The organism is Candidatus Nitrosopumilus sp., assembly GCF_040878665.1.
Classification (GTDB): domain Archaea; phylum Thermoproteota; class Nitrososphaeria; order Nitrososphaerales; family Nitrosopumilaceae; genus Nitrosopumilus.
Genome location: NZ_JBBDLU010000007.1, coordinates 1 through 51,191 on the forward strand (window position 1 = coordinate 1; position 51,191 = coordinate 51,191).

General features: G+C 33.1%; 65 protein-coding genes and 1 rRNA gene. 31 read left to right on the forward strand and 35 right to left on the reverse strand.

The genetic code is table 11. From position 1 onward, the window contains the following. Positions 1–336 (reverse strand): 16S ribosomal RNA (locus WDZ98_RS06275); the annotation flags it as partial. A gap of 376 nt (positions 337–712) precedes the next feature. On the opposite strand from WDZ98_RS06275, the gene WDZ98_RS06280 reads away from it, so the two are divergent. Continuing rightward, complete coding sequence (locus WDZ98_RS06280) at positions 713–2,008, forward strand: aspartate aminotransferase family protein (protein WP_368060158.1); 1,296 nt, start codon at positions 713–715, stop codon at positions 2,006–2,008. Positions 2,009–2,062: 54 nt separating this feature from the next. Further along, entirely contained in the window at positions 2,063–2,788 is a 726-nt protein-coding gene (locus tag WDZ98_RS06285; RefSeq protein ID WP_368060130.1) for a hypothetical protein, read from the forward strand. A 3-nt stretch (positions 2,789–2,791) separates the two neighbouring features. Here WDZ98_RS06285 and WDZ98_RS06290 read toward each other — a convergent pair whose 3' ends face one another. After that, positions 2,792–3,154 (reverse strand): hypothetical protein, encoded by a 363-nt coding sequence (locus WDZ98_RS06290; RefSeq protein WP_368060128.1) that lies wholly within the window; start codon positions 3,152–3,154, stop codon positions 2,792–2,794. Positions 3,155–3,652: 498 nt separating this feature from the next. Here WDZ98_RS06290 and WDZ98_RS06295 point away from each other — a divergent pair, with 498 nt between their 5' ends. Next, the gene (locus WDZ98_RS06295) at positions 3,653–4,474 is read left to right on the forward strand and encodes a tetratricopeptide repeat protein (protein ID WP_368060126.1); all 822 of its coding nucleotides are present in this window, start codon (positions 3,653–3,655) and stop codon (positions 4,472–4,474) included. A gap of 13 nt (positions 4,475–4,487) precedes the next feature. Here the strand turns inward: WDZ98_RS06295 and WDZ98_RS06300 are convergent, their stop codons facing one another. Further along, entirely contained in the window at positions 4,488–5,201 is a 714-nt protein-coding gene (locus WDZ98_RS06300) for a hypothetical protein (RefSeq protein WP_368060124.1), read from the reverse strand. Between the two features lie 72 nt (positions 5,202–5,273). Here WDZ98_RS06300 and WDZ98_RS06305 point away from each other — a divergent pair, with 72 nt between their 5' ends. Genes WDZ98_RS06305 through WDZ98_RS06320 form a run of 4 tightly spaced genes read left to right on the forward strand, consistent with a single transcriptional unit; the run spans position 5,274 to position 7,208 of the window. Next, positions 5,274–5,660 carry an SHOCT domain-containing protein gene (locus WDZ98_RS06305; RefSeq protein ID WP_368060122.1) on the forward strand — a complete coding sequence of 129 codons (387 nt, stop codon included), beginning with the start codon at positions 5,274–5,276 and terminating at the stop codon, positions 5,658–5,660. 1 nt (position 5,661) lies between these two features. Beyond that, positions 5,662–6,114: a cupin domain-containing protein gene (locus WDZ98_RS06310; protein WP_368060120.1), complete on the forward strand. Its 453-nt coding sequence runs from the start codon at positions 5,662–5,664 to the stop codon at positions 6,112–6,114. Positions 6,115–6,119: 5 nt separating this feature from the next. Beyond that, a complete protein-coding gene (locus tag WDZ98_RS06315; protein ID WP_368060118.1) occupies positions 6,120–6,482 on the forward strand; it encodes a cupin domain-containing protein in 363 nt (120 codons plus the stop codon). A gap of 54 nt (positions 6,483–6,536) precedes the next feature. Next, complete coding sequence (locus tag WDZ98_RS06320; RefSeq protein WP_368060116.1) at positions 6,537–7,208, forward strand: DnaJ domain-containing protein; 672 nt, start codon at positions 6,537–6,539, stop codon at positions 7,206–7,208. Here WDZ98_RS06320 and WDZ98_RS06325 read toward each other — a convergent pair. The 4 genes from WDZ98_RS06325 to WDZ98_RS06340 are packed head-to-tail and all read right to left on the reverse strand — an operon-like array spanning position 7,205 to position 9,879. After that, a complete protein-coding gene (locus WDZ98_RS06325) occupies positions 7,205–7,609 on the reverse strand; it encodes an HIT family protein (protein WP_368060114.1) in 405 nt (134 codons plus the stop codon). The two genes, WDZ98_RS06320 and WDZ98_RS06325, sit on opposite strands and share 4 nt — an antisense overlap. A 38-nt stretch (positions 7,610–7,647) precedes the next feature. Beyond that, positions 7,648–7,926: a hypothetical protein gene (locus WDZ98_RS06330; protein ID WP_368060112.1), complete on the reverse strand. Its 279-nt coding sequence runs from the start codon at positions 7,924–7,926 to the stop codon at positions 7,648–7,650. Then, positions 7,927–8,094 (reverse strand): hypothetical protein, encoded by a 168-nt coding sequence (locus WDZ98_RS06335; protein ID WP_368060110.1) that lies wholly within the window; start codon positions 8,092–8,094, stop codon positions 7,927–7,929. Between the two features lie 51 nt (positions 8,095–8,145). Continuing rightward, positions 8,146–9,879, reverse strand: a complete 1,734-nt coding sequence (locus WDZ98_RS06340; RefSeq protein ID WP_368060108.1) for a sensor histidine kinase — start codon at positions 9,877–9,879, stop codon at positions 8,146–8,148. Between the two features lie 55 nt (positions 9,880–9,934). On the opposite strand from WDZ98_RS06340, the gene WDZ98_RS06345 reads away from it, so the two are divergent. Continuing rightward, positions 9,935–11,074, forward strand: a complete 1,140-nt coding sequence (locus WDZ98_RS06345; RefSeq protein ID WP_368060106.1) for a 3-hydroxyacyl-CoA dehydrogenase NAD-binding domain-containing protein — start codon at positions 9,935–9,937, stop codon at positions 11,072–11,074. Here WDZ98_RS06345 and WDZ98_RS06350 read toward each other — a convergent pair. Then, on the reverse strand, positions 11,064–11,573 hold the full coding sequence (locus WDZ98_RS06350; protein WP_368060104.1) for a TIGR00725 family protein: 510 nt from the start codon (positions 11,571–11,573) through the stop codon (positions 11,064–11,066). The two genes, WDZ98_RS06345 and WDZ98_RS06350, sit on opposite strands and share 11 nt — an antisense overlap. A gap of 75 nt (positions 11,574–11,648) precedes the next feature. Here WDZ98_RS06350 and WDZ98_RS06355 point away from each other — a divergent pair, with 75 nt between their 5' ends. The 3 genes from WDZ98_RS06355 to WDZ98_RS06365 are packed head-to-tail and all read left to right on the forward strand — an operon-like array spanning position 11,649 to position 12,441. Further along, a complete protein-coding gene (locus WDZ98_RS06355) occupies positions 11,649–11,771 on the forward strand; it encodes a hypothetical protein (protein ID WP_368060102.1) in 123 nt (40 codons plus the stop codon). A 60-nt stretch (positions 11,772–11,831) separates the two neighbouring features. Further along, entirely contained in the window at positions 11,832–12,242 is a 411-nt protein-coding gene (locus WDZ98_RS06360) for a hypothetical protein (RefSeq protein WP_368060100.1), read from the forward strand. Position 12,243: 1 nt separating this feature from the next. After that, positions 12,244–12,441 carry a C2H2-type zinc finger protein gene (locus WDZ98_RS06365; protein WP_368060098.1) on the forward strand — a complete coding sequence of 66 codons (198 nt, stop codon included), beginning with the start codon at positions 12,244–12,246 and terminating at the stop codon, positions 12,439–12,441. Between the two features lies 1 nt (position 12,442). Here the strand turns inward: WDZ98_RS06365 and WDZ98_RS06370 are convergent, their stop codons facing one another. From WDZ98_RS06370 to tuf, 3 genes are read right to left on the reverse strand one after another with little or no spacing between them, the layout of a single operon-like run. Then, entirely contained in the window at positions 12,443–12,637 is a 195-nt protein-coding gene (locus WDZ98_RS06370) for an RNA polymerase Rbp10 (RefSeq protein ID WP_368060096.1), read from the reverse strand. Between the two features lie 29 nt (positions 12,638–12,666). Continuing rightward, positions 12,667–12,975, reverse strand: coding sequence for a 30S ribosomal protein S10 (gene rpsJ, locus WDZ98_RS06375; protein ID WP_368060094.1), 309 nt, complete (start codon positions 12,973–12,975; stop codon positions 12,667–12,669). A 9-nt stretch (positions 12,976–12,984) separates the two neighbouring features. Beyond that, on the reverse strand, positions 12,985–14,283 hold the full coding sequence (gene tuf / locus WDZ98_RS06380) for a translation elongation factor EF-1 subunit alpha (protein ID WP_368060092.1): 1,299 nt from the start codon (positions 14,281–14,283) through the stop codon (positions 12,985–12,987). A gap of 130 nt (positions 14,284–14,413) precedes the next feature. Between tuf and fbp the strand changes: the two genes are divergently transcribed. The 5 genes from fbp (at position 14,414) to endA (ending at position 19,170) form a co-directional block, all read left to right on the forward strand. After that, on the forward strand, positions 14,414–15,550 hold the full coding sequence (gene fbp / locus WDZ98_RS06385) for a fructose-1,6-bisphosphate aldolase/phosphatase (protein ID WP_368060090.1): 1,137 nt from the start codon (positions 14,414–14,416) through the stop codon (positions 15,548–15,550). Between the two features lie 62 nt (positions 15,551–15,612). Then, on the forward strand, positions 15,613–16,023 hold the full coding sequence (locus WDZ98_RS06390) for a hypothetical protein (RefSeq protein WP_368060088.1): 411 nt from the start codon (positions 15,613–15,615) through the stop codon (positions 16,021–16,023). Positions 16,024–16,059: 36 nt separating this feature from the next. Next, complete coding sequence (locus WDZ98_RS06395; protein WP_368060086.1) at positions 16,060–17,826, forward strand: ATP-dependent DNA ligase; 1,767 nt, start codon at positions 16,060–16,062, stop codon at positions 17,824–17,826. 66 nt (positions 17,827–17,892) lie between these two features. Beyond that, positions 17,893–18,546, forward strand: coding sequence for a DUF47 domain-containing protein (locus WDZ98_RS06400; RefSeq protein WP_368060084.1), 654 nt, complete (start codon positions 17,893–17,895; stop codon positions 18,544–18,546). Positions 18,547–18,633: 87 nt separating this feature from the next. Then, positions 18,634–19,170 (forward strand): tRNA-intron lyase, encoded by a 537-nt coding sequence (gene endA, locus WDZ98_RS06405; protein ID WP_368060082.1) that lies wholly within the window; start codon positions 18,634–18,636, stop codon positions 19,168–19,170. Here endA and WDZ98_RS06410 read toward each other — a convergent pair. Beyond that, on the reverse strand, positions 19,167–19,544 hold the full coding sequence (locus tag WDZ98_RS06410) for a hypothetical protein (RefSeq protein ID WP_368060080.1): 378 nt from the start codon (positions 19,542–19,544) through the stop codon (positions 19,167–19,169). The two genes, endA and WDZ98_RS06410, sit on opposite strands and share 4 nt — an antisense overlap. A 2-nt stretch (positions 19,545–19,546) precedes the next feature. Further along, positions 19,547–19,783, reverse strand: a complete 237-nt coding sequence (locus WDZ98_RS06415; RefSeq protein WP_368060078.1) for a hypothetical protein — start codon at positions 19,781–19,783, stop codon at positions 19,547–19,549. Between the two features lie 96 nt (positions 19,784–19,879). Between WDZ98_RS06415 and WDZ98_RS06420 the strand changes: the two genes are divergently transcribed. Together WDZ98_RS06420 and WDZ98_RS06425 are read left to right on the forward strand one after the other, a co-directional pair. Further along, positions 19,880–21,649, forward strand: coding sequence for an SDR family NAD(P)-dependent oxidoreductase (locus WDZ98_RS06420; protein WP_368060076.1), 1,770 nt, complete (start codon positions 19,880–19,882; stop codon positions 21,647–21,649). Positions 21,650–21,651: 2 nt separating this feature from the next. Beyond that, complete coding sequence (locus WDZ98_RS06425; RefSeq protein ID WP_368060074.1) at positions 21,652–22,104, forward strand: hypothetical protein; 453 nt, start codon at positions 21,652–21,654, stop codon at positions 22,102–22,104. A 28-nt stretch (positions 22,105–22,132) separates the two neighbouring features. Here WDZ98_RS06425 and WDZ98_RS06430 read toward each other — a convergent pair whose 3' ends face one another. The 3 genes from WDZ98_RS06430 to WDZ98_RS06440 form a co-directional block, all read right to left on the reverse strand. Next, the gene (locus WDZ98_RS06430; protein ID WP_368060072.1) at positions 22,133–22,300 is read right to left on the reverse strand and encodes a hypothetical protein; all 168 of its coding nucleotides are present in this window, start codon (positions 22,298–22,300) and stop codon (positions 22,133–22,135) included. Between the two features lie 533 nt (positions 22,301–22,833). After that, complete coding sequence (locus tag WDZ98_RS06435) at positions 22,834–23,634, reverse strand: amidohydrolase family protein (protein ID WP_368060070.1); 801 nt, start codon at positions 23,632–23,634, stop codon at positions 22,834–22,836. After that, the gene (locus WDZ98_RS06440; RefSeq protein WP_368060156.1) at positions 23,631–24,242 is read right to left on the reverse strand and encodes a GNAT family N-acetyltransferase; all 612 of its coding nucleotides are present in this window, start codon (positions 24,240–24,242) and stop codon (positions 23,631–23,633) included. Before WDZ98_RS06440 ends, WDZ98_RS06435 begins: the two co-directional genes overlap by 4 nt. A gap of 271 nt (positions 24,243–24,513) precedes the next feature. Between WDZ98_RS06440 and WDZ98_RS06445 the strand changes: the two genes are divergently transcribed. Beyond that, positions 24,514–24,984: a mechanosensitive ion channel domain-containing protein gene (locus tag WDZ98_RS06445; RefSeq protein ID WP_368060068.1), complete on the forward strand. Its 471-nt coding sequence runs from the start codon at positions 24,514–24,516 to the stop codon at positions 24,982–24,984. Between the two features lie 125 nt (positions 24,985–25,109). On the opposite strand, the gene WDZ98_RS06450 is transcribed toward WDZ98_RS06445, so the two are convergent. The 9 genes from WDZ98_RS06450 to WDZ98_RS06490 form a co-directional block, all read right to left on the reverse strand. Beyond that, positions 25,110–26,390: a hypothetical protein gene (locus WDZ98_RS06450; protein ID WP_368060066.1), complete on the reverse strand. Its 1,281-nt coding sequence runs from the start codon at positions 26,388–26,390 to the stop codon at positions 25,110–25,112. Between the two features lie 46 nt (positions 26,391–26,436). Further along, positions 26,437–27,564: a tetratricopeptide repeat protein gene (locus WDZ98_RS06455; RefSeq protein ID WP_368060064.1), complete on the reverse strand. Its 1,128-nt coding sequence runs from the start codon at positions 27,562–27,564 to the stop codon at positions 26,437–26,439. A 102-nt stretch (positions 27,565–27,666) separates the two neighbouring features. Then, positions 27,667–28,812 (reverse strand): glycosyltransferase, encoded by a 1,146-nt coding sequence (locus WDZ98_RS06460; protein ID WP_368060062.1) that lies wholly within the window; start codon positions 28,810–28,812, stop codon positions 27,667–27,669. Positions 28,813–29,039: 227 nt separating this feature from the next. Then, positions 29,040–29,810: a sulfite exporter TauE/SafE family protein gene (locus WDZ98_RS06465; protein WP_368060060.1), complete on the reverse strand. Its 771-nt coding sequence runs from the start codon at positions 29,808–29,810 to the stop codon at positions 29,040–29,042. Positions 29,811–29,849: 39 nt separating this feature from the next. Then, positions 29,850–30,479: a hypothetical protein gene (locus WDZ98_RS06470; RefSeq protein WP_368060058.1), complete on the reverse strand. Its 630-nt coding sequence runs from the start codon at positions 30,477–30,479 to the stop codon at positions 29,850–29,852. 39 nt (positions 30,480–30,518) lie between these two features. Beyond that, positions 30,519–31,010: a DUF192 domain-containing protein gene (locus WDZ98_RS06475; RefSeq protein ID WP_368060056.1), complete on the reverse strand. Its 492-nt coding sequence runs from the start codon at positions 31,008–31,010 to the stop codon at positions 30,519–30,521. Between the two features lie 68 nt (positions 31,011–31,078). After that, positions 31,079–31,273 (reverse strand): hypothetical protein, encoded by a 195-nt coding sequence (locus WDZ98_RS06480; protein ID WP_368060054.1) that lies wholly within the window; start codon positions 31,271–31,273, stop codon positions 31,079–31,081. A 59-nt stretch (positions 31,274–31,332) separates the two neighbouring features. Further along, positions 31,333–31,530, reverse strand: a complete 198-nt coding sequence (locus WDZ98_RS06485) for a hypothetical protein (RefSeq protein WP_368060052.1) — start codon at positions 31,528–31,530, stop codon at positions 31,333–31,335. A 394-nt stretch (positions 31,531–31,924) separates the two neighbouring features. Then, on the reverse strand, positions 31,925–32,275 hold the full coding sequence (locus WDZ98_RS06490) for a hypothetical protein (RefSeq protein ID WP_368060050.1): 351 nt from the start codon (positions 32,273–32,275) through the stop codon (positions 31,925–31,927). Between the two features lie 128 nt (positions 32,276–32,403). On the opposite strand from WDZ98_RS06490, the gene WDZ98_RS06495 reads away from it, so the two are divergent. Beyond that, positions 32,404–32,868 carry a metal-dependent transcriptional regulator gene (locus WDZ98_RS06495; protein WP_368060048.1) on the forward strand — a complete coding sequence of 155 codons (465 nt, stop codon included), beginning with the start codon at positions 32,404–32,406 and terminating at the stop codon, positions 32,866–32,868. Here WDZ98_RS06495 and WDZ98_RS06500 read toward each other — a convergent pair. From WDZ98_RS06500 to WDZ98_RS06510, 3 genes are read right to left on the reverse strand one after another with little or no spacing between them, the layout of a single operon-like run. Further along, complete coding sequence (locus WDZ98_RS06500) at positions 32,855–34,675, reverse strand: PINc/VapC family ATPase (protein WP_368060046.1); 1,821 nt, start codon at positions 34,673–34,675, stop codon at positions 32,855–32,857. The two genes, WDZ98_RS06495 and WDZ98_RS06500, sit on opposite strands and share 14 nt — an antisense overlap. A gap of 28 nt (positions 34,676–34,703) precedes the next feature. After that, entirely contained in the window at positions 34,704–35,066 is a 363-nt protein-coding gene (locus WDZ98_RS06505) for a response regulator (RefSeq protein WP_368060044.1), read from the reverse strand. Between the two features lie 33 nt (positions 35,067–35,099). Next, a complete protein-coding gene (locus WDZ98_RS06510) occupies positions 35,100–35,462 on the reverse strand; it encodes a hypothetical protein (protein WP_368060042.1) in 363 nt (120 codons plus the stop codon). Positions 35,463–35,547: 85 nt separating this feature from the next. Here WDZ98_RS06510 and WDZ98_RS06515 point away from each other — a divergent pair, with 85 nt between their 5' ends. The 4 genes from WDZ98_RS06515 to WDZ98_RS06530 all read left to right on the forward strand — a co-directional run bounded on the left by WDZ98_RS06515 (position 35,548) and on the right by WDZ98_RS06530 (position 40,205). Continuing rightward, positions 35,548–37,401 carry a sensor histidine kinase gene (locus WDZ98_RS06515; protein WP_368060040.1) on the forward strand — a complete coding sequence of 618 codons (1,854 nt, stop codon included), beginning with the start codon at positions 35,548–35,550 and terminating at the stop codon, positions 37,399–37,401. A gap of 250 nt (positions 37,402–37,651) precedes the next feature. Continuing rightward, positions 37,652–39,067, forward strand: coding sequence for a TldD/PmbA family protein (locus tag WDZ98_RS06520; RefSeq protein WP_368060038.1), 1,416 nt, complete (start codon positions 37,652–37,654; stop codon positions 39,065–39,067). A 3-nt stretch (positions 39,068–39,070) separates the two neighbouring features. Next, the gene (locus WDZ98_RS06525) at positions 39,071–39,664 is read left to right on the forward strand and encodes a uracil-DNA glycosylase (RefSeq protein ID WP_368060036.1); all 594 of its coding nucleotides are present in this window, start codon (positions 39,071–39,073) and stop codon (positions 39,662–39,664) included. Continuing rightward, complete coding sequence (locus tag WDZ98_RS06530) at positions 39,648–40,205, forward strand: DNA-3-methyladenine glycosylase (protein ID WP_368060034.1); 558 nt, start codon at positions 39,648–39,650, stop codon at positions 40,203–40,205. Before WDZ98_RS06525 ends, WDZ98_RS06530 begins: the two co-directional genes overlap by 17 nt. On the opposite strand, the gene WDZ98_RS06535 is transcribed toward WDZ98_RS06530, so the two are convergent. Next, positions 40,202–40,834: a VTT domain-containing protein gene (locus tag WDZ98_RS06535; RefSeq protein ID WP_368060032.1), complete on the reverse strand. Its 633-nt coding sequence runs from the start codon at positions 40,832–40,834 to the stop codon at positions 40,202–40,204. The two genes, WDZ98_RS06530 and WDZ98_RS06535, sit on opposite strands and share 4 nt — an antisense overlap. Before the next feature lie 89 nt (positions 40,835–40,923). On the opposite strand from WDZ98_RS06535, the gene WDZ98_RS06540 reads away from it, so the two are divergent. Both WDZ98_RS06540 and WDZ98_RS06545 read left to right on the forward strand, forming a co-directional pair. Next, the gene (locus WDZ98_RS06540) at positions 40,924–41,298 is read left to right on the forward strand and encodes a DUF6659 family protein (protein WP_368060030.1); all 375 of its coding nucleotides are present in this window, start codon (positions 40,924–40,926) and stop codon (positions 41,296–41,298) included. A 129-nt stretch (positions 41,299–41,427) separates the two neighbouring features. Then, entirely contained in the window at positions 41,428–41,721 is a 294-nt protein-coding gene (locus WDZ98_RS06545; protein ID WP_368060028.1) for a hypothetical protein, read from the forward strand. A gap of 5 nt (positions 41,722–41,726) precedes the next feature. Here the strand turns inward: WDZ98_RS06545 and WDZ98_RS06550 are convergent, their stop codons facing one another. Beyond that, positions 41,727–42,656, reverse strand: a complete 930-nt coding sequence (locus WDZ98_RS06550; protein WP_368060026.1) for an ABC transporter ATP-binding protein — start codon at positions 42,654–42,656, stop codon at positions 41,727–41,729. 82 nt (positions 42,657–42,738) lie between these two features. On the opposite strand from WDZ98_RS06550, the gene WDZ98_RS06555 reads away from it, so the two are divergent. From WDZ98_RS06555 to WDZ98_RS06565, 3 genes are read left to right on the forward strand one after another with little or no spacing between them, the layout of a single operon-like run. Beyond that, positions 42,739–43,251, forward strand: coding sequence for a transcription elongation factor NusA (locus tag WDZ98_RS06555; protein ID WP_368060024.1), 513 nt, complete (start codon positions 42,739–42,741; stop codon positions 43,249–43,251). Between the two features lie 3 nt (positions 43,252–43,254). Next, positions 43,255–44,541: an aspartate--tRNA(Asn) ligase gene (gene aspS / locus WDZ98_RS06560; protein ID WP_368060022.1), complete on the forward strand. Its 1,287-nt coding sequence runs from the start codon at positions 43,255–43,257 to the stop codon at positions 44,539–44,541. Between the two features lie 38 nt (positions 44,542–44,579). After that, positions 44,580–44,828, forward strand: coding sequence for a hypothetical protein (locus WDZ98_RS06565; RefSeq protein ID WP_368060020.1), 249 nt, complete (start codon positions 44,580–44,582; stop codon positions 44,826–44,828). A gap of 1 nt (position 44,829) precedes the next feature. Here WDZ98_RS06565 and WDZ98_RS06570 read toward each other — a convergent pair whose 3' ends face one another. Continuing rightward, positions 44,830–44,961: a hypothetical protein gene (locus WDZ98_RS06570; RefSeq protein ID WP_368060018.1), complete on the reverse strand. Its 132-nt coding sequence runs from the start codon at positions 44,959–44,961 to the stop codon at positions 44,830–44,832. A 161-nt stretch (positions 44,962–45,122) separates the two neighbouring features. Between WDZ98_RS06570 and WDZ98_RS06575 the strand changes: the two genes are divergently transcribed. Next, positions 45,123–45,398: a hypothetical protein gene (locus WDZ98_RS06575; protein WP_368060016.1), complete on the forward strand. Its 276-nt coding sequence runs from the start codon at positions 45,123–45,125 to the stop codon at positions 45,396–45,398. A gap of 395 nt (positions 45,399–45,793) precedes the next feature. On the opposite strand, the gene WDZ98_RS06580 is transcribed toward WDZ98_RS06575, so the two are convergent. From WDZ98_RS06580 to ilvB, 4 genes are read right to left on the reverse strand one after another with little or no spacing between them, the layout of a single operon-like run. Further along, entirely contained in the window at positions 45,794–46,807 is a 1,014-nt protein-coding gene (locus WDZ98_RS06580) for an isocitrate/isopropylmalate dehydrogenase family protein (protein WP_368060014.1), read from the reverse strand. A gap of 24 nt (positions 46,808–46,831) precedes the next feature. Then, a complete protein-coding gene (locus WDZ98_RS06585; RefSeq protein WP_368060012.1) occupies positions 46,832–48,346 on the reverse strand; it encodes a 2-isopropylmalate synthase in 1,515 nt (504 codons plus the stop codon). Further along, entirely contained in the window at positions 48,343–48,825 is a 483-nt protein-coding gene (gene ilvN / locus WDZ98_RS06590) for an acetolactate synthase small subunit (protein ID WP_368060010.1), read from the reverse strand. Before ilvN ends, WDZ98_RS06585 begins: the two co-directional genes overlap by 4 nt. 9 nt (positions 48,826–48,834) lie before the next feature. Then, the gene (ilvB, locus tag WDZ98_RS06595; RefSeq protein WP_368060008.1) at positions 48,835–50,532 is read right to left on the reverse strand and encodes a biosynthetic-type acetolactate synthase large subunit; all 1,698 of its coding nucleotides are present in this window, start codon (positions 50,530–50,532) and stop codon (positions 48,835–48,837) included. A gap of 226 nt (positions 50,533–50,758) precedes the next feature. Here ilvB and WDZ98_RS06600 point away from each other — a divergent pair, with 226 nt between their 5' ends. Next, complete coding sequence (locus WDZ98_RS06600; RefSeq protein ID WP_368060154.1) at positions 50,759–51,160, forward strand: nuclear transport factor 2 family protein; 402 nt, start codon at positions 50,759–50,761, stop codon at positions 51,158–51,160. The last annotated feature ends 31 nt before the right edge of the window (positions 51,161–51,191 follow it).

The window sequence follows — 51,191 nt, forward strand, 5'->3', positions numbered from 1 at the left end:
CGCCTGCTGCGCCCCATAGGGCCTGGGTCCGTGTCTCAGTACCCATCTCCGGGCTACTCCTCTCAGAGCCCGTACCTGTAATAGTCTTGGTGGGCCATTACCTCACCAACAAACTGATAGGCCGCAGTCCCATCCTACGGCGATAAATCATTTGGAACATAAACCATTCCAGGCATAATGTTCTATCGGGCATTATTCTCAGTTTCCCGAGGTTATTCCCGTCCATAGGTTAGGTTGACTACGCGTTACTGAGCCGTCTGCCTTGTATTGCTACAATGACTCGCATGGCTTAGTATCAATCCGATAGCAGTCAGGTCCGGCAGGATCAACCGGATTCTGAATTATATTTTGTATTTTGATTATTGAAGTACATTTGTACTTTAATTGGAATTGACGGATGCACATAATCTTCACATTTCAGATTTGATCTTTTGATCAGATCCTCATTTTGTATGCGTAACTGGAGGCCCATGAATCACAAAGTGGCATATTGCCATACTTCATCACGAGCGCCGCCTATTGCGTTACGTATGCAGAAGGTGAAGCATACAGAAACCATATAAACCATGCGTGAAATTACGCCTGATCGGTCCAAAAAATTGTAAAAATTACAAGTTTTTTTCCTATCATTCTCTCATGCATAGTTTATTCAAAAAAGGATCAATGTAGAGTACTTTTTGAGGATTAAAATGACAGTAGTGATTCGTTGAATTTGGTTTTGGATTACATAAAAAAGTACAAGGAAAAAACTCGAAAGTCATCTAGTCTGTTTGCCAAATCATTGAAACTTCACGTGAACGGTGTTTCTCATAACATAAGATATTATGCACCATATCCATTTGTAGTAAAATCATCTTCAGGTAAAAATCTTGTAGATGTAGACGATAATAACTATACAGATTATTGGATGGGGCATTGGAGTTTGATTTTAGGACATGCACCATCCAAAGTAAAAGACTCTTTGAGAAAACAAATCGAGAAAGGATGGATGTATGGAACAGTAAATGAGCAAACAATTTTACTATCAGAATTAATTGCAAAGGCAGTTCCAGTAGCTGAGAAAATTCGCTATGTAACATCAGGAACTGAAGCTACAATGTACGCAGTTAGATTAGCAAGGTCAGTAACGGGTAAAAAAATAATTGCAAAGATTGACGGAGGATGGCATGGATATACATCAGATTTACTAAAATCTGTTAATTGGCCATTTACAGAATCAGAGAGTTCTGGGGTTGTAAACGAAGAAGAAATTGTTTCAATTCCATATAATGATTTGGAAAAATCTGTGGAGATTTTGAAAAAACATTCTAAAGATTTAGCTGGGGTAATCATAGAACCAGTATTAGGTGGTGGCGGATGCATTCCAGCTGAATCAGATTACTTGAAAGGAATTCAAGAATTTTGTAAGAAAAATGACTCATTGTTTATTCTAGATGAGATTGTTACAGGATTTAGATTCAGATATGGGTGTCTATACCCTACAATGAAATTGGATCCGGACATTGTGACTTTGGGAAAAATTGTAGGTGGTGGAATGGCAATTGGTGTAATGTGTGGAAAAAAAGAGATTATGGAATATTCCAATACTACTGGAAAGAAAAAGTCTGAACGCAGTTATGTTGGAGGAGGCACATTTTCTGCAAATCCTTCTTCTATGACTACAGGATATTCAACTTTATCTGTATTGAAAAATGGAAAAGCAATATATTCAAAAATTAATGATTTAGGAGATTATGCCAGAAAAGAGTTGAGTAAATCCTTTGATGGTAAAGTAATAGTTACTGGAAAAGGATCTTTATTTATGACTCATTTTCTCAAAAATGAGATTACTAAAATTGTCAATGCTGCACAAGCATCAATGTGTGATGTTAAAGCATTACATGACTATCATTTCAAAATGATTGCACATGATGGAATTTTCTTTTTGCCTGGAAAGCTTGGCGCAATATCTAATGCTCACAGTAAAGAAGATATCAAAAAGATGGTTTTAGCATCTGAGAAATTTTAGCGATAAGAAACAGGATTACAATATGCTTAAGTTGATAAAGAATTTCAAAAAATTATGAGTAAATTTACAACCATAGGAATAATTTTTCTTGTAATAATAGTTCTCATAGGAGGGTTGTTTGCATATTCTTACACACAACTTGGAGTGAATCTCAACAATGTGGAATTTCAAAGTATAGACTGGGAGCCCATTAGTTGGGAAGTTCTCCTAAAGTTAGGAATAAACACATTATCAGGAAATTGGTTTGATGCAGCATTTAGTTTGATTCAAGGAATAAATCTGAATCTTGTATTCAGTTTAAACAACAATGGATTGCTTCCTGTATACATTCCAGATTTACATTACGATGTTTTGATTAATGACGTCCCAATAGGAAGTGGAAACAGCGAAATCAATGCAATAATCAATCCAGGTCAAACAAAAGACATCATATCATTTCAAAACATTAGAAAAGACAGTATGATGCCTGCATCTCTTTCCATAATAAACGCCGACGGGAAAATGAATATCAAAGTGAAAGGTACAGCGTACTTTCAATTATTAGGATGGAAGATACCAGTACCAGTTGAATCAACAAAACAAATTTCAATTTATGATGAAGTAAGAAACAAAATAAATGCAGAAATTCAGAAAAATATTGCAGAGCAAAGTCTAAACTCGTTAATTTGCGGAGATGGCACCCATATTGAAAACGGAAAATGTGTTCCAGATAGTATCATAGAGGGAGTTGCAGATATTTTTGATGAAGTAAAAAAACAGATAGACAAGTTGTTAAAATAAAAACTAACATAGATTTGGAAATGATTGTTGTCTCCACAGGATCAGTCGATTAAAGACATCAAGATAATCACGATGTTTTATCGTGATATGAACATGGGCAAAAAGTTCACCAAACTTCCCTTCAAACATCATTGTACACTCATCTTTGAAAAATGGAACTGAGATGCCAACTTTTGTAACAGATGTAAATTCAAAATCTTCAATTTGAATAGACTTATTTTTTATTACAATATGCTTGCTTTGTGATTTTTTATTTATTGAGGCATCTAACTGTTGTTTTATAGATTCACCCCACACCGGAGAATCTTGAGGCCATCTATGGACATGTACTTTATCTGCTAAATATTGTATTTCAAAATCAGACAACATCCTAAATTACTTTTGAGGAAAATTAAGCGTTATCTTATGCTAGAATTACAATTGATTCTATCTGTTTAGGATCATTAAAGCATGTTTTATTGCGATAGCAATAGTCACATACAGTCCACTTGAGACTTTGAGATCCATAAATGGCGGGCTTGTAAGTTATCAAATATTTGTGATCGTGTCTGTCGTAACAATAGTCCATTTCTAATTAAGATATATTCAATTACCTTATAGAAATCTCGGAAAAAATGTAACTAACTAGATACCAAAACGGCACATCTATGCAAAATTTAAGATATATTAGATAACAGATTTTTATAAAATAACCAATTTCAAATATCATGAATACAAAAAAAGATGAAAAAGAAGCTTATGCAACAGATGATCCTACAAACACATCGGCTGAAGAGCAAGAAAACATGGCAAAGGAAGCCATCAAAAAATTCAAATCATTAAGATAAGCCAAACTTTCATTAGCAGTATTATTTTTATGAAATTATGGGACTATTTGGCTCAAAAGAAAATAATGAAGACTTGATGTACAACGCAATGTCACTTATGGAAAAAAATCAACCAAAGGGAGCAATTACATTATTTAACAAAGTGCTGAACCAAAATTCAAAAAACACATCAGCATTATTTAACAAAGGATTGGCACTAAATCAGATAAAAAAATACAGTGATGCAGTTACTTGTTTTGATAAATTATTGGAGATAAATCCAAAGGATGCACAAGCTTACAACAACAAAGGAATTGCACTTGCTGAAATGGGAAACATTCAAGATGCAGCAGAATGTTATGACAAAGCAATAAAAGCAGACCCAAAACATGCTGCGTCTTATTTTAACAAAGGAGTACTTCTTGACAAACTACAAGAACACCAAGAAGCAATTGAATTTCTAGAGAAAGCAATTTCAATAGAACCTAGAAAGCCAAATGCCATATTTTACAAAGGAATCATTCTTGGGAAGATAAAAAAACATGAAGAGGCATTGAATTGTTTTGATTTAGTTTACAAAAATCATCCTAGTCATATAGATGCACATTTCCATAGAGGTATAGAACTTGCAGAATTGGGAAAACATGAAAAAGCAATTGAAATATTTGATCAAATTTTAACAAAACATAAAGAAAATGTAAATATCATTTATGCAAAATCAAGAAGTAAGGCAGCGCTTGGAGCATATCCAGAATCATTGGAACTGCTAAAACATGCAATAACAAAAAACCCCAAAGTAATTAGAGAGTGGGCAAAAAAGGAAAAAGCATTTACACAATTACACAGTAATGATAAATTTAGAGCACTAGTAAAATTATAAAACTAGTAAAAAATCACAGTATTTTTTTTCTCACGGCATCTATTCGAATTATACCTACTTTCTTTTTAAGATCAGACAGCCTTGCTTCAAAAATTGGGATATATACTTCAGTGATATCATGCAACACGAATTCATCCTTTAGATCTCTAATATCGTCTTCCAGAGGTTTTTTCAAATGAATTTTTAATTTATCAATTGCAGAATCGTATGAAAAATCGGGTTTTTTTACATTGGAATTACCCTCATCCAATATTTTTGTAGGAAAATTCTCAATATTTTTTGAATCAATTTTGAACGGTAACTCTATTTGCATCCCATTATGATCAAACGTCAATTCATCTTCACCTTCTACAAAAACGTGCTCTTCTAAATCCAAATCAATTTTATTTTTACCTCGTTTTCCAACAAATGCTTTTTCAAGACCGGATTTTGAACGAACTTGGAAAATACCATCACCTATAACAACATCATGAACGTTAGAGTCAACATCAATGGTATGAGATGCTTTTCTAAAATAATCAGCGTTGTACTTTCCAGATACTATCAAAGAGCCCTCATAAATTAATTTTAAAGAATCTATATGGATATCCTCCTTTTTTGGTCTAGAAAGTAATGATTTGAAAGGATCTGTCTTCTTTTGCTCAATAATCTCCATCGCTTCTCCGTCTTCAAGAGATTTTTTTATCACAATTTTCTTGACATCAAAATCATTTGTTTCCAAAATCACTCATAATACACAATTCCATCTATTAAATCAATTCTAAGAAAGAAATAATAGAATTAAAATTATTAGAAACACATGGGAATTTCAAAGAAAAAAACACAGGAAACAAAAAAAGGCGGATATATTGATAAATTTCTTAAAAGAGCAGACAAGGCAATACAAGAAGGCCTCAAAAAAGCAGATGAAGTGTTAGATGAGGCAGTGGAACTAGGTGAGATTACTGCAAAACAAGCTTCCAAAGCAAGTAAAGAATTCAGTGAGAAAGCAAAAAAAGAAAATTTAAAATTACAAAAGAAAGGAATTGCAAAATTAAATGAAGGTATTTCATTGGCAAAAAAAATGACAGTCAATACTAAAGAAGAATTGAAAATGCTTGAAAAACTAGGAGAGTTAAGAAAATCAGGAATACTAACAGAAAAAGAATTCCAAGAAAAGAAAAAGAAAATTTTGAGTAGAATCTAATATGAAAAAAACAAGTATTTTTGGAAAGAATGATCAAAGAGAAATAAATCCTGAGTGGTTTACAAATAAAACATGGATGAAGATTCTTTCAGAGAAAATAAAATCAAAAGATCAGGACATGTATCATGTTCATTTTGAAAAAGGTTCTAGAACAAAACTTCATCAACATAATGGAAATCAAGTCTTAATTGGAATTAAAGGCAAAGGTAGTTTAGAGATTTTTAAAAAATACGGCACAAGTAAAACTAACTTTAAGATTAAAAAAATAGAGAAGATAAGCATCAGTCAAGGAGATGTGGTGCACATTCCTGCAAAAACACTTCACACGCATGGTTCAATAAACAAAAAAGAGTTTTCACATATTGCAATCAACATATTGCCAAAGAAAAATTCAACATACAGAACTGATTGGTATGAATCAGATTTTAAAAGTACAGTCACAAAAATCATTTAGACAATATGTCATTACGTAAAAATTCTGAAATAGACATAATTCAAGGTAATGAAGGAACTAAAATAAAACAATATTTTTACCCACATAATACATCAAATGGAATCAATTACAGTTTAGCACACTTTACTTTAAACCCAGGAAGAAAATCAAAACTGCACAAGATGAAATCATCTGAAATTTATTATATTTTAGAAGGTCACGGTGAAATTACAATAGATGGTAAAAGACATCAGTTAGAAAAAGATGATTCCGTTTATGTCCCAGTAAATTCTAATCAATTTATAAAAAATTCAGGAAGTGAAGATTTGCAATTTTTATGTATTGTAGAGCCTGCATGGAAAGCAGATGATGAAATTCTATTAGAATAAACCGAGTACAACTCTGAGCAATTGTTTTTAACATATGACAAATCTGTATTTTCAGTGAATACATACCAAGCATTAAGAATACTAAATATGGATTCTAGAGCATCTCAAAATGAGATCAAGGCAGCATATAGAAAATTGGCATTAGAACTACATCCAGATAAAAAGCAAGATAAGAAAGAAGATTCAGAATTTAAGAAAATCACTGAAGCATACAACCATCTTAAAAAAAATTACAGTCAAGAAAGCAATCTAACACAGCATACAAATCAACCCAAGCCAAAAAAGGATTTTAAGAGAAAGCATCAATGGGGAGCACCAGACGATGGCAACATTCCAGAACAGAACTGGGGGAAATATACGCGTGAGTTTGAAGAGGGAGATCCTGATTTTTGGAAAGAGTATGAAAGAAAATTTTGGGAAGAATACAATGCTCGTGTACGTCCTGACGGAAAAAATGGAGAATATGAAAAAGCCCAAGAACCAAAAAAACAACCAGATATTTCTGTAAATGTAGACAAAAGTTTGTGTATTGGTTGTTGTAGTTGCGAGATGATTGCACCAGAAGTTTTTGAAATAAATAAAAACACAAGATCAAATCCAAAATCATCCGTGATTAATCAAAAAGGAACAGGAATCAATAAAATAATGAATGCTGCAGAGACTTGTCCTACCAAAGCAATTATTGTAGAAGATGTAGAAACAAACGAGAGACTATTTCCACGTTAGATTTTTAATTTATTATAAAGTTCATCCATTTCAAATTCAGACAGTTGGACAGGGTCAAACATACTATGAATCGGACCTGCAGAGTCTTTTTTACTCCTTGGAACTAAATGTACATGGACATGAGGAATTTCCTGACCTGCCTCATGACCATTATGAATTGCAACAAGTGTGGAACCAGTAATAGTATCAACTTTTGAAATCATTAGATGAACAAGCGAGAATAAATCGTTGTTTTCTTCAACAGATAAATCCTGAATCTTGTGATGATGATTTTTAGGGATCACTAGTGTATGTCCACTGGTGAGAGGAAATGCATCCAAAAAAGATACAGAATGAACAGTTTCTTTGAGAAACTTTGATTTAATTTCACCAGAAACAATTTTACAAAAAACACAGTTCACAATACATCAACATATTTTGTAAAATATTAAATCATCTATTATGGAGTTACAATAGTCGCCCAAGCCAGACCTTTACCATATTTGATAGTAGTTTTATCACCAGGATTAAGAGAACAGTCTTCGATTATTTTTGGGACATTATCTTTAGAGTCAACATAACATGTTCCACCATCATTGTTTAAAATTACAACTTCCTCAAAGACATCTTCACGTATAAGATTCCAAAATGGGAAAACCATAGTAGATAGAACAATTCCTGCAGTAAAAAAAGCACCAACAAATACCAACGTAGTTTTTTGACTGGAATTAAGATTCATTTACCAAGTACCGCCATCTCCCGAGTTAGGATCTAGTTTTTTTGCAGGTACATTTCCATGAGCCTTTTTCATATGTTTTTTTAGACGCTCAGGATCATGTAGTTCAGTTCCACATACATCGCACTTGGTTTTTATTTCATTGTTTTTCTTACGATTAAACAATCCCATAATTTCATAAAAATTGAAAATACATTAAAAGTTATTCGAAAATAATGTATGCTAGTTTTTAATTTTATTGGGAAGTGTTACTATGAATGTAGTGGGGTGGGTTTTAACCCGTATTGTTCCTCCATGTTGCTCTATAATATTTTTACAAATTGCCAGACCAAGACCAGTTCCTTTTTGTTTTGTAGTAAACAGAGGCTCAAAAATTTTATCTACATTTTCATCTGAAAGATCATCTCCAGAGTCAATGAATTCTAAAAGAACATAATCATTTTTTTCGTTAATTTTGATCTCAACATTTCCAGTATCAGGTATTGCTTGAATAGCATTCATTATAAGATTAATAAATACAGCTTCTAACTTGATTGGGTCACAATCAAATTCAATATTTTTTTCAAATATTTTAATTTGAATGTCTTTTGGAATTTTGATTTTTTCTACAGAGCTAAGAACAAGTTGACGAAGAGACACATGAGATATTTTCAAAGGAGAATGTCGCACATAATCCAAAACATCGTCGACTTGATGGGCAATTCTATCTACACTTTTGTCTATCAAATCTATTCTAGAAGTAATTTGAGGATCAGAGATCCTTGAATCAGATGTAGTATTCTTTAGTAAATCGACTGACATTTTGATTACAGATAATGGATTTCTCAAGTCATGAGCAAGTCGTGCAGATAATTCACCAATTGCAGAAAGCCTTTCGGATTTAATAGATTCTTCTGACAAATGTTTTAATTCAGTGGTTTTGTGTTCTAGATTCTTGTGTAGTATTGTATTTAATAAAACGATTACAGTAGAAAAAATAATTAACAACATAACTAATATTATTGAAAAATAATTCAACAATCCAGGAGTTGTTTCTGATGATTGTAAGTGTTGCATACTCAATAAAACAATTATAACTGTGACGTTAATGACAATCAAAAATATAGTAATGCCATACTTTGTGAGTTTTTCCGTTTCATGTTTGTGATAATCAGATATTTCATCATTAGTACCAAAAAGACGTTTAGAATAATGCATGCTACGCCATAACGAATAAAACCAAATCAAATAGCTCAAAAGCCATAAAACTTCTATAGGATGATGAGGTGGATATTCATCTGTAGATACTAGAAATAAAAATGCAGTGTCAGCAGCAATAAACATCAAGACCCCAATTAAGATCATCATCCAGAAGGGATTTGTTTTCTTTTTAATCACAAATAAAATTGTAATAATTACAGGTACGAGAACCAGTGAATCAGACACGGGATAAAAAATTATAATGATAGATTCAAGCAATTGATCATTATCTGATTCATAAGTTATGATGATTGTTGGAATTAGTAAAACAGCGGCAAATGAAATTGCAAGAAATATGATCTTTTTTGAAATTTGTTTTTTGAAGGATTTTAAAAAAATTATTAGTGAAACGAACATAAAAATCGGTGCACAGATATAAAATACATCTGCAATAGAAGGAAAAGGATCAATATCTAAAACTTGTTCATAGAAATTCCAGGTTTGTTCTGCAGTAAACCAGGAAATAAAAGATAAAGCTAAAAAAATAGCAGATTTTTTTGGAATTTCTTTAATTTGCTCGGATTTTATTACTGTCCAAACCACCATAATGACAAGACTGCCAGGAATTACAGTATAGAGAAATAAGCTAATTTGATCAAATAACAAAGAATCCATCATCGAAGAATCTATGTAAAAATAGACAAGTACAAGGACAATGCCAATTAATGAGGAGGTCCAGACCTTATCAAAATATCTTGACTTTTGTTTTTGACTCATGATATTGGTGAGATTTTTTAACAAATTATAAAGGATGTGCAATTTTTAAACAATCATGACAATAAAAAATATTACAGTTTTAGGCTCAGGAGTGATGGGACACGGGATTGCGCAGGTATCTGCCACTGCAGGATATAATGTTGTGTTACGAGATATCAAACAAGAATTTTTAGATAAAGCAATGGAGAAAATAAAATGGAGTTTAGACAAACTAGTGTCTAAAGAAAAAATATCCAGAGATGAAGGAGATAGAATTTTTGCAAGGATTGTCCCCGTTGTAGACTTGGCAGAGGCAGTAAAAAATGCAGAGATGATAATAGAAGTAGTTCCAGAGATAATGGAATTAAAGAAAGCAGTTTATGCAGAATTAGACAAAGTTGCAGCACCTGAAGTCATTTTTGCATCAAATACAAGCACATTGCCAATAACAGAGATTGCAAACACAACATCACGTCCTGAAAAATTCATTGGAATTCATTTTTTCAATCCCCCACAATTAATGAAATTGGTAGAAATAATTCCAGGAGAAAAAACTTCACATGAAATCACAGATATAACTAAAGAGTATGTAAAATCAGTTAACAAACAAGCTGTGTTGTGTAGAAAAGATGTCCCAGGATTCATAATTAACAGATTGTTTATTCCAATGGTTCATGAAGCATGTTTTGTAAAAGACAGAACAAATGCAACACTTGAAGAGATTGATTCTGCAGTAAAATTTAAACTTGGATTCCCAATGGGAATTTTTGAATTAGCAGATTTTACTGGAATGGATGTTATTCACAAAGCTACAGTGGAAATGCACCTGCGAGATAAAAAAGTCATCAATCCACATCCACTAGTAGAAAAAATGTTTGATGGAAAAAAATTAGGACAAAAATCAGGGGAGGGCTATTACAAATATTCTGATGACAAGTATGAGCGAGTAGTACTTTCAGAAGAGCTGGCAGAAAAATTCGATCCAATTCAATTAGTTGCCAATATTTTAAACAATGCAGCATGGCTTGTTACAAATGGTGCAAGCGACATTGAAGAAATAGAAAAAGCAGCCCAACTAGGATTAGGACTCAAGAAACCATTATTTGAAACAGCAAAAGAAATTGGAATTAAAAAAATTGTTGACGAGTTAAACAATCTTGCAGAGAAACATGGGGAATTTTACAGGCCAGACCCATTGCTTGTCTCTATGCAGTAGTTAATTCTAAAATTTTCTTTACTGCTTCTTTGGCATTATCTGCACCGATAATTTTTACATTCTCTCGATGATCAATATAACCATCAATGTATTGTGCCACAGGACCATTTAGGTTTCTGATTGCAACCATAGGTTTTTTGTGCATATATGCAGCACATACTTCAGATAAAGTTCCAGAGCCACCACCTACAATAATCACTCCATCAGCAGTTAATGCATTTAAAAAATCACGAGTCAATCCCATACCAGTCGGGATCACAATATCACAGAATTCATTTGCCTCTGAAGCATCTGCTTGAGGAATTATCCCCACAGTCAATCCGTTACCATCTTTTGCACCATGAGCAGCTGCAGTCATTACTCCACCCAAGCCACCAGTGATGAGAACCGAATTAGATTTTGCAATTTCCATTCCAACATCATATGCAACTTTTTCATGTTCAGGAGTACAACCGTTTGTATTATGACCGATAACTAGGATCTGGCGTTTCTTTCCCATAGTCAACGTAATGAAAGTGGTTTGAAATATCTTTCCAAGAGAAAAAGATATTAGTAAAAAATGTGAGTAATTAACATGGAAAGACGTTCAATGCCAGTATGTTTTACTGAAAAACAATACAAAATGATCGAAGAATTTGCCAAGAAAAATGGTATGCTTAATGCAAGTCAGGCTCTTGAGAAAATTTTAAGCCAATAACATTTTTTGTTATTTTTATTTTGTTTACATTTATAGAATATACCGTATTAAAAGGATCAAATGGGATTATTTAGTAAAAAGCCATCGTTTTGTAGTGTCTGTAACAAAGAATTAACTCACAAACACAAACCAAAAAGAGAATGGAATCTTAAAGGTCCACTTTGCGGAGACTGCCATTTTGAAAAATCAAAGGAATACTATGAAGGAAAAGTAAGACAGCCATGTGTCGTATGTGGCAATACACAAAAAATTACAGATTTGTGGGAACCTAGATGGCAATGGGATATGGAAGGACTACTATGCAAAGAATGCTTTGATAAAAAAGAAGAAGAGCACGGTAAAAAGAAAAACTTTTGTTCACTGTGTCAAGGAAAGATGGGATTAATCAGATATAATCCAAAGGGAAATTGGAAGATTGAGGGACAGCTCTGTAGAAAATGTTGGGATGAAAAGAAGGCAGAATTTGGATAAAATGGAGTTTTTTAAAAAAATTAAATGTGAAATTTGTGACAAAAAATTTTCAAAAGAAGAAGAAATCATGAATCACAAACAAATTGTTCATGGTAAAGACTTGGAATATGACTGTAAAGAATGTAACAAATATTTTTCAAACATGGAAGATATGAGAACTCATTTACAAAGAGAACATAGTTACAAAAAAGACAGATAAATTAGATTGCTTTTACTGTTTTGACTACAGGGGGTCTATCTTTAGTAAAGACTCTGAATCCACAAATACATTTGATTTCAGGTAATCTAGATAACTCTGTATTAGAAACGCTAGTACCGCATCTCAAACAAGAATATTTTACTTCAAACGATTCAACAGGAGTTTCTTCAATATCTTCTTGGACCATAATAATCATCAAAATTTCTATAATTTAAGGATACCAGATTATGTTAAAGATAATTCAATGTAAACATCGTCAGGAATCTTTAGTCTCATTAGTTGTCTTATTGCTTTATCATCAGCGTTGATATTGATAATTCGTCTGTGCATTCTCATTTCCCATTTTTCATAGGTTTCAGTACCGCTACCGCATGGAGATTTTCTAGTTGCAATATGCAGTCTTTTTACAGGAAGCGGAGTTGGACCTTTAACCTTAACGCCTGTTTTTTTACCAATACCCATGATTTCCCCACATACGTCATCTAATTTAGGTAGACTGGTAGATGTGAGTTTGACACGGGCGGTTTGGGTCATAAAATCCGCCTATGGTTTGTACTCTTCGGTAATTTCCTTGACAATACCTGCTGCAATAGTTGCACCCATATCTCTAAGTGCAAATCTACCCATTTCAGGAAAATCCTTGAAAGTTTCTATACAAGTTGGTCTCACCGGTCTGATTTTAACAATTGCAGAATCTCCAACTTTAAGGAATTTTGGATTTTCTTCTTCAACTGCACCAGTTGCTGGGTTGATCTTTTGTAGAAACTCAGTAACAGTTGCTGCAACTTGTGCAGTATGTGCGTGCATAACTGGTGTGTAACCAGGTGCAATTGCTGTTGGGTGATGAATTACTATAATTTGGGCTTTGAATTCTTTTGCAACCATTGGTGGGGCATCAGGAGTTCCAAGAACATCACCTCGTTTGATGTCTTTCTTTTCAATACCTCTAAGGTTGAAACCAATGTTGTCACCTGCTTCTGCAGTTGGCATTTCTGTGTGGTGTGTTTCAATTGATTTGATTTCGCCTAAAGCACCAGAAGGCATGACAATAATTTTTTGGTTTGCTTTCATTATTCCAGTTTCTACTCTACCTACAGGTACAGTACCTACACCAGTAATAGTGTAAACATCTTGAATTGGAACACGGAGTGGTTTACCAACTGGTTTTTCAGAAATGGTAAAGTCATCAAATGCTTGTAACAATGTTTTTCCATTGTACCATGGCATGTTTTCAGATTTTTTAACCAGATTGTCACCTTTCCATCCAGAAACTGGAATGAATGGTACGTTTTCTAGTTTGTAACCGACAGATTTTACTAATTTTTCACCTTTCTCTTTGGCTGCTTTGTATGCATCTTCTTTGTATTCAACTGAGTCCATTTTGTTGATTGCAACAATAATCTGACCTACACCGAGTGTTTTTAGCAAAAATGCATGTTCTCTTGCTTGACCACCTGCGGCAATAGCAGTATCAGTTTCACCTTCTTTTGCGGAAAGTACTAGGACTGCTGCATCTGCTTCAGAAGCACCAGTGATCATGTTTTTAATAAAGTCCCTGTGACCAGGAGCGTCAATCAAAGTAAAGAAATACTTTGCAGACTCAAATTTTTGGAAAGCTAGATCGATTGTAATACCTCTTTCTCGTTCATCTTTAATGTTATCCATTACCCAAGCATACTTGAAAGTATCACCTTTTCCGGTCTTCTCGGATTCGGCTCCATGAGCTGCAATAGTTCTTTCATCTACAACTCCAAGATCCATCAAGAAATGACCCATAGTTGTTGATTTTCCATTATCAATATGACCTGTAACAATCAGGTTCAAGTGTGGTTTATCTGCCATATGGATTGCCTATCTGAGGGCATTTATTACTGTTATGAATTTTTGAAGAAAAAATAAAAAATATTCAATTAATTACAGATCATGAAACTTTGCTAAAAGCACATAAATCAAAGAGATAAAAACAAAGTTTATGAAAATTACAGTTTCAGTTATCAAAGCCGATGTCGGGGGAGTCGGCGGACATACAAAACCAAGTGATGGACTAATTGAAGCAATTAGAAACACCGTCAAAAATTCATCAGATTTACTAATTGATCATTACATAGGATATTGTGGAGATGATACTCACATCGTCATGACACATACTCATGGAGTGGATAATCAAAAAATTCACAAATTAGCATGGGATGCATTCATGGCAGGAACTAAAGTAGCAAAAGAAGAGGGACTGTATGGAGCAGGGCAAGATTTGCTAAAAGATTCTTTCTCAGGTAATGTAAAAGGAATGGGTCCAGGAGTAGCAGAGATGGAATTTGAAGAAAGGCCAAATGAAGCTTTCACAGTATTTGCAGCAGATAAAACAGAGCCAGGTGCATTCAACTATCCAATTTACAGAATGTTTGTAGATGCACTAAGCAATACAGGACTAATTGTAAACAAAAGTCTTGCATCTGGAGTGGTTATGAATATCATGGATGTTGAAAAAGCTCAGATAGCAGAACTGCATCTATGGGAAGATAAACCAACTATCGAAGCTGCATTGATGTATCCTGGAAGATATGTGGTAGATTCAGTTTACACTAAAGATGGAGAACCAATTTTAGATGCATCAACTGACAGACTACACAACATTGCAGGAACATATGTTGGAAAAGATGATCCAATCTGTATAGTTAGAACACAAAAGAATTTTCCAGCAACAGAAGAAGTAGGCAGTGTATTTAACAATCCGCATTATGTTGCAGGAAACACACGTGGTAGTCACAATATGCCATTAATGCCTGTAAAACTAAATTCAGCAGCTACGATTAACTTTTGCATTCCAATTGTAGAAGCATTAGTGTTTAGTATGCATAATGGAAAATTGACAGGTCCATTTGATGGATTCTCTACACCTGATTGGGATTACATTAGAGAAAACGCAACAAAGAAAGCAATGGCAATTAGGAGTCAGGGATTCATTCATCCAGCAACACTAGTACCATCAGAATTAGAATATGCTGAAGGATACAGAGCAAGAATGGACATACTTGAGAGTAAGATGAAGCCAATGGAAGAAAATATACCCAGTGGTAAAAAGAAAGAAAATTACGAAGATCCAGATTAAGTACTACTTTCAAAGAATCATAGCAATGGTTAAATCAAAAAAGACCGTATCAATATTACGTCATGAATGCTTTTCAAATGATTTTTGACTGGAAAACGTACATTTTAACAGCGCTAGCAGTGATATCATTTTCAAGTTTTGTGGCAGTGTTATTTGGGCAAACAATACCAGGAATCATTCTAGCATTTTTCAAAGTTGCTAGTGAATATGTAATTTTAGGAGCAGTGTTTATTTTTGCACTTGCATGGTTGATAAAAGCAAAGCCCCACAATCGTCCTAAAAATTATTCAGTAGTAGTATTCGATGTGTTTGGGAAAAAGAGCCATATTGATGGATTAAGAACAGAATTCAAAACACATGATGTAGCATGGAGTTTTATGAAACAATACAAAGAAGCATATCCATTTTGCAATTTTGCACTAGTTTCAGACATTCCAAAAGCAGACAAACCAACAATCTTCAGATACATCTAATTCAGACTTTTATTCAAGATTACTTAAAGAAGTAAAATGGAATTCTCTACATTAGCTGGTGCATTTAACAAAATGGAATCCACAAGTAAGAGATTAGAGTTAACACAATTTTTAGTAGAATTATTTGAAAAAACCCCACAAGATGTGATTTCTAAAATTGTATATCTAATACAAGGAAAATTGAGACCGGACTTTGAAGGAATAGAATTAGGAGTAGCAGAAAAACTTGCAATAAGAGCAATTTCAAAATCTTCAGGAATTCCGATTAAAAAAATTGAAGAAGAGTATAGAAAAGGAGGAGATTTAGGACATGCAGCTTCAATAATATTAGAACAGAAAACACAGACAACATTTCTGGTAGAAGATATCACAGTGGAGCGAGTTTATGAGACATTATTTAAAATTGCAAATTTAGGTGGTTCACGATCTCAAGATATGAAAATGAAATACATATCAAGTTTGTTAAATGATGCAACACCAATAGAGGCAAGTTTCATTTTGAAGATTTTACTTGGAACTTTGAGATTAGGTATAGCAGAAAATACTGTAATGGATGCACTTGCAATAACATTTTCAGGAAATAAAGAAAATAGAAAAATTTTACAACATGCATACAATGTATCTAGTGATTTAGGCAAGGTTGCAGAAACAATTGCAACAAAAGGTTTGGAAGGAGTAGAAAAATTTGAAATTGTTTTGTTTAATCCAATCAGACCAATGTTAGCAGACAGAGTAAAAAGCGAAGAAGATGCAATTGAAAGGATGGGTAATGAATTTGCTGCAGAATACAAACTAGACGGGGAACGTGTTCAACTTCACATAGAAGGAGAAAAAGTAGTATTGTTTTCTAGAAGTTTAGAGAATATTTCAAGTTATTATCCAGACATTATAGAAAAAATCCCAAAAGCAATTCAAGCAGATAACATAATACTAGAAGCAGAGGCAGTTGCAATCAATGAAAACTCTGGAGAGTTTTTACCATTTCAAGAATTAATGCATAGAAGAAGAAAATACAAAATAGAAAAAGCAATGACTCAATATCCAATAACAGTAAATTTTTTTGATATATTATATTGCAATGGAAAAAGCTGTTTGGAATTAAGCTACAAGGAACGAAGAGAAATGTTAGAAAAAAATGTCAACGAAGACGATTTTGCTAAATACATTCCAATGAATTTGGTAAAAAATAAAAACGAGATAGAAGAATTTATGGAAAATAGCATCAATGCAGGAAGCGAAGGATTGATGTTAAAAATGCTCGACAAGCCATACCAAGCAGGATCCAGAGGAAGTCACTGGTTAAAACTAAAACGCGAATACAGAAATGAGTTAGGAGATAGTTTAGATCTCGTAGTCATAGGAGGATTTTTTGGAAAAGGACGAAGGACTGGGAACTATGGAACATTGTTACTAGCAACATATGAAGAAGATGAGGATGCGTTTACAAGTATTTGCAAAGTCGGTACAGGCTTTTCAGATGAAGATTTAGATCAATTATATCAAATACTAAATTCAAAAGTTACAATCAAAAAAAATCCCCGCATCATTAGTGAAATGGAAGCAGATGTGTGGTTTGAACCAGAATTAGTAATTGAAGTAGTAGCATCAGAAATCACACTTAGCCCAATTCACAAAGCAGCAAAAGACGTGATACGTAAAGATACAGGTCTCGCTTTGAGATTTCCAAAATTCACAGGGAAGATAAGATTAGAAAAATTACCTGAAGACGCATCCACAAATGAAGAAATCATCACATTATACAAAGGACAGAAAAAAGTAGCACATGACAAAAATCGGATATAATCAGGCTTAGAAAATATCAAAAATCATAGAGGATTTAAATTACCTAGAGCATTTTTGGTTTTTGTTATGTATAGCGGAGAGCTTGAAGTTCAAGCAAAAAGAAAGGCTATAGCAGTTTTACAAGACGAAATCAATAGAATACTAAATGCATCCAGAGAACTTGCAACATTACCAGAAATGATGATGAAAAAAGACAAAGCAGGAATCAAAAATACTCTAGAACAAATTTCAACCATTGAAGAAGAGGTTGAAAATCTAAGACGAAAGATCACACGTGAAGTTGCAGATGTTGGAGGATTAATCATGAACAGAGAAAATCTTCTAAACACAGCTTATACAATGGATGAAATAGCAGGATACATCACAGGCATTTCATTCAAACTTGCAAACGTAAAGATTACAACACTAAAAAGTGCAGGACTGGATAAAGACATCACCAAATTGATTGAACTAGTAGTAGACGAAGTTTACAAACTAAATGAAATCATTCGAAGTCTTAACACAAACACTGTTAACGCCATCGAGTTAGCTCAAGAAACACAAACAATTGAAAGAGAAATTGACGTCAAGTATAGAGAGACTACAATTAAACTTCTAAACGAAGTAACAAACACTAAAGAATTATTGTTGATCAAAGACGTGATAGAAGGTATTGAAGAAATGTCAGATAAATGTCAAAAAGTGTCAGACTCTTTCATATTGCTAGCATTGAGCCTATAAACAAAATACTCACCACTTTTACTTATTTTTAAATTTAAAAAAATCTGTAATAGAGAATTCATATACAGATAATAAATTACAGAAATAATGAAAAGCGAATTAATTGAAAATAGAATTATTGTATGGAATATTGAAGATTCACGTAAGCTTTTCAGTGATGGATATTATGGAAAACCAATAGGAATACCAAAACCAAAAATTGAAGAAATAGATGCGCCACTAATTTTAGATCTTATTGAGGGGTTGTATCTTTTAGAAAATAAGAAAATAACAATTAGTAACTCAAAACAAAAAATAACGGTAGAACAACTAACTGAAATCTGTAAAAAAGAAGTTCATGAATTTGAAAAAAAATATCTAGTGTACAAAAATTTCAGAGATAAAGGATACATCATCAATCCAGGAATCAAATTTGGATGTGATTTTGCAGTGTATGAAAAAGGTCCAGGAATTGATCATGCACCATTTTTAATTCAAGTATATACAAGAAATGAATCAATTTCATCAACAGGAATAGTTCTTGCAGGAAGACTTGCAACTACAGTTAGAAAACAATTCATCTTGGCAATACCAAAAGGTAAAGATAAAGTAGATTTTCTTGCGTTAGATTGGTGGAAAGCTTAGATAGATTTGATATGACCAGCTATTCGATCATAGATTTCAAAAAGGTCTTTTGTGATTCCAAAAGCAATATGATTGTCCCATTTACTTCGAATTCTAACGGCTACGTTAGTTGGTTCAATGTAGATAGTAGCATCTTTGATAGACTGTTTTGCAATCATTTCATTTAATTCATGATCTGCATTTAGTTTTGAAGCTAAACTTCCAGAACCACTCCATTCCACCTTAGTGATAGTTTTAGAAGCAAAATGACCTTTAGTTGAAAGTATAGTTTTAGCAACATAGTTTGCAAATCCAGTACCAACAGTCTTTCTAACAATGAATTGAGCTTGAAATCTATCTAACGCGCCCCAAGGAAGTGGATTAGGATCTTGCATGATTATCCCTTTTGAATAATTTGTACCGCATCAATGTTAGAATTCTTGATATCAATACATCCCTTGTTAGTTACCATTCTAGGTGTTTGAGCAAAATATCGGCTATAGTAATCATCTTTTTCAATTTCATCAGTTCCAATTTCTTTAGATTCAGAATCAATACCGATCTCCTTTAGCATTCCAGAAAATTTTTCAGGCCATGATTGATAAACAAATGTATCCGGCTCTGTATCATGCATTAAAAATCATGAATCATACCCACAAATAAAGATATCAAGGAAACACTCTAGAAATCAATCGAATTAAATATCACAAAAGTTTTGAGATGCCATCTAATGCTAAAATTTCAAAACAAAATTGCCCTAGTTACAGGTAGCGGTACAGGAATAGGTAAAGCCATTGCTACAAAATTCATCGAAGAAGGAGCTAGTGTCATAATACTTGGAAGAAGAAAAGAGCCACTAGAAGAAGCAGCAAAAGAACTTGAAGGAAAAATCCCACAAGGTACAAATGCTTCAGTTAGAATTTTTGCAGGAGTGGATGTTGCAGATGAAGCAGCATTGAACAACATGTTTGATACACTAAAAAATGAAAATACAACAATAGATTACATAATTAATAATGCAGGAGTCTCAGGACCTGTTACGTGTTTTGCAAATGCACCGATGGATGAATTCAAAAGTACAATTGGAATTCATCTAACAGGTACATTCTGGGGCTCTGTTCAGGCACTAAAAGTAATGAAAGAGGGTGGAAAGATTATCACTATTTCCACATTTTTCACAGAGGAAAAACCATTAGAACAAAGACCGTACAGATTTAGAAGTCCATATACTGCATCACAAGGTGCAAAAAACAGATTGGCAGAATTAATGTCATGGGAATTAACAGATAAAGGAATCATATCTATTGCAACAAATCCAGGTCCAGTTCATTCAGATAGAATTTACAAAACAGTATATCCAAAAGCTGCAGCAGAGTTTATGCGAGTAAGTGGATTTGAAGGTTTGACTCCAATTGAAGTAGATGAAGCAAATAAGGAATTACTCCCACTGTTAGGTGAAGATGAAAATATAATTAAAAATGGAATTACTGCAGCTGCAACAAAACTTGCAAATGGAAAAGAGGTTTCAAAAATTACAGAGATATTTACCAATCTACTAAACAAAATTCAAACTATTGCAGAAAAAGTTCAAAACAATACATCTCATATGATTGCCAATAAAGAATTTCTATCACAAGGACAAGTTGCAGAAACTGTTCTTAATTTATGTGATGATGAGATTGCAAAGATAATCAACGGCAAAGTGATTCCTGGGGATAGAGTATTTTATCCAGTTAAACCACATATTGGAACTACAACACCAGGAGTACACCAACCAGACTTTACAGGAAAAACAGTTGTCTTTACAGTTGATGCAACTGACAAAGCAGACGCAGAAAGAGTCGAGTTTTTGGCACAACATGTGGAAAAGAATGGAGGAAAAGTAGCTTGTTTCATATCACAGACAACATCATCAGAACTACAAGAATACATTAGTAGTAAATTCCATTCTCACGTAGTAGACATAAAAAATCCAGAAGAAGTTGCAAGATGGCTAAACACGGCGAAAACCAACATAGGCGATATTTTAGGTGTGATTCATGTAACTGGAAAACTTCCAGACATACCAAAATTAACAGAAGTTTCAAGGGCAGTATGGGAAGCATTAACTGAAAAATTCATTTCAACTCCAGCAATAGTCGCACAAAGAACACTAGAACATTTTGTTCCAGGTGGAAGTAAAGACCCACGACTTTACAAAGATGTTAAAGGAGCGATTATGATCATTGGTCCGGATTTACCAACAGGTAAAAAAGTCACAGGTACCCAAAGGGCACAAGTAGAAGTTTTCAGAGGAGCACTAAGACCTTTTACAACTACTGTAAATCAAGAACTAAGCGATGTCCTAAATTCAAAAATCAGAATATTCACTATTTTCCCAGGTTCAATAACAGGCTCAGAACCAAATAATCAAAGAATTGCAGATGCATTTAATTTCCTAGTATCAGAAAATGCCGGATCATCAGCAGAAATTGTCTTTTGTGTTGATGAATCAAGATAATAATGAAAAAATTTTCAGAATTTAGAGTAGGCGATTCATTTTATTCTACGTGCAGCATATCAGATAAAGAATTAGAAGAATATCTAAAATTCTCAAGAGTCAAGAATGCATTTTTGGAAAATAAACAAAAAGAAGAAGAACAACTAGTCTCAGGCAGAGCCATTCTATCAAGAATGGAGGGAGAATTTACAAGATTAAGTCAAATTTATGGAAATCATATTGTTTTTCTAGGTACAGATGGGGATTCTGAATGGGAAAACAGGAATACCAGATTTCTCAAACCATTATACACAGATCAAGTGTTGAAATTAAAATTTACAGTTGCACAAAAAGAAGACATTGATGAGGAATTTGGGAAAATTGTAATAGATTACGAAGGGTCCAATCAAAACGAGGAAACAATAGTGATTTCAAAAAGAAACATCTACAGAATCAAGAAGGATCCGCCGAGATGATCAATACTAAAGGATTTCTAAATCAATACTAGTACATAGTTTTCATTTTTTTCTTTTTTCTTACATCTTTTTCTTTAGATGATGATTGTATAGAATAATCATATTCAGGATACAAGTTCAAGAATCGCTTTTCTATTGGTTCCTCGCCAGCATAATCGGCAACAGAACCATCGCTGTCAGAATCAAAAGCGCTCATCAGATTCAAATCCCAAAAAGATACACCGAATTAAAAACTTATTGAAACAAGGTCCAACTAAAAAAAAGAAAACTGATCGCAAAAATGGGATAAAAAAAGTAGTCTCAATAGTACTCATTTTGTGTATTTTTTTTAATTTTACCTGTAGAAAAGCAATGAAAATATCACGATTAACATGGCAGCAAAGAAAAAAGCAGCAGCTAAAAAAACAACAACTAAAAAGGCTTCAAAAAAGAAATAATCTTTTGAAGTCGTATTTTTTATTTACATTTTTTATTTATTTCACAATCTTATGAATTTGAAGTAATTATAAATGACTTAATTTTTCAGTGTGACCGGGATCATTATGACTTGCTTCACGTGTACGTTTGTCTATTGCAACAATATAAGAATCCCTGCAACCCTGAGAACAAAATTTTGTGTTGTCTCCCTCAAATGATTTTCCACAATGAGTGCAAACTAATTTCATATTTGTCAGAATTATTAGCTACAAAATAAAAGAATATAGAATTTCTCAAAAATGGGAAATTAGATCAGGAAATATTAAACAATTTTTTTGCATTTTTGTACATAAAATTATCACGAAATTCTTGTTTGATGTTAAGTTTTGCTACAAAATTAAGATATGAATTCATCGTACTAATTGGCCAATCAGTGCCATATAGAAGATATCGCGGTTCTCCAGCATAGTTTATCAATTCTGCAACTTTATCTTTCATCATTTTTTCAAAAAAGTGATCAAAAGATCCTATAACAAGTCCAGATACATCAGCATAAACATTTTTGTTTTTGTAAAGTACTTCTTGAGCGTCTTGTATCCAAGGATTTCCTAAATGGCACATTACAATTTTTAATTCAGGATTATCTACTGCAACATCATCAAGATTAAGAGGTCGTGAAAATCGTAATTTACCTTTCTCAGAATAAGTATCCCCAGTATGAAACATTACAGGTATTCCGAATTCAATACATGTGTCATAGACTTTTTGATATCGTGAATCATAAGGATAGTAGTGTTCATATCCAGAATAGATTTTCATAGCTTTGATCTTGCCATCTTTAATCCACTGTCTATAATTTTTAAGATCTTCATCAGTATGATTATCTATTGTAAATCCAGCTGCAATTCCTAAATTATCATATTTTTTAATGCCTTCGATTATTTGTTCAGTTGAAGGTCTTTGAGAATTTACTTTGTAAGAGGACAGAATTACAGCATAGTCAACATTGTTATTAGTCATTTCAGTTTGAAGTAGCTCCAATCTATCTTCCAATAGAGGAATATTTTCTGTAAGCTCATATTGATTCACATGTACATGACAATCAATGATCATTGTTTTTCTCTAAAATTCGGATTTTTCCATTCAATAAAAGTTGCATTGTTTAGGGATCTAGGATCTTTCATATAATTAGACAGTATTTTGATAAATTTGAAGCCATTTCGTAATTGAAACGACAAAACAGGCTCTTTGATTTCATGACGTTTTACTTTGTGGACATATTCTAACGGAGTAAATTCTTTTACATGATCACAGTAATTGATCAATCGTCCTCCTGCAATAATTCTACGTAAATTTAGATTTATTGCCAGTGTCTTTCGTGCATCATATAGTTTTGTGGCTACACCTAATCTCCTATGCTCAGGGTGGGATGATACATCAGCTCCATACAGAGAATCTCCACGAGGATCATGATTTTTGAAAAAACTATCACCGCAGGCATCTTTCCAAGTATGATCTGCATATTCAGATTTTAGTTTTACAATCAAGCTACTACAAGAGCCGACTATCTTTCCATGGTATTCTGCAACAAACTGACCTTGAGGGAAAATTTGTAGATGAACTTTTAGTTGATCAGGTTTCCAATATACTCCCTCTGCAGCCATTGCGGGAAAGGCAATTTTTTGTAGTTCAACGATTTTTGGAATATCGTCTTCAGTCATTGTACGTATTGTAACATGGCTATGACGAGTGTGAGTCTGGGTGGTGGTCATTTTCATTTATAGGTGTTCAGAAGATCTTGATCAAAAGAAATATGTATGTCTTTAGATTTTTTCTTAAAAACTACAAATAATTTTTTAACGCAGTAATCTTGTGGTTAACTTCCACTGAAATACATTTGGACAGTCATTTTAACTCAGTGAATATATAATTTTAATCCAAAAATAGATGAATTTACATTGAAGGGGCTAAAATAATTCATGAGAATATTTGATGGATAGTTTTTACATAATACTAGTATCGATAATTATTTCAGCAATACTGTTGTTCACTACCAGGTACATAATCAACAAAAAAATGAAAAATCTTGCAGGAACACAAAAGTTAACAGGGTTAATAACCATAATAATAATAATTTCAGAAATTGCCTTTTTAGGATCATTTCTAGGATTGTTTAAGATTGCACTAGAGGTGATCACATCAATCGGTGTGGGGATGGTGGTATTGGGAATTGCGTTACAACATCAATTAAAAAATATCGCAGCAGGAATTGGAGTTTTTTTAAATCCAGATATCAATGTTGGTGATTCAATAAAAATTAATGAAACTCACGGGATCATTATAGAAATACATCTAACAAAAATTGTTGCATTAACTGAAGATGGAGGAAAAATCATCATTCCATGTCAAAAACTTGCAGAAGATTTTGTGATAGTGTACAACAAACAAAGAAGATCTCATTGAAATTCCAAATCGCATTTCAAATATAGAAAGTATTTATAAAAACTATTGAGGATCAGAGGATTCATCTTCTTTCATCAAGATGTACATAATATGACCATGGGACAACGTAATGATTAGTTGTGATTTTATTTGTATGTAAGATAGAGTAGTTTACTTAGTTCTGCTTTTGCAGAAATAACATCATTTCTCAATTGAGTGATTTTATCTACATGCAAGGATACTTTTTCATTGAAATTATCAGGTCTGCTAGAATTATGAATTAGAGATTTTAAAAGATCTTTTTCAGATGTTAATTGTTTTTGTAAATCAGTGATTATTACTTCAAGATCACCAGCTCTGGTAGAAGATTCAGCATTTCCTGCAGGTTCTACAGTGATGCTTTCAGGATCAGTCGCAGTGATTTTTCCAGAGCTTAGTTGACAAGTATTTGGTGCTATTTTATCACCTAATCTGACATCATTAGTTTCAAAATCAGAAGTAATAGAAATCACAGGTAATCGTACTTGTTTGTTTCCTGCACATGCTTCAAAAAATACATTGTATGAATTAGGAGAGATTATTGATGGACTAACAGATAGTTTAGTCACAGAATTTCCTACAATAGGAGTTCCAGAAAGAGATAGTTTTTCATGACTAAACTTTGATTTTTCAGGAGTGTAAAGTGTAAAGTATATTCTGTGAAGATCTTCTCTTGCATCATTGAGTTGTTTTCTTAAATCAATAATTTTCTCACCTATGGCCATATTTTTTTCAGTAGCTTCCTTTCCATATGATGTTCTAGCATCTTGGAGTTGCATTTTAAGAGAGTCCACTTTTTCAGAAAGCGACAAAATCAGTTGAGAAACATCACCCTTACTCTGTAATGTTGCAACAATAGAATTAGGGTTTGCAGCTTTGATAACAATAGCGCTAGATACACAAGAATTTGAAGTGATTGTTTCAGCCAATTCTATATGTTTTGTTTCACTATCAGAGCGAATCAATATAGTTGGAGATACTAATGTTTTAGTGGTAGCACATACATCAAACACATAGTCATAGCTGCTAATAGATACTTTAGGGGATTGTTTACCAAAATCGGAATATATTGGAGTTACAATTAATTGATTAATAGTTCCAGTAGACAAATTCAGATTGGACATTGCGCTATCTAATTTACTTTGATCAATAGATTTAGCCCAACCAAGAGATACTAGCTTTGACACACTATCAACATTTACGCAAGATACTGTATTTGTGCTGGCTTTGGTTACTTTGAACATTCCAGTTTCACAAACTACATCATCAGCAGATATTCCAAAAGCAATTTGTTTTTTTGGCGGAAGAATATCTGCACTTGCAGGAGAAATCATCACTGTAAGAAATAACAAAGAGATAGAAAATAATAGAAAAATAATTTTACTCATGGAGTAATTGTGTTAAATACAGTTAAAAAGTTTTTCAAAGAATAGATTATTTGTCAGATTTTATGGTTCTGTTCATAAATTTATCAACAAGGTCTTCAATTTGCTCTTCTGCGATAATTATCTTTTGTGTTAATCTAGTGTTTTCTTTAATTTTTATCATCACGATAACAAAGGAAATGACAGATGTAACACTTCCTATGATTGTGATTAATAGTATTAAATCAAGTGAAGTATCCACTTTGGAACTCAAAATGTCATCTATATTATTTGCAATTTCCAGATTATCAGGATCTACTTCTAAGGCCTCATCAAAAAACTCTAGAGCTTCATCATTGCGTCCTAAATTTATTAAAACATTTGCTTTTCCAATCAATCCTTCAATATTATCAGGATCTTGGGACAATATTTTATCATAAAGTTGCATGGATTTGATATTTTTATTTTCATTAAGAAGTATTTTTGCTAAGCCTAATTGTGCCGCGATATTGCTTTCATCAATTTCTATAACATCTGTAAAAATATCTCTAGCTAAATCATATTCAACTAATTCTAAATATATTTGTCCCTTTCCAGTTAGAGCTTGAATATTATCCAAATCTAATTGAATTACTGCATCAAACAAAGTAAGGGCATCATCATATTGGTTGGTTGAACTCAAGGCGGATGCTTTAGAAATTAATGCTGCGATATTAGATGGGCTTTCTTCCAATACAATATTAAAAAATAGAATGGCATCATCATATTGTTGTTGTTTAAGTAAAACATTACCACTTCCAATTAGTGCATCGGTATTCCTGCTATCTAATTTCAAAACAGAATCAAATGAATCTAATGAATCATCATACCTGTTAAGATTATGCAAAGAAATCCCTTTCCCATTTAATGCGACAATATTTTTGGGTTCAAACTGTAGAGATTTTTCAAAATTTTGAAAAGCCTTAACGAATTTTCCCTGAATTAAACGAATATTTCCTTTTTCAGTTAAAGCATAAACATTATCAGGATCTGCCTCTAAAATTTTATTTAATTCAGTTATCGCGTTTTCATATTGTTTAGCATAGAGAAAATCTTTTGCCTTTTGCATTAAAATGTCATGTCCGTCAGAGATTTGAGCATATACTGTTGGAAGTAAAATTCCCACCAAAACTAATAAAATCAAATATATCAGAGCCATCAAACTCACTTGTTATTTCTAAAATATCCATAAAGAGATATCTTTTTTGAGGATTTTCCAAATGTATATAATTTCATCAAAATATCAAAACTCGAAGAAATTCTAACTCCAGACCTTTTCTTTGAACGTCCATTTTTTATTTAGTATAAAGTTGCTAAACGCTGCAACACCAACTGCCAATACAAGTGAGAGTGGGTACGTTAGACCTATTTCATCTACCAGATAGTACACCATTCCAAGCTGAACTAGTGCACCAATGGAACTAAACCCTACAAACTTTCCATATTGCACAAATGTTCTTTTTGGATCAAAGTCTCGATCCTCAAAAGTCCAGTATTTGTTTAGAATGAAATTACTTGTAATTGAAAACATAATTCCCATTACAGTTGCGTGAATATACCACATGTCAGTACTCAAAGAAAACAGCATAGATGCAAGAAAATTTACACCCAAACCAGATGCGCCAACTGTAAAAAACCTGGCAGCTTTTGAAAAAAATCTAACAGATGTACGTTGTTCTATCTTTCTTACGTTTCTTCCATACTTGTATAATTTCCAGACAGATTTACAATATTCTAAAACAGTAGATGTTCCAAGCTTGCTGTCACCATATTGCCTGTCTGTAAAAGTGTATGGTACTTCTTGAATTTTAACGCCTTTTGTTTTTACCAAAATCTCTAAAAGCATTTTGTATCCTATTGTGTCAAATTTTAATCCTGAAATAATATTTTTCTTGAACACAAAAAATCCAGACATCGGATCTTTTGAGGAAATCCCTAGACCTTTCTTTGCAATAACTGTTGCAATCTTACTCATCAGTTTTCTCTTAAGTGGCCAACCCTGAATAGCTCCTCCTTTAACATATCTTGATGCAATTACAATATCACATCTAGTCTGTTTTAGTGTCTCAATCATTTTTGGAATTATATTTGGAGGATGAGAAAAATCACTATCCATCACTACAATGGTGTTGCCAGTTGCCTGTTGTATCCCATTTAGTATTGCTGAAGACAATCCTGTCTTTGCCTTTCTTTTAATTACACTGATTGTATGAGTGGTCTTTTCTTTAATTGAACGAAAATAGTCTTCGGCAATCTTGGCTGTATGATCTGGAGAATTATCATCCACTACTATAGTTTCAGCTTGAAGATTATGAGGAATTGATTTTTGAATATACTCTAAAATACCACAAATGTTCTGGGATTCATTGTATGTGGGTATAATAATAGATATTTCAGCAGATTGCAATAAAATTATTCAAAATACTTTGGATTAAAATGTTTAAGGTGAAATTTAATTACCTTTATCCACTTGTCCTTCTTAAATACCAACAAAGATCGTATTTTAAGAAAAATATTGTTTTAGCGAATAAAGATACAGAAGAGCCGACTAGTCTCTTCCGCCCTTAGATCATAAGACCTAGAAACAACACACATTACAAAATTAGTATAAAAATACATAAAAAATTCTTGAGACTAAAATCCTAAAAGATAATTTCCAGACAAAGAGTCAAAGAACATTTTTGCGGCCGCAATTAGAATAACCACAGAAACAAGAATTTGTAAATAACGTTCCTTGATGTCTACGGACAATCTAGCTCCAACTAATCCTCCAACAAAAGAACCAATTGCCAAGAATCCGGATTGAAGAAGATCAGGATGTCCCAAGAAACTATGAACTACGACACCAGACAAAGATGCAAATAAGAGAATCATTTGAGATGTAGGTGCAGCTTTTTTCATCGCCATCCCCATTCCCACCACCATTAATGGTACAAAGATAATTCCACCTCCAATACCAAAGAAAGAAGAAACGATGCCTGCAAAAAAGCTTGTACCAATTACAAATACAATCATTTGTTTTGAAATTATTTTTTCTTTGGTCTCAAATTTTTTTCGTAAAAATATGTACACAGATGATGCAATCAATACAAATCCAAATAAGATTTTAAAAATATCAGGTGCAACATCAGTAGACATAACTGCACCCAAAACAGTTCCAGGAATTGAAAGTAAACCAAGTTTAAGCCCTAAAGAATAGTCTATTCGTTTTTGTTTAGAATAAGAAATTGTGGATGCAGTAGCATTGCTTAATGCAGCAAACAGACTGTTACTTGCAGCAACCGTTGGAGGAAATCCTAAAAAGGTCAATACAGGAACCACGATTACACCGCCACCAAGGCCGATCATAGAACCTAGAACTCCAGCTGCAAATCCCAATGGAATTAACCATATCTGATCAATCATTGTAATGCCAATCAAATAATTTTCTATTATATAATCAAACTACTTTAGAATAATTAAGGTCTGTAAAACAGAGTTATCCTTTGACGTGATTTCTAAAAATATTTCATATCCTTCCAGATTATCAATTTTGGATTTGACATTACGGTTACCAGAATCAGCGTAAAAAGCACGAGTAGTATCAAGCCAATCAGAAATGGATTCATATTCTCCAGATTTTTCATCCCAACAATCACATACCAGAATTTCAATTACAGTCTCAAACACGACTAGAACATTATCACGATTTGATTCCAAAGTTAAAGTTTCAAGATTAGCAATAGCTAAAACAGGCGATTGTGTATTCCCTCCAATATTTATATTTCCAAGAGGGTTACCATCAACATCCAATACAGCAGTTGTTGTACAATACTCTACATTTCTTAGAAGGCCTTTTTCAAAATAAGCACAATACTGACTTGTAGTATGATCTGTAATAGCAGTAGGAGAAGATACAAAAATATTTTGTTCTGCTAATGCATTTTGAATTTTTTCAATATCATAATAAGTAAACCCTGTTTCATAAACCAATTGAGAGTCAGATTCAGATAATTCATTATTTGACATCAATAATAATGTAAAAATAACTATTACAATTCCTGCAAAAATAGGAACTGCAATTACCTTATTCATGATTTACAATCTCTTATACAAAGATAAGCTTTTGTAACATCATATTGAAATAATAGTCAATTTGGAATCAGCAGTGATATTATTTTGATCAATGAATCCAGCAGTTACTTCAAGAATATATGATGCCTCACCATCTGGAACAACACTCTGACAAGTTGTGAGTTCTAATACAGTTTTACATGGTGGTACATCTTTTTCAATGTGTACAATATTTCCATCTTGATCAAACCAAATCATGTCTAAAGAGAATTGCATATTTAGCATCCAAAGAGAATAAAGTCCAGGATCATCAAAGACAAAAATCATTCCCTGATCAAGAGGTAATTGATCTTGAAACATTAATCCACGAACACGTCGGGGTTCAGAGTCTGCAATTTGCACTTCAAGTGGAATATCATCTATCAGAATTGTACCTCTAGGAAATTCAACTGATTCTAGTTTACTATCTTGAGGTAACGTCATTAATCCTACAACCCCAATTATTACAGCTGCAATTGTAATCGGGATTAACGCTTGAGCCCTAGTAGTCATGAATGTATTCTGTAATTCCTTTTAAAATACGCTAATTTGTGTATTATCTTTTAGAGATTTCTTTCTCATTACAAGTCTTTATCCAATTTTATTTTTCTAATAACCTCTCTAATTAATTCTTCATCTTTGGTAACTAGTTCTTGCAGTTTTTCCTTGTATCGTTCATCACCCCATTTATCTAAACTAATCATTTCTTTGACCAGTTTTACAATTTCAGATTTATTTCTCTGATGATCATGTTTTACTATCTCTGAATTATCCATAATGTATCTAAAAGAATTACAAACTTTAAGCGTATTGAAATTTAAATTTTAGAATAACCTTAGGTAAACATCCAACAGTCATGGGACGATGTATCTACTTTGTCATATCCTTCATAAAATTTGGTTCTTGACTTTAGGTAATGCTGGAATTGTTCTTTTTTTATTGCCAACTGTAAATCAATAATTGTTCTTTCTTCATTTAACATCTTTTTTGATATTTGTTCAGGGGTTCGCATCTTTGAAGAATCTGTCATCATGACATACCATATAACAAAATACAACTTAAAACTATGACTGTTTCAAATGTTACATACTAGAATTTGAGCGTCTAGTTTAGAATCTAACTAATTAGTAACTAGTTAATGATAACCTATGACATTATTGAATTTTAACTGCGTATTCCCATCGTGTAATTTCAAACGTGATAACATTGAAGAGAGAGAATTCCTGAAGCATCTAAACGAAAAGCATCATAACGAAATGCTAGATATTTCAAAAAAAGAAAATATGTCAATCAAAGCAGTAGAAATGATAACAACATCAAACTCAAAGGTGTTTATCAACTCTGGTCAATCATAGTTACAGAATTTATCTAAATTTAAATCAGTAGAAACAAATTGTAGAAACAGATTTTTTAAAAACTAAGATAAACTAGAACACAGAATTCTTAAAGTCAGCAATAGTTGAAATTGCATCTTTTGTCTGATGCCCAATATCATGAATTGTGGTACCATTGTATTTTTTATCCATGTACCTTCCTGCTAAAATCATAGGAGCCCCAACGACAGCAGTAACCATTGTTGGTTCAGGTATCCACAACATGATAAATCCAATTTTTTGGAGTTTTTTACCAGGTGCAGGAGCTCGTTGAAGGACACCTAAAGAACTAGCAGTAGATTTGTCATCAATGTTAGTGACTTCGGAATACAAGTTTGCTCGACGTTTAGCAGAATCTGAGAATTTTCGTAATTTGTCTAGACGTTCCTTTAGGGGGTCAATCATTCCAACATCAATTTAAAAAAAAATAGTTAAGAATCAAAGATCAACTACCATCACATTCAAGTCAACAAAGAAGAGCTAAACTGAAAAGAACTCAATTATACTAGGTTTAAGTTAAAAACAAAGAGCATATGAAAACTAGAGATTCTAAAAGACTAGATTCAATCAAAGCAGCCCATCAATCAGAAAAAACTCGATCCAGTACAAGAATGGAGGATTATTTGGAGATAATCTCAGAGCTAGTAGAATTGAAAGGATATGCTACAACGTTAGATATCTCAAGATACATGCATGTAAGTGCACCCAGTGTCACTAAAATGCTTCAAAGATTAGATGAGGGAGAGTTTTTAGAATATGAAAAATATCATGGCATTAATCTTACAAACAAAGGAAAACAAATTGCAGAAGGCATCAGGCAAAAACACGGCATACTTTTAGAATTTTTTGAGATTTTGGGAATAGGGTTTGATACTGCAAACCAAGACACCGAAGGAATAGAACATCACCTGAATCCAAAAACAATAAAACAATTAAGAAAATTCATTACTTTTCTTAAAGCAAACCCAAAAATTATTGATAATTTTAAAAATCTTTAAGAAATATCTGGATATCGTTTTGAGATGAGGAAAGATTCATAATTGATCTGGCAGCATCTGAACGTTGTGGAATTTTGATCTGACCTTTTTTCCCAATTCGAACAGAAGTGACAAATTTTTCATTTACATAAATATCTGCATGCATTGAAGTGTAAGTTCGATTCACAGTAAAAAGTAACGCAGTTTTTGTTTCTGTAAAAGTAAATGGAATGTCATTTGAAGAAATGGATAAATTATTAGAAGTTCTTGGGACGACATCGATGTGAACTTTGAGATATTTTTCAATTTCATTAATGTTAGAGCCACCACGTCCAATAATTGATGGTATGTATTGTTCATCAACTAACACCTTGACACGATTATCAGACAAGATTTCGACTTGTACACCAGAATCATATCGCTTGAAGGTTTCCTTTATCTTATCTTCAGCAAGTTTATGAATTCCAACTTTATCAACAGTTTTACCTACAGGTACGATTACATTTTCCTCCCCAAATGTGTATATTTCATGTTCTAATTCATTATTATCAAAATTTCTGATTTCAATTACAGGCCTTGCAAGATCAGATTCAGTCATTCCTGTTGGAACTTTAACTTTTAATTCCAAGTCATAGACTTTTTGAATACTACCATCTTTCACAAATACCACAGTATCTAAGACATTGGGAATTATTCCAAGTTCAATCTTACCAATAAAACGTTGGATTGCATCTAATGGAGAATTTGCATGAACTACACCAACCATTCCAACTCCAGTTAATCTCAAATCAGCAAAGGTTCTAAAGTCTTCACGTCTTCGTACTTCATCAAAAATAGTATAATCAGGCCTAACAAGTAATAAAATGTCTGCAGTGTTATCAAAACTTCCATCTAGTTTACTATATTGTGTAATACCAGAATCAACTTGTAAATCACGTGGAGATTCAAAAGTTTTAACAATTTTTCCTTTGTTATGATAAAAATTTGCAAGACCAGATGCAAGTGTACTTTTTCCAGAACCAGGAGCACCTGAAATCACAATACCTTCTGCACTATCAGAAAAACGCTCCATTAGTTTTTCTGAAATAGTATAATCATCAAGAGACAATTTTACAATTGGGTGAACTATAGTAATTTCTAAAGAATCTGAAAATGGCGGATGTGTGATAGCAATTCTATATTCACCATGTTGAACTACCGATGCACCAGTTTTTGATATTTCCAGTGTGTTCAAATCAGACATTGTTACTGAATCTAAGATTTGAGATGCAATCATTTGCAAGTAGTCTTTAGATAAAAGGTCATCATCAAGTTTTGTTAACAAGAACGCTCCAGGTTTTCCTTTTTTTGCAAGAGGGTGTTGATTTTCTTTTAGATGAACACTCATGGTGTCAGAATCAAAAAATTTAAGAAACTCTAAAGAATCCTGTTTTATTTCAGATTTAAGAAATACAGTTTCAACATCTTCAGCCTGAGCAACCAGATATTGAACACGGTCAGAAGTGTAAAGAATTGCATCATATTGTTTTGCCATATCTACAATCAATGAATCAATTCTACCACTACTTGCAAGTTTAATATCATCAGAAGAAGGATGAGAGCCAGCTACAATCACGTTTAGTCCATGGCTTCCAGAAAAGGATTTGAGTTTTCTAATCTTCTCCAACCCCACAAAGCCTTGTTCTTTTTTCTTTGATGCTTGCGATTGGAGTTCATCAAATACTGCTTGAGGGATAATAATCTCAAAATTTCTAATGGATCCTGATTCAATTTGAGATACTAATTGACCATTAATTATAACGCTAGTATCAGCCACAATTTTTGACAATGTATAATCAAATTGAATTAACCCTAAATTACTTTGCTAAAATATCGGTGATTGCTTTTAAGACACCATTGAAATCAAATGGTTTTGAAATGTATGAAGATGCACCATGTTCTAAACATTGTTGAATTACTTTTTGATCATCACTTGCTGTGATTAGAATAATCTTGGCGTTTGGATCAAATTGCATTACTTCATTTACAACTGTTAATCCATCTTTTTTTGGCATTGCTAAATCCAGCAATAAAATTTCAGGTTTTTCTTTACAGTAAACATCAACTGCCTCTGCACCATCAATGGCTTCTGCAACTATTTCATGATCACCAATTCCAAGAATATCCTTCAGTACAAGTCGGATTGCATCAGAATCATCAGCAATCATAACTCTAGCCATAATCAGTCAGAATGACTAGGGCGTTAAAAATATTCATATATTTAGAATGTTCTGAATATGGGAAATTTGTTGTTTAAGCATAGTTAAATCATAATCAGGCTCAAGCATTACAAATTTTAAATTTGGAATAACATCACTTAAAATATTAAAAATATTTTCAACTGGAGAATCAATTGAGATTTTTTTAAAGATAGAGTCAAGAGAAAACGCTAAATCACCAAGGTCTTCTTTTCCCATCATTGGTGCCAGACCTTTAATTTTATGTGTGTATTTTTGAAATTTCTCGATATTGGAGAGAATGTCAGCATCAGTATGACATAGAGTAAGGATTTTTTCCAATTCAGACAAATCATCATTGATTTCCTTTGCTGCAACTTTAAGAAATTCATCAGACATATCAGATAGTTTAGAAAGATACACCCATTATTTTTATACCCTATGATAAGGGAAATTCATTGTGAAGCTAATTAGTAAGACATACATGTTAGTAACAATTTTGATTATTGCTGCGGCAATAAACTTGTTCTTATTCTATCAAGATACAAATTCACAAACCACACAATCATATTCAATTATAAGACTTGGAGATGTCAAAGTAACTGCAGAATCAATTGCTTCATTATCAATATCAATTGCAAACGGCAACATAGAAGACAAAGAAAATTTGGATAAACAAATTCTAGAAATTGAAAATATAATTGACGCTATAAAAATTGGTGGAACAATTAGAGAGCAAACGGTAGAAGAAATTCCCACACCATTAGTTCCAAAATACGAAAAATTATCAACATCATGGGAAGTTTATAAAAATAAAGTAACACATGTGGAAACTACATCTGTGTTTGATCCAGAAGCTACAAAAGCAATGAATTATCTTCTTCAAAAAAATAATGAATTAGTCTTACTCACTGATGAAATGAATAGGGAATTTGAGAATCTAGATAGGGATTACAATAGACATAAAGAAATTGCTAGTGAATTATTAGAATATTCCAAAGGAATAGGACAACAGATTTTGTTGATTTCAATTGGAGAAGAAACTGATGCTAAAGAAAAACTAAAAGAAGAAAAATTGGGCTTTGAGATTGGAATCAGAAAACTGCTTCAAATATCAACATCAGATCTAGATGTTGAAAGTATTGGCGAAAAATATGAAGAGTTAATCCCAATCCCAAGAGAAAATTCCAATGCATTACGAAAAATAGATCCGCTATGGGAATCAATGCAGACAAGGATAACAATTTTAGAAGATAGAGCACTACTGTCACCAGAATTCAATATTGCGAAACAAGAGATGAGTATTTCTAAAGAATCACTCTATGAAGATATTGACATAATATTACAAGAATGGAGTGCAATTATTACAAGCCAAAGCTCTAATGAACAGACAATCATACAGATTATACTGATAGTAGACATCATAGTATTCTTTTTAGTTCTAATAGTAATCAGACAATCACTATCACCACTTACATCAATCTCTCAAGCTTTATCAAAAGTAAAAGAAGGAGTATATGGTGAAAAGATAGAATATGAAGGAACAGATGAAGTTGGACAGCTAGTAAACAACTTCAACATAATGTCAAATACGATCAAAGAAGAAGAAGCAAAGAAAACAGACATTGCAAAAGATGAGTTTTTGGCAATGATTACTCACGAATTAAAAACACCACTAGTTCCAATTCAAGGGTATTCAGATATTTTACTTAGTGAACATTTAGGCAAACTAACTGATAAACAAAAGGAAAGAATAAGAATTATCAAATCAAGTTCCGATACATTACTGGCAATTATTTCAGATTTACTTGATGCACAAAAATTAGATTTGGGTCAATTAAGAATGAAGACGGAAAATAAAAATATCAACGAATCAATAATCAAATCAATTGACGCATTAAAACTAGAAGCTGAATCAAATAATATTGAAATTGTTTCAAATAGTAAAGACGTCATAATAAATCATGATCCAGAAAGAATAAGTCAAGTTATAACAAACTTGATGAAAAACAGCATCATTGCAATCAAACCAAATCCAGGTAAGATCGAAATAACCGTAGAAGATCTACCTACTGAAATAAAAATTAGTGTAAAGGACAACGGAGTTGGAATTGCAATAGATAAACAGGCAAACTTGTTTAAAAAATTCTATCAAGTCGATGCAACACTTACAAGAGAAAAAGGAGGAAGTGGTTTAGGACTTGCTATTTGTAAAGGAATCATAAACAACCACTATGGGCGAATTTGGGTAGAGAGCGTCCAAAACCAAGGAGCCACATTTTCATTCACGATTCCAAAGGAAATCTCAAAGAGCAAAACACCGCTAAATTCTGCTTAAAGAAAACAAACTTTCAGAACTAAATTCACTCACACTCTTGAAAAAATGGGCATTTCTAGATCGAATATTATGGAACAAGAACATGAGAAAAATAGAGAATTTTACAAAAACTGTATTAAATATTTTGAATTTTTACGTAAAAAAGGTACCACAGACTATAACTTTGAGGACGAATATTACTTTACCATGCCTGCAATCTCAAATCATTAAATAGTAGAAGATTTACGAACCATTCAGAAATTAGCAGTGCATGGATTCAAAATTACAAGATTTTGCAGATATTGCAATAAAATATGCAAGTAAATCAGAAATACAGTATTGTGATGTAAGAGCAGAACAGTTGAAACGAGAATCCGTACTTTTGGAGAACAACCAAATAGAACATGTAAGAACTGGCGAAGATAAGGGAATAGGTATCAGAATATTAAAAGACAATATATGGAGATTTTGTTCTATTACAAACCCGCAATCGTTTGATCAAATTAAAGATGCAATGGATAATTCAATTAGAAATACTAAACACCATGGAAAAAATGAAAACATCAGTCTTTATCCTAACACAGTAAACAAAAATAAAATCCATTACCCAGTATTAAAAAAACCGGAATTAGAAGACATCATAAAAATTGGATTAGAATGCAACAAAATCATTTCAGGAGTTGAGAAAATTATCAAATCAAGTGTCAATCCATCGTACACAGTTAATTCAAAATATTTTGTAAATAGTGAAGGCTCAGAAATTTTACAAAATTTCACAGACACCATAGTAGAGATGATTGCAACATCTCATGGATCAGGAATAACACAATCAATAAACATAACAGAAGGAGGAAGAGGAGGAATAGAACAAATCATTGCAGATGAAAAGATCTTTCGCAGTGCAAAAGAAATTGCATCAAAGGCGGCAGAATTAACAAATGCAAAACCAGTTAAAGAAGAAAAATCAACAATCATCATGAATCCAGATTTTGTGTCATTGCTCACACATGAAATACTAGGACATCCATCAGAAGGAGATAGGGTATTAGGAAAAGAGATGGCATGGGCAGGAGGCGCGTGGTGGAAAGGAAAAATCGGCGAGAAGATTGGTTCAGAGATGTTAAATGTGTTTGATGATCCAACAATCGAAGAGAGCTTAGGATGGTATTATTTTGATGATGAAGGAGTTGAAACTAGAAAAACAACTCTTGTAGAAAACGGTATTTTAAAAAATCATATGCAAAGTAGAGAAACTGCACAAACATTCAATGTAGCACCTACAGGAAACATGAGAGCAACAAATTATAGATTCATGCCATTGATTCGGATGGCATGCACATGTATTGAAAGTGGAGATTGGAATGTGGATGAAATGATAAAAGAAGTCAAACATGGATATCTAGTGTCAAATATGAAAATACCATCAATAGACATGAAGCGATATAATTGGAACATATCATGTCAATACGCTCAAAAAATTGAAAATGGTGAGATTACAGATTTGTTAAGAGACGTCATTGTGATGGGAACAGCCCCTGAATTCTTTGCATCAATTAATGCGTGCGGAGATGATTTTACTGTAAGACCAATAACAAATTGTGGAAAAGGAGATCCTATGCAATCAATGATTATGGGAAATGGAGGGCCAACAATAAGAGGAACTGCAACTGTAAAGAGCGTAAACTAGAAAATGAATCAAAAATTAGAAATCATAAAACAAAATGTCATCGAATGTACAAAATGTGATCTTTGCAAGACCAGAACCAACTCAGTGCCAGGAAAAGGAAATTCCCATTCAGATGTAATTTTTGTGGGAGAAGCTCCAGGGAAAAATGAGGATGAAAATGGAGAACCATTTATTGGAATTGCAGGAAAAAAACTCTCAGTTGCACTAGAAGAAGCAGGTATTGCAAGAGATGAAGTATACATAACAAACATTGTAAAATGCAGGCCACCAAAAAACAGAGTTCCAACCACAATGGAGAGAAACACATGTCAAGATTATCTAAAACAAGAAATCACAATTATCAAGCCAAAAATAATTTGCATATTAGGAAATACTGCATTTAATTCGCTTTTAGGAGGATCGGAGATTATAAAATTCAGAGGAAAACTAGTACGAAAAGACAATCAACTATATTTTTTAACAGTGCATCCTGCAGCAACAATTTACAATCAAGAATTAATTAAAGTTTTAAGAGACGATATGATAAAGCTATTTGGATTAATCACAGAATTAAAAAACAACAAAGAAGTTCAAATAGATATTGACTATACTTCCTAGAGAATTTTATTCAAAAGATACTGTTTTAGTTGCAAAAAAGTTACTAGGAAAAAAAATAATCAGAAAGATAGGTAAAGTAGAGATGTCAGGAATAATCACAGAGACAGAAGCATATAGACACAATGACGATCCTGCAAGTCATGCATTTAGAAAAATTACAGAGAGAAACAAAGTGATGTTTGGACAAGTAGGAATATCTTATGTTTATTTCACATACGGAATGCATTTTTGCTTTAATGTAACTGCACGAAGACCTGAAATTGCTGCAGGTGCAGTATTAATCAGAGCGATTGAGCCTGAAAAAGGAATCAAAACAATGCAAGAAAATAGAGGCAATGTAAATTTAAAAAATCTTACAGATGGACCTGCAAAATTAACACAAGCTTTGGCGATAACCAAAGATCATTATGGTGTTGATTTGACAAAAAAATCAAAGATATACATCACAGAAGGAATAAAAATAAAAAAGATTGAAACATCACCAAGAATAGGCATCAAAGAGCCGGTTGAGAAATTATGGAATTTTAAAATAAAAATCTAATCTTTGTTATTTTCATCCAAAGTCCATGGAGCAAATCTTCCTAGTATGCGTGCCCAATCTAATCGTAATAACAAAATAATAATCACAGTCATCATTACTCCAAAAAGAATCATTCCAATGTAAATCGGAGTCGCATCGTCAATATTTTCAAGAAATGGTTCAACGAGGGACAATCCAAGATAATGTGAAATAAAAACAATAGAATAGCTAAGAACAATTTTTCCAGTAAGAGTTGCAATGAAAAATCTTTTTGGATTATATCTTGCTAGTCCTAGTGGAACATATACTAGATCGTCAGGTATTGGAGTAGCTGCTGCAAAAAATGCCGCGGCTGCACCATATCGTTTGACTAGTCTCTCAAAAGGGCGCATTCTTTTTCTAGTTTTTTCAGTGATTATTTTTCGTCCACCGTAACTAACATAGAAAATGATTTGTTTTGCCATAGTAGCTGTTATTGCAGACAATAATGCCAAAACATGTAAATCAAAATGATCACCTACAGACATTGTTGCGAGAAGTAAAAATCCAGGTAATGGGACAAACGGGATTAATGAACCAAAAAAATTAACCAATGATAAGCTGAGATAACCCACTTCAGGTGCAAACGGAAATAGATCAACAAAATCCACAAACAAAACTGTTTTCAGGCATTATTTAATTAAATCTAGGACGATAGTCTACAATTCATTAAAATATCATCTTTTTAGAACTCTATCAAATGGCAAAAAAAGATTTTGAGAAGATATGTGACGCTATCGCCGTAATTAGCCCATACATTAGATTTGTAGGCGTGATAGGAGAAAGTGGAAATTTGTTAGCATACAAAAGAAGAGAAGATTTAGTGCCTCTTCTAAATGCTAAAGATACACAGTATCAGTTTTCACATATTGCCATAAAGACAGATTTAGAAGGATTTTTTGATAAAAATCTTGGAGAAATAGAATTCGTTTGGGAAGAAAGGAAGAAAGTTCAAACTATTTCTTTTGCTATAGAAAAAGTAAGAGTGTGGATATCCATTGATAAAAAAGTAATCAGATCAGAAATGCTAAGAATTATAGATTCATGTCTACCAATAGTAAAGAAATATTCTTAATACATTGAAGTGTCCATATTGTGAAATTGATTTAGATTCACTTAGTATGACAGACGGATTAAAACACATACTGGAACATAAAAAGAAAATGCAAAAATAATTTATTCGATTACTTTTTTACTAAAAAATATGAAAGTAGATGATGAAATCCAAAAATTAATTGACGAAATCAGTTTTAGAAAATCAAATGTTAAAAATTATGAAATAATGAAATCAGAAGAGATCAGTGAAGAGTTTAGAGATATAATGAAATTTGAACAAGAGTCATTTAAGAAAATTGAGATGTTTGAGAAAACATACAAGAATCAAGATTTAGTACAATATGCAAAAATGATTTGTAGAAATACAACAGATAGAGAAATAGTGCAAATACAAGAAATTTATTTAAAAAAAATTGATGAAGAGTATATTAATTCAAAATAATAGTATTATTCATACAACCAACATCTAACATAGCCTGATTCTGTTTTAAATTTAGGAGGAAGTGTTTTACATTTTTCAATTGCCAGTGGACATCTTTCTATGAATCTGCATTCTGTTGGAGCGTCAAGTAAACTTGGAGGAATTCCCTTAATGTGTTTTGGAGCAACACCGTCTAACCTGGGTATAGATTCCAATAACCCTTGAGTGTAGGGATGTTTTGGGTTTTTGTATATCTGCTCAGATGAACCAAACTCCACCATTTCACCACCATACATTATGCCAATTTTATCGGCAATTTCAGACAATACTGCCAAATCATGCGTGATTAGCATAAAAGACATGCCTTCTTTTTTGAGAGATTTGAGTAAATTTACAATTTGAGCTTGAGTCAAAACATCAAGTGCAGTTGTAGGCTCATCAGCAATTACAAGTTTTGGTTTTAACAGCAATGCCATTGCGATAATCACTCTTTGTTTCATGCCACCACTTAGTTCATGAGGGTATTTTTTCAGAATAATCTCATCAAGATTTACAGAGGACATTGCATCAAGAATTAATTTTTTAGAATTCCCCTCAAAACGATGTTGTTTTAGAATTTCATTGAATTGTTCATTGATTGTAAATACAGGATCTAGAGAATTCATTGCACCTTGAAAGATCATTGCAATTTTTTTCCATCGATATTTTGCATCAAAGTCAGATTCATCCATATCTAAAATAGATACATCCTCAAATGTGATTTTTCCCTCTGTCGTTCCTCCAGAGAGCATTCTAATCAACGATAACCCCAATGTACTTTTCCCACATGCACTCTCACCTGCAATTCCAATTGATTCCCCATGGTGCAACTCAAAATCAATATCATCAACAGCATATACTGGCCCCTTTGACGAAGAATATTTTGAAGATAATCCGTCAACAATTAGAAATGTCATGATTCTATTAGATCCAAACTAGAATTTTTGTTTTGCACTAAGGGATATAAACAACAGTATCAGAATTAAAAAGTCGATTTAAATGAAATTACCAATTTGTGGCTTTGATGCAAAAAATGCAATACTTTGTCCTCAATGTGAAAGTAAAGTAGAGTCAGGTGAATTGACTAAAGCAGACATAGAAGCATCAATGAATCTTGCAAATATTGCAAAATCAAACAAAGAAATTGAAAAGTTTTCACTATATTCATGCAGAGAATTTGATGGAAATTTTGTGTTGTCACTAGCAAAAGAAGACATCAGAATAATAAGACAGAGTCGTACGTTGTATAGAACTTTGCAGGATAAATTCAAGGGTAAAATTTGGCTAGTAGAGGATGACGAAACAGACAAGCGATTCATAGAAGATTTGCTATTTCCAACTAAAATTCTATCAATTAACGCAGTATGGGCACCTGGAGGTGTTCAAAAAACAAAAGCAATAGTTTCTGGAAAATGGACTCCCAAGTTTCCTATTGATACAAAAAAAGTTATTCAAATTGTAAAAAACGCCCGAAACCTTGACATTGAGATAGAGTTTGAGGATAAAAGATAAGACATGGTTTTTGTGAAAACTCACGACATTTCAGAGTTAAACGCAGAATTAATTGGAAAAGAGGTGGTACTGGGAGGATGGATTGAAGATCTTAGGAAATTAGGAAAAATGGCATTTATTACACTACGCGACGTGTCAGGAATTTCTCAAGTAATAGTAAAAGGAGAACTCAATGACAATCTTGGAGAGATTAATCGTCAAAGCGTAGTAAGTATCAGAGGGATTGTTCAAGAAACAAAAGCTCGAGATTTTGCATTTGAGATTAAAGCTGAAGAGATAGAAATTTTGGGAAAAGCAATTCACCCATTACCAGTAGATCCAATTGGCAGATTAGAAAGTAACATCGATACAAGATTAAATCATCGTGCATTAGATATGCGAAATCAAAAAACAGCTTCAATTTTCAAATTACGTCATCACGTATTACAGATACTAAGAAAAACTCTTTCTGAAAAAAAATTCATAGAAATAACAACACCGAAAATCATCGGCAGTGCAAGTGAAGGGGGAGCTGATTTATTCTCATTAGATTATTTTGGAAAAACAGCATATCTTGCACAAAGCCCACAACTATACAAAGAACAAATGACAATAGGTCTAGAGCGAGTCTTTGAGATTTCAAATTTTTACAGAGCAGAGAATTCACATACTGGGAGACATTTGACAGAATTTACCAGTGTTGACATAGAAGCTGCATTTATGGACTATGAAGATGTAATGAATGTTTTAGAATCACTAGTTGTGACAGTGTACAAAGAAATTGCAGAGAATTGTAAAAAAGAACAAGAAGCAATTGAGCATACAATACAAGTTCCAACAGCACCATTTGAGAGAATTACATACACTCAATGTGTTGAAGAGTTAAAGAAAACAGGAGAGAAAGTAGATTTTGGTGATGACTTGTTGGATTCCCATCTCAGAATAATTGGAAAGACCCATCCAGGATTTTTCTTTTTGATTGATTGGCCAATGAAATTAAAACCATTTTACATTAGGGAAAAAGACGAAGACCCAGCATTATCACGCTCATTTGATTTACAGTATGGATTTTTAGAATTATCCTCAGGTGGAACTAGATTACATAATCCAGAGATATTAAAAAATAGACTGAAAGAACAAGGATTGGATCCCTCACAATTTGCAGATCACATCAAAACATTTGATTGGGGAATGCCACCTCATTCTGGATGGGGTATGGGATTGGATAGATTGATGACCACACTAATTGGAATTGATAATGTTCGTGAAGTGGTATTGTATCCCAGAGATCCAGACAGACTAAGTCCATAGTTATTCAGATTTTTATTGGAATATAGTTTTACAATATCATGATCGAACAAATCGATGCAAAAAAAGTAGTAGAAGTGATTGGAAACAATCTGATTGGAGTATCACATGATTCAAGTAGTTTTGCAAAATTACCTGATTCTTTTTGGGGATATTTTGCAAGAGGGCATGATAAAAAAGGAACATTTGGTGTAATAGTTACCTATTCAGAAGAAGGAAAAGATGTAGATGAGTTAATCAAAATGTATGAAGAGTGGGCCACAAAAAATAAAACAAAAAAAACTGAATAGATTATTTTGTTTCTTTGAGTAATTTACGATACCCTGCACATTCTGAACATATTGGTTTTCCTTTATATTTTGGATTACCATCAGTAATTTTTAAGGTACCTGGAACAACTTTACAAATGCAGCAATCTACCATATGTTTCGGTAAAAAATGTGATTAATAAAAATTGGTAATTTTTGAAAAAGAGATAAATCCAAAGAAGTAGATCTGTGTTAGTGTACAAATGTGATTTCTGTGGATCTGCATTTGGAGATAGAATATGTTATTTTTGTGAGAAAAATTGTTGTACATCATGTATGACTGACGATAAAACACGTTGTAAGAACTGCTATATTACAAAAAGAAAACTAGGTTGGAAACAATTACTAAAAAAGAATAAAAAAGTTCTGATTTTTGTAGGAATTTTGTGGCTATATACAGTATTTCCCGGCCCTTTCATTCCAGGATTAGATCCTAACTTTTACGCAATTTCGTGGGTCGCAGCAATATTGATTATGATTCCAATTTGTCTGGCATTGTTTTTCTGGTCAATTAATCCACCCAACTCAGATTTAAAAAAGAGAAGAGACTAAAAGATCAAATTTTTTACACTTTTTGATCTTTATCAAAAAAGAAAAAATAATTTTCATGGATGCAAATGACGAGACATTTTTGTGGATTATACAAAACCAGAAAAGAATTCACGAGGAATACATTCAAAGAATATCATAGAGATATGATTTGTTATCACTAGATGGAAATTAGGATCATTGTTAAATATGATTTTGACGTAATAGTTATGACGAGAAGCCATTGTTCTGCGTAGTAGAATGATTGGTTGGAAAACACATCATGTTAGGAAATACGTCCTTGATTTAACGTGTTTTCCATGTATCTCGTTGTTTTGAGAATCAAATTTTTAGAGATGTGTATAAAAACAGTAGCCCCATTTTTATGCATGATTAGGTGGTAATGACTAAAATTATGATCAAAGTTTGGTTGTAATCTGTTTTGTAAATTCAGACGTGCTCATATCTCCGCCAATATCTTTGGTTTTGACACCTGATTTTACTAGATCAAATATTGTGGATTCTAATTTTTCCCCTACAACAATACATTTTGAATCATTGTGTTTGTTTCCAAGCCAATCAAGCATCATCTTTATAGATAGTAAAAATGACGAAGGATTTGCAATGTTTTGTCCTGCAATATCAAAAGCAGCACCATGAACTGGCTCAAACAATGCAAAATTATCTCCAATATTGGCAGCTGGCGCCATTCCCAATCCACCAACTACTTGAGAAGATTCATCAGATAAAATATCACCAAATAGATTTGTGGTAACTATCACATCAAACTGTTCAGGTTGACGAATTAGATTCATTGCACACGCATCAACATACATTTCTTCAAATATGATATCAGGATAGTTTTTTGACACTTCAGTACAAGATTTTGCAAACAATCCATCTGTAACTCGCATGACATTTGATTTGTGAACACATGTCACTTTTCTCATAGAGTCTCGCTGTTTTGCAGTCTCAAACGCATACTTTGCAATTCTCTTTGATGCAGATTCAGAAATTATTCTCAATGCAACTGCAGCGTTGCCCAAGCTAAATTCCTTGCCAGTGTAAAGATCTTCAGTGTTCTCTCTAACTATTACCATGTCAATATCATCACGTAATGCAGGCATGTGTGGGTATGATTTTGCAGGTCTAATATTGGCATACAAATCAAGCATTCTTCTCAACACAACAATAACATCAGCTGCACTCTCACCAACCGGAGCTTTCAAGCATGCATCAGATTGTTTTATCATATCTATCACATCATCTGGAAGTGCCTTGCCGGTTTCAGCCAAGGCTTTGTCACCAGCAGATAGTTTTGTGATATCAAATTTCAAATCAAGTTTGTCATGAATCGTATTTAATACGGAAACTGCAGATTCAGATAATTCAGGACCAATGCCATCGCCAGTGATTAATGAGATTTTGTACATTATACCATCATCGCAAAATAAGAATTATCTTACCTGTTTTTCTTGAAGTAATTTTTTGAGCATGATTCGATTAATAGCATCAATTACTGCCTTTACACTAGTAGTTACAATATCTTCACCAACAGATTTTGCAGAAACTTTGTTTCCTAATGCATCTTCAACTTTTACTGTAACTTCACATAAGGCACTAGAGCCACCTGAAATTGAAGCCAACCCGTAATCCTTGATTCTAATCTCAGAAAGCTTTCCAGTAATTTTTTGAATTGCATTAAGTGCCGCATCAACTGGACCTACTCCATAATCAGTTCCAACGTGATCCTCACCATCAATATTTAACTTTACAAAAGCATAAGGCATTGTACCAATTCCAGTAGATACTGAAAATCCAGTTAATTGAACAATTCTTTTAAGTTCTTTTTCTCCCATAACATCACTTGCAATAGAGAGTAACTCCACATCAGTGAGTTGTTTTCCTTGATCACCTATCACTTTAACTTTTTCTAAGATTTGTTTTGACTGATTTTCAGTAGGTTTTACTCCATACTCTGATAACATTGCATTCATTCCATGAACTCCAGCATGTTTTCCAACTTGAAGCCATCTTTTTCTTCCAACCAACTCAGGACTTATTGGCTCGTATGTGAGAGGGTTACTCAATACACCATGTGTGTGAATACCAGATTCGTGACCAAATGCATTTGCCCCAACGATAGCCTTGTTTGGCTGAACAATAATTCCCACAGTCTTTGAGATAAATCTAGATACATCATAAATTAATTCAGATTTTATATTAGTTTCATATTTTTGATCATAGGGCAAACATTTCAATGCCATAGAAAGTTCTTCTAATGAAGCATTTCCTGCTCTTTCACCAATTCCATTTATTGTAACATGTGCGCATGTTGCTCCTGCATGAATTCCAGATAAAGAATTTGCAACTGCTAAACCAAAGTCATTGTGGCAGTGGACACTTACTGGAAGTTTTGTAACTGCTACTGTATCACGTGTGATTTCTGCCATGTATTCAGGAGTTGCATATCCTACAGTGTCAGGAATGTTAACTCTGTCAGCACCTGCTTTTGCAACTTCACCAAATACTTTTTTCAAAAATTCTCTATCAGTTCTTGAAGCATCTTCAGCTGAAAATTCCACTTGAAGGCCACGAGATTTACCATACTCTACGGCTTCGATTGCTTTTTCTAGTGCTTGATCGCGTGTCATTTGTAGTTTGTATTCCAAATGAATATCAGAAGTTGCAATAAATGTATGAATATAATTTAAACCAGCATCAACTGCAGCATCAATATCTTTTTTGATAGTTCTTGTCAATCCTGCAATCTCGCAAGATAAGCCTTCACTAGTAATCATTTTGACTGCTTCAAGTTCACCATTAGATATTACTGGAAATCCAGCTTCGATTGCATCAACTCCTAACTCATCAAGCTTTTTTGCAATTGCAAGTTTTTGAACTGGGGATAAGGATACACCAATGGTTTGTTCTCCATCTCTTAATGTTGTATCAAATATTCTAACTTTCATACCCCACTCCTCTGTAAAGCTGCAACACCAGTTCGTGCAATGTCTATAATTCCAAATGGTTTTGCCAATTCTTCAAATGCTTTGATTTGATCAGGAGTTGCAGTTAATTCTACCATGATAGAATCTTTCTTCACATCATGGACTTTGCCACCATATGCATTTGCCAATTTGTTAACTTCCATACTATCATTAGCATTACTGAGTTTTATCTTAAAAAGACTAAGTTCACGATAAACTGTTTTATGCTCATCTAAATGCTCAACTTTAACAGTATCGATCATTTTATCAAGTTGTTTTACTATCTGATCTATCTGTTTTTCATCACCATAGGTAGTAATTGTCATCTTTGAGTATTCTGGATTCTCAGTTACGCCAACAGAAATACTATCAATGTTAAAATTTCTAGATCTAAAAAGATGAGTTACTTTAAACAAGATTCCAGGTTTGTTTTCAACTAAAATAGAAAGAATCGCCCACATAATCAATCACTAAGATGGTAAGATCATTTCCGACAACGAAGTTCCAGGAGCTACAAATGGCAACACATCTTCTTCAGGATCAATAGGGATATCAATTACTGTTGCAACATTACTGCTTAATGCGGTTTTGATTGCCTTATCAAGTTCATTCATAGATTGAGCTCGGATTCCTTGAGCACCATATGACTCTGCTAATTTAACATAATCAGGACAACTTTTTTGATCCACGCCAACCATTCTTCTATTGTAGAAAGTTCTTTGCCATTGAGCTACCATTCCCAATGATGAATTGTTTAAGAGAAATACAATCACTGGAATATCTTCCAATACAGCAGTGGCAAGAGAATTTTCAGTCATACTGAAACTTCCATCACCTGCAATATCTACAACTGGAACATCAGGTTTTGCAACTTTGGCACCAATTGCTGCTGGGAATCCCCAACCCATAGTACCAAGTCCAGTTGAACTAAAAAAAGTACCAGGTTGAATCACATCATAAAATAATGAAGCCCACATTTGATGTTGTCCTACTTCAGTTGTGACAATAGATTCTTTTGGCAATAATTCACGTAGTTTACGCAATATTTTTGCAGCACCCATTTCACCTGGATGAAGTTTCAAGTTTTCTTTCCAATACGCTTTTGTTTCTTTGACATGTTTTAACCAAGGAGTCTCGTCAGTTTTTTTAATTGCTTTTTGTAAAAGCAACTTTACCATTACCCTGAGATTTACACGTACATCTCCAATTACTGCAATTTGTGCAGTTTGATTCTTACCAATTTCTGCAGGATCAACATCCATATGAATAATTTTTAATCGCTTTTCAAATGCCTCAAATGTTCCAACAGATCTATCAGAAAATCTAGTACCAATTGCCAATACACAGTCAGCTTCTGCCATCATTTTGTTAGCTTCTGCATGTCCATGCATGCCAATTGGACCTAATGACAAAGGATGCGTTTCAGGAAATGCCCCTTTGCCTTTGAAAGTAGTAACTACTGGAAGCATGAGAACTTCTGCAATAGATTGGAGTTCTGCAAATGCAGACGAGATTATTGCACCGCCACCAGCTAAAATAATTGGTTTTTCAGCATGAAGTAACATATCAATTGCTCTTTCAACATTAACAATATCAGGATCTGCCCAAGGATGATATCCTCTAATTTTAAATTCATCTGGAAAATTCATAGGAGATTCATTTGTTTGGACATCTTTTGGAATGTCAATTAACACAGGTCCAGGTCTTCCAGATTCTGCAATGAAAAATCCTTTTTTTACGACTTCTGGAATTTCACCAGCTGTTCTTGGTTGAAAAGCATATTTGACAACAGGGTTTGCCATTCCAATTATATCACTTTCTTGAAATGCATCTTTGCCAATCATACCAACAGGTACTTGTCCTGTTACTGCAATCATTGGTGCAGAATCAGCTTGTGCAGTTGCAATTCCAGTTAAAATATTAGTTGCACCAGGACCAGATGTAGCAAAACAAACGCCTGGTTTTCTGCTAACTCTACCAAAGCCATCTGCCATGTGTGCAGCTGATTGTTCATGTCTTACCAAAATGTGTCTAATGTTACATCGTGTAAATTCATCATACATTGGAAGATTTGCACCACCAGGTAATCCAAATACTTGTTTGACACCTTCTTTTTCCATAGCCACCATCAATGCCTTTGCGCCTGTCATACTTTCCATTTTATTCATCAAATTTCTCTCCATAATTTTAAGTTAGTAAAATCGTGAGCACACTTTACAGTAGAACAACTACAGGTAAATTTTTGCCAACTATTTTAGTCAGTTTTGTGCTCATTGAAATCAAACAAACAAGCAATTAATAATTTATAAAGATTCTCAGAAGAATAGTCGTGTTTTTACTAGTAATTGTACAGAAGACTTAAACTGATATTTTCTATACTTGAAGCGAACTGTTTTGAATGATAATGAAGAAATCATTAAAGTTATAGAGACATTATTTCAAGCAGGTATCACAAAAGATCTTTCAACACTAAGAGAAATTCATCTAAATGATTCTAAATTCTCAAGCTTTAGTGATTTACCACCATATGATCTTAAAGATTATCAAACAACAATAGAGCTTGAAGAATTACGATTTGTAAGCATTTCAGACTACACATATGAAATCAAAAATCCAAAAATCAGTTTATTTGGAGACACTGCAGTTGTAGCTTTGGAATTAATTCAAAAAGGAATGCTAGTAGATAACAAAGCATACACTGGAGAGCATCTAATAATTACAGGGCGTGCAACATTTGTACTGGTGAAACAACCAACATGGAAAATTGCTCACATTCATCTATCAAAGATCAACTGATAATATTTTATTATTTTTTAGGATTTGGAGT

Excerpts from the sequence above, each read along its gene's own strand:
- WDZ98_RS06285 (WP_368060130.1), top strand. The coding sequence starts at position 2,063 with ATGAGTAAATTTACAACCATAGGAATAATTTTTCTTGTAATAATAGTT.
- WDZ98_RS06295 (WP_368060126.1), top strand. The coding sequence starts at position 3,653 with ATGGGACTATTTGGCTCAAAAGAAAATAATGAAGACTTGATGTACAAC.
- WDZ98_RS06305 (WP_368060122.1), top strand. The coding sequence starts at position 5,274 with ATGGGAATTTCAAAGAAAAAAACACAGGAAACAAAAAAAGGCGGATAT.
- WDZ98_RS06310 (WP_368060120.1), top strand. The coding sequence starts at position 5,662 with ATGAAAAAAACAAGTATTTTTGGAAAGAATGATCAAAGAGAAATAAAT.
- WDZ98_RS06315 (WP_368060118.1), top strand. The coding sequence starts at position 6,120 with ATGTCATTACGTAAAAATTCTGAAATAGACATAATTCAAGGTAATGAA.
- WDZ98_RS06330 (WP_368060112.1), bottom strand. The coding sequence starts at position 7,926 with ATGAATCTTAATTCCAGTCAAAAAACTACGTTGGTATTTGTTGGTGCT.
- WDZ98_RS06335 (WP_368060110.1), bottom strand. The coding sequence starts at position 8,094 with ATGGGATTGTTTAATCGTAAGAAAAACAATGAAATAAAAACCAAGTGC.
- WDZ98_RS06340 (WP_368060108.1), bottom strand. The coding sequence starts at position 9,879 with ATGAGTCAAAAACAAAAGTCAAGATATTTTGATAAGGTCTGGACCTCC.
- WDZ98_RS06345 (WP_368060106.1), top strand. The coding sequence starts at position 9,935 with ATGACAATAAAAAATATTACAGTTTTAGGCTCAGGAGTGATGGGACAC.
- WDZ98_RS06350 (WP_368060104.1), bottom strand. The coding sequence starts at position 11,573 with ATGGGAAAGAAACGCCAGATCCTAGTTATCGGTCATAATACAAACGGT.
- WDZ98_RS06355 (WP_368060102.1), top strand. The coding sequence starts at position 11,649 with ATGGAAAGACGTTCAATGCCAGTATGTTTTACTGAAAAACAATACAAA.
- WDZ98_RS06360 (WP_368060100.1), top strand. The coding sequence starts at position 11,832 with ATGGGATTATTTAGTAAAAAGCCATCGTTTTGTAGTGTCTGTAACAAA.
- WDZ98_RS06365 (WP_368060098.1), top strand. The coding sequence starts at position 12,244 with ATGGAGTTTTTTAAAAAAATTAAATGTGAAATTTGTGACAAAAAATTT.
- WDZ98_RS06370 (WP_368060096.1), bottom strand. The coding sequence starts at position 12,637 with ATGATTATTATGGTCCAAGAAGATATTGAAGAAACTCCTGTTGAATCG.
- rpsJ (WP_368060094.1), bottom strand. The coding sequence starts at position 12,975 with ATGACCCAAACCGCCCGTGTCAAACTCACATCTACCAGTCTACCTAAA.
- tuf (WP_368060092.1), bottom strand. The coding sequence starts at position 14,283 with ATGGCAGATAAACCACACTTGAACCTGATTGTTACAGGTCATATTGAT.
- fbp (WP_368060090.1), top strand. The coding sequence starts at position 14,414 with ATGAAAATTACAGTTTCAGTTATCAAAGCCGATGTCGGGGGAGTCGGC.
- WDZ98_RS06390 (WP_368060088.1), top strand. The coding sequence starts at position 15,613 with ATGAATGCTTTTCAAATGATTTTTGACTGGAAAACGTACATTTTAACA.
- WDZ98_RS06395 (WP_368060086.1), top strand. The coding sequence starts at position 16,060 with ATGGAATTCTCTACATTAGCTGGTGCATTTAACAAAATGGAATCCACA.
- WDZ98_RS06400 (WP_368060084.1), top strand. The coding sequence starts at position 17,893 with ATGTATAGCGGAGAGCTTGAAGTTCAAGCAAAAAGAAAGGCTATAGCA.
- endA (WP_368060082.1), top strand. The coding sequence starts at position 18,634 with ATGAAAAGCGAATTAATTGAAAATAGAATTATTGTATGGAATATTGAA.
- WDZ98_RS06410 (WP_368060080.1), bottom strand. The coding sequence starts at position 19,544 with ATGCAAGATCCTAATCCACTTCCTTGGGGCGCGTTAGATAGATTTCAA.
- WDZ98_RS06415 (WP_368060078.1), bottom strand. The coding sequence starts at position 19,783 with ATGCATGATACAGAGCCGGATACATTTGTTTATCAATCATGGCCTGAA.
- WDZ98_RS06420 (WP_368060076.1), top strand. The coding sequence starts at position 19,880 with ATGCTAAAATTTCAAAACAAAATTGCCCTAGTTACAGGTAGCGGTACA.
- WDZ98_RS06425 (WP_368060074.1), top strand. The coding sequence starts at position 21,652 with ATGAAAAAATTTTCAGAATTTAGAGTAGGCGATTCATTTTATTCTACG.
- WDZ98_RS06430 (WP_368060072.1), bottom strand. The coding sequence starts at position 22,300 with ATGAGCGCTTTTGATTCTGACAGCGATGGTTCTGTTGCCGATTATGCT.
- WDZ98_RS06435 (WP_368060070.1), bottom strand. The coding sequence starts at position 23,634 with ATGATCATTGATTGTCATGTACATGTGAATCAATATGAGCTTACAGAA.
- WDZ98_RS06440 (WP_368060156.1), bottom strand. The coding sequence starts at position 24,242 with ATGACTGAAGACGATATTCCAAAAATCGTTGAACTACAAAAAATTGCC.
- WDZ98_RS06445 (WP_368060068.1), top strand. The coding sequence starts at position 24,514 with ATGGATAGTTTTTACATAATACTAGTATCGATAATTATTTCAGCAATA.
- WDZ98_RS06450 (WP_368060066.1), bottom strand. The coding sequence starts at position 26,390 with ATGAGTAAAATTATTTTTCTATTATTTTCTATCTCTTTGTTATTTCTT.
- WDZ98_RS06455 (WP_368060064.1), bottom strand. The coding sequence starts at position 27,564 with ATGGCTCTGATATATTTGATTTTATTAGTTTTGGTGGGAATTTTACTT.
- WDZ98_RS06465 (WP_368060060.1), bottom strand. The coding sequence starts at position 29,810 with ATGATTGATCAGATATGGTTAATTCCATTGGGATTTGCAGCTGGAGTT.
- WDZ98_RS06470 (WP_368060058.1), bottom strand. The coding sequence starts at position 30,479 with ATGAATAAGGTAATTGCAGTTCCTATTTTTGCAGGAATTGTAATAGTT.
- WDZ98_RS06475 (WP_368060056.1), bottom strand. The coding sequence starts at position 31,010 with ATGACTACTAGGGCTCAAGCGTTAATCCCGATTACAATTGCAGCTGTA.
- WDZ98_RS06480 (WP_368060054.1), bottom strand. The coding sequence starts at position 31,273 with ATGGATAATTCAGAGATAGTAAAACATGATCATCAGAGAAATAAATCT.
- WDZ98_RS06485 (WP_368060052.1), bottom strand. The coding sequence starts at position 31,530 with ATGATGACAGATTCTTCAAAGATGCGAACCCCTGAACAAATATCAAAA.
- WDZ98_RS06490 (WP_368060050.1), bottom strand. The coding sequence starts at position 32,275 with ATGATTGACCCCCTAAAGGAACGTCTAGACAAATTACGAAAATTCTCA.
- WDZ98_RS06495 (WP_368060048.1), top strand. The coding sequence starts at position 32,404 with ATGAAAACTAGAGATTCTAAAAGACTAGATTCAATCAAAGCAGCCCAT.
- WDZ98_RS06505 (WP_368060044.1), bottom strand. The coding sequence starts at position 35,066 with ATGGCTAGAGTTATGATTGCTGATGATTCTGATGCAATCCGACTTGTA.
- WDZ98_RS06510 (WP_368060042.1), bottom strand. The coding sequence starts at position 35,462 with ATGTCTGATGAATTTCTTAAAGTTGCAGCAAAGGAAATCAATGATGAT.
- WDZ98_RS06515 (WP_368060040.1), top strand. The coding sequence starts at position 35,548 with ATGTTAGTAACAATTTTGATTATTGCTGCGGCAATAAACTTGTTCTTA.
- WDZ98_RS06520 (WP_368060038.1), top strand. The coding sequence starts at position 37,652 with ATGGATTCAAAATTACAAGATTTTGCAGATATTGCAATAAAATATGCA.
- WDZ98_RS06525 (WP_368060036.1), top strand. The coding sequence starts at position 39,071 with ATGAATCAAAAATTAGAAATCATAAAACAAAATGTCATCGAATGTACA.
- WDZ98_RS06540 (WP_368060030.1), top strand. The coding sequence starts at position 40,924 with ATGGCAAAAAAAGATTTTGAGAAGATATGTGACGCTATCGCCGTAATT.
- WDZ98_RS06545 (WP_368060028.1), top strand. The coding sequence starts at position 41,428 with ATGAAAGTAGATGATGAAATCCAAAAATTAATTGACGAAATCAGTTTT.
- WDZ98_RS06550 (WP_368060026.1), bottom strand. The coding sequence starts at position 42,656 with ATGACATTTCTAATTGTTGACGGATTATCTTCAAAATATTCTTCGTCA.
- WDZ98_RS06555 (WP_368060024.1), top strand. The coding sequence starts at position 42,739 with ATGAAATTACCAATTTGTGGCTTTGATGCAAAAAATGCAATACTTTGT.
- aspS (WP_368060022.1), top strand. The coding sequence starts at position 43,255 with ATGGTTTTTGTGAAAACTCACGACATTTCAGAGTTAAACGCAGAATTA.
- WDZ98_RS06565 (WP_368060020.1), top strand. The coding sequence starts at position 44,580 with ATGATCGAACAAATCGATGCAAAAAAAGTAGTAGAAGTGATTGGAAAC.
- WDZ98_RS06570 (WP_368060018.1), bottom strand. The coding sequence starts at position 44,961 with ATGGTAGATTGCTGCATTTGTAAAGTTGTTCCAGGTACCTTAAAAATT.
- WDZ98_RS06575 (WP_368060016.1), top strand. The coding sequence starts at position 45,123 with ATGACTGACGATAAAACACGTTGTAAGAACTGCTATATTACAAAAAGA.
- WDZ98_RS06580 (WP_368060014.1), bottom strand. The coding sequence starts at position 46,807 with ATGTACAAAATCTCATTAATCACTGGCGATGGCATTGGTCCTGAATTA.
- WDZ98_RS06585 (WP_368060012.1), bottom strand. The coding sequence starts at position 48,346 with ATGAAAGTTAGAATATTTGATACAACATTAAGAGATGGAGAACAAACC.
- ilvN (WP_368060010.1), bottom strand. The coding sequence starts at position 48,825 with ATGTGGGCGATTCTTTCTATTTTAGTTGAAAACAAACCTGGAATCTTG.
- ilvB (WP_368060008.1), bottom strand. The coding sequence starts at position 50,532 with ATGAATAAAATGGAAAGTATGACAGGCGCAAAGGCATTGATGGTGGCT.